Origin of the sequence: Sulfolobus sp. E5-1-F (genome assembly GCF_009601705.1) — an archaeon.
In the GTDB taxonomy this organism is placed as follows: Archaea; Thermoproteota; Thermoprotei_A; order Sulfolobales; family Sulfolobaceae; genus Saccharolobus.
The window spans coordinates 1,265,960-1,323,630 of record NZ_CP045687.1; the positions used below are offsets into that span (position 1 = coordinate 1,265,960).

At 35.7% G+C, this 57,671-nt stretch carries 57 protein-coding genes and 2 pseudogenes (2 of these 59 running past the window's edge); 26 read left to right on the plus strand and 33 right to left on the minus strand.

Going from position 1 to position 57,671, the window contains the following annotated elements; genetic code table 11:
• Both GFS03_RS06145 and GFS03_RS06150 read left to right on the plus strand, forming a co-directional pair.
• Positions 1–42, plus strand: the end of a protein-coding gene (locus GFS03_RS06145) for a sodium:calcium antiporter (protein WP_181443787.1). It extends 888 nt beyond the left edge of the window; only the last 42 of its 930 coding nucleotides appear in the window; its start codon lies beyond the left edge, outside the window; the stop codon is at positions 40–42.
• Between the two features lie 36 nt (positions 43–78).
• Positions 79–1,335 carry an APC family permease gene (locus GFS03_RS06150; RefSeq protein ID WP_153422991.1) on the plus strand — a complete coding sequence of 419 codons (1,257 nt, stop codon included), beginning with the start codon at positions 79–81 and terminating at the stop codon, positions 1,333–1,335.
• 6 nt (positions 1,336–1,341) lie between these two features.
• On the opposite strand, the pseudogene GFS03_RS06155 reads toward GFS03_RS06150, so the two are convergent.
• Positions 1,342–4,047: pseudogene (locus tag GFS03_RS06155) on the minus strand (glycoside hydrolase family 57 protein).
• 223 nt (positions 4,048–4,270) lie between these two features.
• On the opposite strand from GFS03_RS06155, the gene GFS03_RS06160 reads away from it, so the two are divergent.
• From GFS03_RS06160 to GFS03_RS06180, 5 genes are read left to right on the plus strand one after another with little or no spacing between them, the layout of a single operon-like run.
• A complete protein-coding gene (locus tag GFS03_RS06160; protein WP_153422992.1) occupies positions 4,271–5,848 on the plus strand; it encodes an extracellular solute-binding protein in 1,578 nt (525 codons plus the stop codon).
• 8 nt (positions 5,849–5,856) lie between these two features.
• The gene (locus GFS03_RS06165) at positions 5,857–6,735 is read left to right on the plus strand and encodes a carbohydrate ABC transporter permease (protein ID WP_153422993.1); all 879 of its coding nucleotides are present in this window, start codon (positions 5,857–5,859) and stop codon (positions 6,733–6,735) included.
• Positions 6,736–6,748: 13 nt separating this feature from the next.
• Entirely contained in the window at positions 6,749–7,627 is an 879-nt protein-coding gene (locus GFS03_RS06170) for a sugar ABC transporter permease (protein WP_153424563.1), read from the plus strand.
• Positions 7,624–8,730 (plus strand): ABC transporter ATP-binding protein, encoded by a 1,107-nt coding sequence (locus GFS03_RS06175; protein WP_153422994.1) that lies wholly within the window; start codon positions 7,624–7,626, stop codon positions 8,728–8,730. The genes GFS03_RS06170 and GFS03_RS06175 overlap by 4 nt, the downstream gene beginning before the upstream one ends.
• A 29-nt stretch (positions 8,731–8,759) precedes the next feature.
• Positions 8,760–10,589 (plus strand): glycoside hydrolase family 15 protein, encoded by a 1,830-nt coding sequence (locus GFS03_RS06180; RefSeq protein WP_181443801.1) that lies wholly within the window; start codon positions 8,760–8,762, stop codon positions 10,587–10,589.
• Positions 10,590–10,696: 107 nt separating this feature from the next.
• On the opposite strand, the gene GFS03_RS06185 is transcribed toward GFS03_RS06180, so the two are convergent.
• On the minus strand, positions 10,697–12,127 hold the full coding sequence (locus tag GFS03_RS06185) for an MFS transporter (protein WP_153422996.1): 1,431 nt from the start codon (positions 12,125–12,127) through the stop codon (positions 10,697–10,699).
• A gap of 666 nt (positions 12,128–12,793) precedes the next feature.
• Here GFS03_RS06185 and GFS03_RS06190 point away from each other — a divergent pair.
• From GFS03_RS06190 to GFS03_RS06200, 3 genes are all read left to right on the plus strand, one after another.
• Positions 12,794–13,390, plus strand: coding sequence for a haloacid dehalogenase type II (locus tag GFS03_RS06190; protein WP_153422997.1), 597 nt, complete (start codon positions 12,794–12,796; stop codon positions 13,388–13,390).
• A gap of 435 nt (positions 13,391–13,825) precedes the next feature.
• On the plus strand, positions 13,826–14,467 hold the full coding sequence (locus GFS03_RS06195) for an MBL fold metallo-hydrolase (protein ID WP_153422998.1): 642 nt from the start codon (positions 13,826–13,828) through the stop codon (positions 14,465–14,467).
• A gap of 45 nt (positions 14,468–14,512) precedes the next feature.
• Complete coding sequence (locus tag GFS03_RS06200) at positions 14,513–15,313, plus strand: acyl-CoA dehydrogenase family protein (protein ID WP_153422999.1); 801 nt, start codon at positions 14,513–14,515, stop codon at positions 15,311–15,313.
• Here the strand turns inward: GFS03_RS06200 and GFS03_RS06205 are convergent.
• The 8 genes from GFS03_RS06205 to GFS03_RS06235 all read right to left on the minus strand — a co-directional run bounded on the left by GFS03_RS06205 (position 15,299) and on the right by GFS03_RS06235 (position 24,182).
• Positions 15,299–16,597, minus strand: a complete 1,299-nt coding sequence (locus tag GFS03_RS06205; RefSeq protein WP_153423000.1) for an ATP-binding protein — start codon at positions 16,595–16,597, stop codon at positions 15,299–15,301. The two genes, GFS03_RS06200 and GFS03_RS06205, sit on opposite strands and share 15 nt — an antisense overlap.
• A gap of 816 nt (positions 16,598–17,413) precedes the next feature.
• On the minus strand, positions 17,414–17,848 hold the full coding sequence (locus tag GFS03_RS06210; RefSeq protein ID WP_153423001.1) for a MaoC family dehydratase: 435 nt from the start codon (positions 17,846–17,848) through the stop codon (positions 17,414–17,416).
• A 29-nt stretch (positions 17,849–17,877) separates the two neighbouring features.
• On the minus strand, positions 17,878–18,969 hold the full coding sequence (locus GFS03_RS06215) for an acyl-CoA dehydrogenase family protein (protein ID WP_153423002.1): 1,092 nt from the start codon (positions 18,967–18,969) through the stop codon (positions 17,878–17,880).
• A 79-nt stretch (positions 18,970–19,048) separates the two neighbouring features.
• Positions 19,049–20,278, minus strand: a complete 1,230-nt coding sequence (locus GFS03_RS06220; RefSeq protein ID WP_153423003.1) for a TldD/PmbA family protein — start codon at positions 20,276–20,278, stop codon at positions 19,049–19,051.
• A complete protein-coding gene (locus GFS03_RS06225; protein ID WP_153423004.1) occupies positions 20,271–21,650 on the minus strand; it encodes a TldD/PmbA family protein in 1,380 nt (459 codons plus the stop codon). Before GFS03_RS06225 ends, GFS03_RS06220 begins: the two co-directional genes overlap by 8 nt.
• Before the next feature lie 148 nt (positions 21,651–21,798).
• A complete protein-coding gene (locus GFS03_RS06230; protein WP_153423005.1) occupies positions 21,799–22,863 on the minus strand; it encodes a hypothetical protein in 1,065 nt (354 codons plus the stop codon).
• 73 nt (positions 22,864–22,936) lie between these two features.
• Positions 22,937–23,077, minus strand: a complete 141-nt coding sequence (locus tag GFS03_RS13335) for a hypothetical protein (protein ID WP_167738481.1) — start codon at positions 23,075–23,077, stop codon at positions 22,937–22,939.
• 307 nt (positions 23,078–23,384) lie between these two features.
• Complete coding sequence (locus GFS03_RS06235; RefSeq protein WP_153423006.1) at positions 23,385–24,182, minus strand: hypothetical protein; 798 nt, start codon at positions 24,180–24,182, stop codon at positions 23,385–23,387.
• 105 nt (positions 24,183–24,287) lie between these two features.
• On the opposite strand from GFS03_RS06235, the pseudogene GFS03_RS06240 reads away from it, so the two are divergent.
• Positions 24,288–24,735, plus strand: a pseudogene (locus GFS03_RS06240) (SRPBCC family protein).
• 34 nt (positions 24,736–24,769) lie between these two features.
• The gene (locus GFS03_RS06245) at positions 24,770–25,792 is read left to right on the plus strand and encodes an arginine deiminase family protein (protein WP_153423008.1); all 1,023 of its coding nucleotides are present in this window, start codon (positions 24,770–24,772) and stop codon (positions 25,790–25,792) included.
• On the opposite strand, the gene GFS03_RS06250 is transcribed toward GFS03_RS06245, so the two are convergent.
• Complete coding sequence (locus GFS03_RS06250; RefSeq protein WP_153423009.1) at positions 25,789–26,883, minus strand: MFS transporter; 1,095 nt, start codon at positions 26,881–26,883, stop codon at positions 25,789–25,791. The two genes, GFS03_RS06245 and GFS03_RS06250, sit on opposite strands and share 4 nt — an antisense overlap.
• 3 nt (positions 26,884–26,886) lie before the next feature.
• The gene (locus tag GFS03_RS06255; RefSeq protein WP_153423010.1) at positions 26,887–28,176 is read right to left on the minus strand and encodes a TrpB-like pyridoxal phosphate-dependent enzyme; all 1,290 of its coding nucleotides are present in this window, start codon (positions 28,174–28,176) and stop codon (positions 26,887–26,889) included.
• Between the two features lie 89 nt (positions 28,177–28,265).
• Here GFS03_RS06255 and GFS03_RS06260 point away from each other — a divergent pair, with 89 nt between their 5' ends.
• The 5 genes from GFS03_RS06260 (at position 28,266) to GFS03_RS06280 (ending at position 36,231) form a co-directional block, all read left to right on the plus strand.
• A complete protein-coding gene (locus GFS03_RS06260; RefSeq protein WP_153424564.1) occupies positions 28,266–29,093 on the plus strand; it encodes an ABC transporter ATP-binding protein in 828 nt (275 codons plus the stop codon).
• Positions 29,083–29,796 carry an ABC transporter permease gene (locus GFS03_RS06265; RefSeq protein ID WP_153423011.1) on the plus strand — a complete coding sequence of 238 codons (714 nt, stop codon included), beginning with the start codon at positions 29,083–29,085 and terminating at the stop codon, positions 29,794–29,796. The genes GFS03_RS06260 and GFS03_RS06265 overlap by 11 nt, the downstream gene beginning before the upstream one ends.
• Before the next feature lie 148 nt (positions 29,797–29,944).
• Positions 29,945–31,060 carry an OFA family MFS transporter gene (locus tag GFS03_RS06270; protein ID WP_153423012.1) on the plus strand — a complete coding sequence of 372 codons (1,116 nt, stop codon included), beginning with the start codon at positions 29,945–29,947 and terminating at the stop codon, positions 31,058–31,060.
• A gap of 170 nt (positions 31,061–31,230) precedes the next feature.
• Entirely contained in the window at positions 31,231–35,043 is a 3,813-nt protein-coding gene (locus tag GFS03_RS06275; protein ID WP_153423013.1) for a S53 family peptidase, read from the plus strand.
• Between the two features lie 45 nt (positions 35,044–35,088).
• The gene (locus GFS03_RS06280) at positions 35,089–36,231 is read left to right on the plus strand and encodes an MFS transporter (RefSeq protein ID WP_153423014.1); all 1,143 of its coding nucleotides are present in this window, start codon (positions 35,089–35,091) and stop codon (positions 36,229–36,231) included.
• Here GFS03_RS06280 and GFS03_RS06285 read toward each other — a convergent pair.
• The 11 genes from GFS03_RS06285 to GFS03_RS06335 all read right to left on the minus strand — a co-directional run bounded on the left by GFS03_RS06285 (position 36,209) and on the right by GFS03_RS06335 (position 45,366).
• Entirely contained in the window at positions 36,209–37,384 is a 1,176-nt protein-coding gene (locus tag GFS03_RS06285) for a cation:proton antiporter (protein ID WP_153423015.1), read from the minus strand. The genes GFS03_RS06280 and GFS03_RS06285 overlap by 23 nt on opposite strands.
• A 129-nt stretch (positions 37,385–37,513) precedes the next feature.
• A complete protein-coding gene (locus GFS03_RS06290) occupies positions 37,514–38,098 on the minus strand; it encodes a hypothetical protein (RefSeq protein WP_153423016.1) in 585 nt (194 codons plus the stop codon).
• The gene (locus GFS03_RS06295; RefSeq protein WP_153423017.1) at positions 38,085–38,747 is read right to left on the minus strand and encodes a hypothetical protein; all 663 of its coding nucleotides are present in this window, start codon (positions 38,745–38,747) and stop codon (positions 38,085–38,087) included. Before GFS03_RS06295 ends, GFS03_RS06290 begins: the two co-directional genes overlap by 14 nt.
• Before the next feature lie 19 nt (positions 38,748–38,766).
• Positions 38,767–39,684 carry a CoB--CoM heterodisulfide reductase iron-sulfur subunit B family protein gene (locus tag GFS03_RS06300; RefSeq protein ID WP_153423018.1) on the minus strand — a complete coding sequence of 306 codons (918 nt, stop codon included), beginning with the start codon at positions 39,682–39,684 and terminating at the stop codon, positions 38,767–38,769.
• Positions 39,681–40,373, minus strand: coding sequence for a 4Fe-4S dicluster domain-containing protein (locus GFS03_RS06305; protein ID WP_153423019.1), 693 nt, complete (start codon positions 40,371–40,373; stop codon positions 39,681–39,683). Before GFS03_RS06305 ends, GFS03_RS06300 begins: the two co-directional genes overlap by 4 nt.
• Positions 40,360–41,043, minus strand: coding sequence for a hypothetical protein (locus GFS03_RS06310; protein ID WP_167738482.1), 684 nt, complete (start codon positions 41,041–41,043; stop codon positions 40,360–40,362). Before GFS03_RS06310 ends, GFS03_RS06305 begins: the two co-directional genes overlap by 14 nt.
• Positions 41,044–41,086: 43 nt before the next feature.
• On the minus strand, positions 41,087–42,193 hold the full coding sequence (locus GFS03_RS06315; RefSeq protein ID WP_153423020.1) for a CoB--CoM heterodisulfide reductase iron-sulfur subunit A family protein: 1,107 nt from the start codon (positions 42,191–42,193) through the stop codon (positions 41,087–41,089).
• Positions 42,194–42,250: 57 nt separating this feature from the next.
• Positions 42,251–43,564 (minus strand): CoB--CoM heterodisulfide reductase iron-sulfur subunit B family protein, encoded by a 1,314-nt coding sequence (locus tag GFS03_RS06320; RefSeq protein WP_153423021.1) that lies wholly within the window; start codon positions 43,562–43,564, stop codon positions 42,251–42,253.
• Positions 43,565–43,768: 204 nt separating this feature from the next.
• Positions 43,769–44,611: a 4Fe-4S dicluster domain-containing protein gene (locus GFS03_RS06325; protein ID WP_153423022.1), complete on the minus strand. Its 843-nt coding sequence runs from the start codon at positions 44,609–44,611 to the stop codon at positions 43,769–43,771.
• Positions 44,612–44,679: 68 nt separating this feature from the next.
• Entirely contained in the window at positions 44,680–44,922 is a 243-nt protein-coding gene (locus tag GFS03_RS06330) for a sulfurtransferase TusA family protein (RefSeq protein ID WP_153423023.1), read from the minus strand.
• A gap of 12 nt (positions 44,923–44,934) precedes the next feature.
• Complete coding sequence (locus GFS03_RS06335) at positions 44,935–45,366, minus strand: DsrE/DsrF/DrsH-like family protein (protein WP_153423024.1); 432 nt, start codon at positions 45,364–45,366, stop codon at positions 44,935–44,937.
• Between the two features lie 157 nt (positions 45,367–45,523).
• Between GFS03_RS06335 and GFS03_RS06340 the strand changes: the two genes are divergently transcribed.
• From GFS03_RS06340 to GFS03_RS06355, 4 genes are read left to right on the plus strand one after another with little or no spacing between them, the layout of a single operon-like run.
• Positions 45,524–45,925, plus strand: a complete 402-nt coding sequence (locus GFS03_RS06340; RefSeq protein ID WP_012713554.1) for a DsrE family protein — start codon at positions 45,524–45,526, stop codon at positions 45,923–45,925.
• Positions 45,926–45,935: 10 nt separating this feature from the next.
• Entirely contained in the window at positions 45,936–47,273 is a 1,338-nt protein-coding gene (locus GFS03_RS06345; protein WP_153423025.1) for a dihydrolipoyl dehydrogenase family protein, read from the plus strand.
• Entirely contained in the window at positions 47,236–47,604 is a 369-nt protein-coding gene (locus tag GFS03_RS06350; RefSeq protein ID WP_153423026.1) for a hypothetical protein, read from the plus strand. The genes GFS03_RS06345 and GFS03_RS06350 overlap by 38 nt, the downstream gene beginning before the upstream one ends.
• Positions 47,601–48,161, plus strand: a complete 561-nt coding sequence (locus GFS03_RS06355; RefSeq protein WP_153423027.1) for a thioredoxin family protein — start codon at positions 47,601–47,603, stop codon at positions 48,159–48,161. The genes GFS03_RS06350 and GFS03_RS06355 overlap by 4 nt, the downstream gene beginning before the upstream one ends.
• Here GFS03_RS06355 and GFS03_RS06360 read toward each other — a convergent pair.
• Positions 48,121–48,456 carry a PIN domain-containing protein gene (locus tag GFS03_RS06360; protein ID WP_153423028.1) on the minus strand — a complete coding sequence of 112 codons (336 nt, stop codon included), beginning with the start codon at positions 48,454–48,456 and terminating at the stop codon, positions 48,121–48,123. The two genes, GFS03_RS06355 and GFS03_RS06360, sit on opposite strands and share 41 nt — an antisense overlap.
• Positions 48,457–48,504: 48 nt before the next feature.
• Here GFS03_RS06360 and GFS03_RS06365 point away from each other — a divergent pair, with 48 nt between their 5' ends.
• On the plus strand, positions 48,505–49,764 hold the full coding sequence (locus tag GFS03_RS06365) for a DUF1641 domain-containing protein (RefSeq protein ID WP_153423029.1): 1,260 nt from the start codon (positions 48,505–48,507) through the stop codon (positions 49,762–49,764).
• Here GFS03_RS06365 and GFS03_RS06370 read toward each other — a convergent pair.
• The 5 genes from GFS03_RS06370 to GFS03_RS06390 are packed head-to-tail and all read right to left on the minus strand — an operon-like array spanning position 49,717 to position 54,541.
• On the minus strand, positions 49,717–50,766 hold the full coding sequence (locus tag GFS03_RS06370) for a histone deacetylase family protein (protein ID WP_153423030.1): 1,050 nt from the start codon (positions 50,764–50,766) through the stop codon (positions 49,717–49,719). The genes GFS03_RS06365 and GFS03_RS06370 overlap by 48 nt on opposite strands.
• A complete protein-coding gene (locus tag GFS03_RS06375) occupies positions 50,711–51,550 on the minus strand; it encodes a peptidoglycan DD-metalloendopeptidase family protein (protein WP_153423031.1) in 840 nt (279 codons plus the stop codon). Before GFS03_RS06375 ends, GFS03_RS06370 begins: the two co-directional genes overlap by 56 nt.
• Before the next feature lie 2 nt (positions 51,551–51,552).
• A complete protein-coding gene (locus GFS03_RS06380) occupies positions 51,553–52,608 on the minus strand; it encodes a radical SAM protein (RefSeq protein WP_153423032.1) in 1,056 nt (351 codons plus the stop codon).
• Positions 52,605–53,510 carry a radical SAM protein gene (locus GFS03_RS06385; protein ID WP_153423033.1) on the minus strand — a complete coding sequence of 302 codons (906 nt, stop codon included), beginning with the start codon at positions 53,508–53,510 and terminating at the stop codon, positions 52,605–52,607. The genes GFS03_RS06380 and GFS03_RS06385 overlap by 4 nt, the downstream gene beginning before the upstream one ends.
• Entirely contained in the window at positions 53,507–54,541 is a 1,035-nt protein-coding gene (locus GFS03_RS06390; RefSeq protein ID WP_153423034.1) for a lipoate--protein ligase family protein, read from the minus strand. The genes GFS03_RS06385 and GFS03_RS06390 overlap by 4 nt, the downstream gene beginning before the upstream one ends.
• 106 nt (positions 54,542–54,647) lie before the next feature.
• Between GFS03_RS06390 and GFS03_RS06395 the strand changes: the two genes are divergently transcribed.
• On the plus strand, positions 54,648–55,112 hold the full coding sequence (locus GFS03_RS06395; protein WP_153423035.1) for a CoA-binding protein: 465 nt from the start codon (positions 54,648–54,650) through the stop codon (positions 55,110–55,112).
• Positions 55,113–55,144: 32 nt separating this feature from the next.
• Positions 55,145–55,480 carry a helix-turn-helix domain-containing protein gene (locus GFS03_RS06400; RefSeq protein ID WP_153423036.1) on the plus strand — a complete coding sequence of 112 codons (336 nt, stop codon included), beginning with the start codon at positions 55,145–55,147 and terminating at the stop codon, positions 55,478–55,480.
• Here the strand turns inward: GFS03_RS06400 and GFS03_RS06405 are convergent.
• A complete protein-coding gene (locus tag GFS03_RS06405) occupies positions 55,463–55,729 on the minus strand; it encodes a sulfurtransferase TusA family protein (RefSeq protein ID WP_153423037.1) in 267 nt (88 codons plus the stop codon). The two genes, GFS03_RS06400 and GFS03_RS06405, sit on opposite strands and share 18 nt — an antisense overlap.
• 48 nt (positions 55,730–55,777) lie before the next feature.
• Between GFS03_RS06405 and GFS03_RS06410 the strand changes: the two genes are divergently transcribed.
• Positions 55,778–55,945, plus strand: a complete 168-nt coding sequence (locus tag GFS03_RS06410) for a YHS domain-containing protein (RefSeq protein ID WP_153423038.1) — start codon at positions 55,778–55,780, stop codon at positions 55,943–55,945.
• A 12-nt stretch (positions 55,946–55,957) separates the two neighbouring features.
• On the opposite strand, the gene lrs14 is transcribed toward GFS03_RS06410, so the two are convergent.
• From lrs14 to GFS03_RS06425, 3 genes are all read right to left on the minus strand, one after another.
• Positions 55,958–56,335 (minus strand): HTH-type transcriptional regulator Lrs14, encoded by a 378-nt coding sequence (lrs14, locus tag GFS03_RS06415; RefSeq protein WP_153423039.1) that lies wholly within the window; start codon positions 56,333–56,335, stop codon positions 55,958–55,960.
• 78 nt (positions 56,336–56,413) lie between these two features.
• Complete coding sequence (locus tag GFS03_RS06420; protein WP_181443802.1) at positions 56,414–56,779, minus strand: hypothetical protein; 366 nt, start codon at positions 56,777–56,779, stop codon at positions 56,414–56,416.
• Positions 56,780–56,813: 34 nt separating this feature from the next.
• Positions 56,814–57,308 (minus strand): HAD family hydrolase, encoded by a 495-nt coding sequence (locus tag GFS03_RS06425; RefSeq protein ID WP_153423041.1) that lies wholly within the window; start codon positions 57,306–57,308, stop codon positions 56,814–56,816.
• 52 nt (positions 57,309–57,360) lie between these two features.
• Between GFS03_RS06425 and GFS03_RS06430 the strand changes: the two genes are divergently transcribed.
• On the plus strand, positions 57,361–57,671 hold the 5' portion of the coding sequence (locus GFS03_RS06430; RefSeq protein WP_153423042.1) for a glycine cleavage system protein H. It continues 112 nt past the right edge of the window; only the first 311 of its 423 coding nucleotides appear in the window; it begins with the start codon at positions 57,361–57,363; the stop codon falls past the right edge of the window.

Consider the following 57,671-nt stretch of genomic DNA (forward strand, 5'->3'; position numbering starts at 1 on the left):
GTGATTTATGTGATAATAGTAATATTATCCTTCTATCTTTAGAGCGAATTTTTAAAGGGTTAACGCTAAACACAGTTTGTGAGTAAGAGAAAACTTTCAGTTTTTGAAGCGTTTTCACTATCCTTTGGGGGTCAAGCGCCCTTTACGTCCATAATTACATTCGGCACTATAGGTTTACAACTAGGTGGATCATTCTTAGCTATTGCAACAATTATTGGCACAGTTCTTGTATTAGTAAATGGTATAGTAATATACAGATTATCTTTAAGGTATTCCCAGCATGGAGGATACTTTACTTATGCTTTCTATTCTCTTACTGAAAGGCTCGGATTAGTAACTGGATGGCTATTCTTGCTTTACGCTTTCGCTTACGGTGGTACATTATTAGCTGGTTCAATTTATATTATAACAACTTATTTGAAGATAAACGCTGACTTTATAGCGTTTTTAGTCCTATTGTTTTCAGCATTTCTAGTTATAAGGGGTTTGGATATTTCTGTTAAGTACGCTGAGTTCATAAGTATTGCCGAAATCGTTGCAATAGTTATTAGCTCAATTATGCTCTTGCTACAGACGAAACCGAGCTTTAACTTTACAATTCCAGCTAATCCCTTTCTGGTTATTCTTTATGCCATAGGAATGCCCATAGGTTATGGAAATTTGAATCCAATGAGTGAGGATATAAAGAATGCGAAGAAGATTGTGGGGATAATTACAGTTATCGTGATACTATTAGGTGGACTATTATCAGCTATGCTTTTTTACGCTAGTGCGCTATATGGGACGGATCTGATACAAATTCTATTAGATAAGGTTGGATTCATATCTCCCTATTTGATCTTCTCAGCCTTAAATGGAGGGATATTAGGCGGAATAGCTTATATTATATCAATGTCTAGGATTCTTCATGCAATGTCATTAAAGAACTTTATGCCATCAATTATTTCACTACTTAAGTATAATAGACCATATAACGCTGAGGTCATATCACTCATTATCTATACTGCTATTTTACTTCTCTTAATTCACTTCGCTGGCTTATATACAACCTTTCTAGTACTGGGAGGACTTACAGTATTAAGTTATTTAATAATATCACTTTCAGCAAATCTTTCGTTATTTAGGATAGCGCTGAAGAAATTAAGGAAGAGGAAAATGGAAATAATGCTTGCAATCTCCTCCACAATATTATCCTTAATAATATTGGTGTATTCAATACAAGAAAATACTCCACTAGTTAACTATATATTCTTTGGTTGGATTATAGCTGGGTTCATCTACGCAGAAGTACTCGAAATAGTCGGAAATAATGGAAAAAGTAATGATGAGAATTAACTTAAACTAAACGTGACCTTTTCTCGTTATAATGATTATTGCTGACCCCACTATTATACCAATTAATGATAACAAGTAAGTTCCAATAGAGCTTGTTGATTTGTTTAAAGTAACCTGGTACTGAGTTACTAAGAATCCATAACTATTAATTGGAATTAATGTCAAGCCTGCTTGTGAAGTAGTAATTGGAGAGTATAGTGCTATTTGAATCTGATTAGACACGTTATATATTTTTATCTTGAAGTTGTTTTGTCCTTGACTTAATATTATAGGTAATTGTATTTGTTGCTTGCCGTTAGTAATTACTAGTAGTAGATGTAACGTACTGTTAATTCCATTATATATGCTAAGCTTTAAGTTATTTCCATCTAATTCCGCACTTTGCACCTTTACTAGATTAAACTGATGTTTAACCTCTGAAATTATCGTAGATGTGTAAAGTAGTGCTTGTTCTTTAAACCATATTGGACCATATGCTGGAGGCCCAGTTTGCCAAGTCCAATCGCTACCTTCTGCAACGTATAGATAATTCCATAATGTATCTACTAGATTAGTTGAATTAGGGGTCTCATTCAAAGGTAAATAGACTATTGGTGAAACGTTAGCCCCAACAGCTACCGTATAAGCTAATAAATATTCTCGAGCTAGTGAAACGTTCTGCCATATTTCTGTCTTGACAAGATATCCATTATTCCAATAGTTTAGATTAAGATCCCAAGAGTTTACAGGTAGATTGGTTATTACACTGTAAGGCTTGTGGGTAGCTATTGCCTTACTTGCGGTTTGAGTTATTAACCATTGTCCTTGATACTGAGATAAAGCTTGATAAATTGCGTATAGATCAGCTGGGCCAGTAGTTGGATTAAATATCAGAGGATTCTCTCCATCCAAAGCAACTGTAACTACACCACCCGGATTGTTCATGTATATTTCAGCTAATTGCTGTATGAGCTCTTGCGCAGTAAGCTGAGGGGATTGACTAAAGAATTTAAAACCAAATTCGTTAGATAGGGTAGTGTTTCTAAATAGTACAATAATAGTTTGGCCTAGGTTATTTTCCACGATGAAGGGTTGATCTGGGTTTAATGAACCGTTAACAAGCGTAACATAAGGTAAGAATGCTTGTTGATCCAATATCGTATAAGATATGTTGCTCTCATTATAAAGTCCCACTAAATCCATATCAAATGCCATTTCTGGAGTCCACGTACCATTTGCCCATACTCCAAATACCTCATGAGTAAAATTCTCGCCCATTCTTATTTGAGCTAAGACATCACTCCAATAACCGTCTTGAAGTAACAATGGCTGTAAAGGATGATAAAATGGTACTGTGAGGACGTCCACCTTACCCTCATTAATTAATTGTCTATAGAGAGTTATGGTATAGTTTACCGCTTCCAAGTCATGCATCACACCTATCCCAAAATTAGAGGTAAAGCTATAATTCTTCTCATGCAATATTGTCTCCCATTGATATAATAGAACTGGCGTAAAATCTATCGTCACACTAACATTAAACTGTTTTATCAGTAACGCTTGCAATTTATAAGCTCCAACTAAACTTCCATTCCAGTAAAAGTCTTGCCCAGTATGTAACCATACCCAAGGTTGCTCCCAACTACCGTTTGGTGCTACATAAAGGGGCTGATGCATGTTCCATACTATTACTAAACTTAAGGGTTTCTTTCCCGTAGTATTTAGGACATATAACGGTGGTAGAGTAGCTTACCTCTGGAGAGTATTATTCACATAAATGTTTAGCTGTGGATAATAGATCCCTTGTGGTATTTGAGAAGTATCTAGCGTTAGGGATATCACATTATATCCAGATTTTAACGTAGAGTAGATATTATATGTTTTCCCTGCTACTTGAACCGAAATTAAGGAACTAATCGTTTGTGATATAGTGTTCTGTAAGTATATTGTAACACTGGCTGGCTGACCCTCAACATAAACGTATCTATTATATGAAGCATTGATGTATTGAATAAATGAATAAACATCTTGTATTGCGAAGTTTTGACCAGATGCGTTGTGATACCATTGATTTATGCTCAGATCATGATAGACCCATTGTACCCATTGACCAGGATTGAACGGACCTATGATTATCGTGTAGTTACCCCATAATGGATTGTAAGTCATTAACTCATCAGTTATATTACTCCATGGTAATCCAGTCTGAGGTCCAGAAGTTAGTCCATAGTGGATATCGAACTCGTCGGGAGCTCGTCCTACTGCAGTTATCAATATGGAACCATTTTGAAGCACAGTGGCATAAGTTTGTCCTACATTTGGAGGGTTGACTTCTAAATTCCAATTCCAGAAAGGATGATTATCATAATTTATCCATTGTCCAGTAGTATTATCATAAAATACCCAACCTATCCAAGTTCCATTTGCGAACGGCCCTATAGTTGCACTGAAATTCTGTCCATTCCATTTCATTATAACGTTAGAGATATTAGTCCACGCTTGTTGTGGTCCGCTTTCTATTCCATAATGTAGAATAACGGTATTACTTTGTGGTATACCTCCTATGTAAATAGAGACTATACCATTACTCGACACTGTAAAGTTTACGCTTATTGATTGTGATACTGAAATAAGAAATGGAGATGAAATTAGACTTGCAAGAAAAAATAGAATTAAAATTACCCTGGTCTCTTTAGGGAAATTAGCCATGACTAAACTGCGATTTTTTATCATTATAAACTTTTCTCTTTAATATTTAGTTTTATTCCAAAGTTACCCGATTACATAGAATTTTATAGATATCTCTCCTATCACAATAACTAAAAAGATACCATATTAATAGTCTACGTCATATAATTGGGATTAATTATCATTATCAACTATTTAGGGCAAAAATCAATAAGCTAAACTTTTATACCTTGATAGGAAATAAATGAACAAATAAGGTGAGCTTGCCTTGAACAGAAAAGGAAAAAAGATAGATTACAAGGCAATTTCAAAGACACTAGTAGCTGTAATTATAGTTGTAGTAATAATAATAGCCATAGGAGGTATTTATGCATATTTAAGTAGTCAACATCCATCAACTACAATGACAACTACCTCCTCTACATTTACGTCAATGACGTCAACCACGACAACCTCAAACATTCTAAATACTAGCAATCCTCAATCTTTAATGCAGTTAGTTGGTCTTTCAACTGCACCTTCTACACCAGTTACAATAACTGTATGGAACAGTTACAGTGCCTCTGAAAATCAAGCTTTTAATGAGACACTAGCACAGTTCGAGCAAGCATTTCCATGGATTCACGTCCAAGTAACTTATGGAGTTGGAGTTGGTACTTCCCAATTTGAGACTGCCGCAAAGGCTGGACAAGCCCCAATAATATATAGAGACACTAGCGATTCTGGAGGTGCATTATTCGCCGCTGGACTAGTATTAAACTTATCTCAATATTTGCCTCAGAGCATTACGTCATTATATGTACCTACTGCAATAAAAGATTGGGAATTAAACGGCTCTCTATACGGACTACCAGATAATGTGAATTATATTGTAATGTTCTACAACAAGAAGTTCGTCCCATATCCCCCTAACACTACTGAACAACTAGTGCAAATAGCTGAAAGCGTTAATAAAACCTATCATGTTTGGGGAATAGCTTATGGAGCTGGCGACGAATATGGTTATAGATTTGCAGCATGGTTTGCTGGATTTGGAGGACAAATATTTGCTACTAATAATGGTAAGATCATCCCCGCCTTAAACAGCACTGCTATGGTTAACGCACTGGACTTCTGGTATAATTTAACCTATAATCTTAAGGTTAATTACTTAGCTCCTTCTACTGGTGCTGGAGGTGCTGAAGGTCAGTTATTTGTCGCTAATCAAACTGCCATAATATTTGATGGTCCTTGGGATCTGAATGCATATCTCCAAGCATTAGGACCTAATTTAGGTGCTGCACCGTTACCAGTGGTTAGTCAGACTGGATTAAGGGCTGCACCATTTATTGGTTCTACCGGTTTTCTAATAGCTTCACCTCAAGCAAGCGGTGCTACACAATTACAAATAAAGGCAGCTCTAATATTCGTTCTCTATTTCACTAACTATCAAGCTGATTTGAGGTTGTGGGAAGTTGCACACGACATACCAGCTAATTTACAAGCCTATAACGAGGCTCTGACCCAATTAAAGGAAGGAATGTTACAACCGACATACCTTAATCAAATAATGGAAGGAATTTTAGAACAAGCCCAATATGGTCAACAATTCCCTAACATACCTCAAATGGCGTACTATTGGAACTCATTCCATCAATACGCTAGTGAGTTCTTCGCAAATAAGATAAATTCAAGTCAAGCGGCGCAAGGAATGGAACAAGCTTTCATCCAGGCTCTTGTACAAAACGGTCTATTGTCTACATTACTACCTTTACCCATAGTTCCTCCATTCCAATATATGTTAGCGTTAATCTCAGTGATATTAACACCAATGGTTGTAGTAATTAGTCCTAGAAAAAGATGGTGAATTAGGAAATGAAAAAAGAGAAGTTATTTTCCCTTTTTTATATATTACCTATAGTTATTGTAACAGTTTTCCTCTTCGTATTTCCATTACTTTATTCAGTTTACATTTCATTTACTAATCTAAGCTTATTACACTTTTTAACCTATAGTTATGTGGGATTGAGGAACTATCTCATAATATTTCAATATGGCTATTTCTTAGAGCTATTAAAGAATACGTTAATATGGACCATAGGTAGCTTATTAACCATGATGACGTTAGGCTTTGTATTAGCCTTAATTCTAAACCAAACAGACCTTAAGGGGAGATCAATTTTTTACGCTATATTAATATTACCTTGGGCTTTTCCTGGCTTCATATCTATCCTAATATGGCAAGGTTTATGGGTTGACCCATATGGGATGATGAATAAATTGATCTTGCCACTACTCCATTTACCTAGAGTAAACTCTTTGACTTCAACGACTGATGCTTGGATAGAGTTAATACTCACTAATGATTGGCTTTCCTTCCCATATTTTATGACAGTATTCTATTCTGCCTTGCAAAGTATACCTAGAGAATTATACGATATAGCAGATCTGGATGGAGCTAATGCCTTTATGAAATTCTTTACCATAACTTTACCCTCTCTTAAGAGGACTATAGCATTCGTATTCATAACTAGCTTCGTATTTACTTGGAATAACTTTTATCCAATATATGTCTTAACTGGTGGAGGTCCAGGAATTTCAACTGAGACGTTTATAGTGTATGCCTATCAGGAGGCATTTAGTTACAATAATTTCGCTTTAGCAGCGGCCTGGTCCATAATATCAACTATTTTTGTAATAGTTTTAGGAATAATAGTTATCAAATACACTAGAATTTTAGATTCATTTACATGAGGTGATCCACGTGATGCAGATGAAAAAATATAAGTTATTTAAAATCCTAAGATTAGTCATCTCATATGCTATATTGATAATAATGGCTGCTTTTTCTATATTCCCACTCTATTATGTCTTTATGACCTCATTTAGTAATGCTCCAAACTTGATTTCATTAGCTGTTTCAGACTTATTGCCTAAACACATTTACTTCACAGCCTACGAGTACTTATTTAAAACAAACTTATATGGAGGCTCCTTCCCGTTATGGATAAGAAATAGTTTAATACTAGCCGGCTCTACAGCTGTCATATCAGTTCTATTAGCCTTAATAACCGGATATGCTTTATCTAGGCTTAATGTGCCTGCAAAGAAAATTTTAGCAACGTTTATCTATATCGTTACGTTTTTCCCATATACTGCTTCTGCGGTACCTTTATATCTATTATTTGCTAAGTTCCATTTGCTTAACTACATAGGTCTGATTCTAGCTTATACTCCAGGAACATCAATTTTTGCAGCTTTCATAGCTAAATTAAGCATTGATTCGATTTCACCATCCTATGAAGAGATAGCAATGATTGATGGTCTATCTAGATTTGGGGCATTCTTAAGAATAGTAATGAGATTAGCATTACCAGTAGTGGCTTTGACAGCGCTATTAGGCTTTAGCGGAACGTACTTGGATTTCGCATTAGCGTATTCGTTTCTCCTCCCCAATGTGAAAGAATGGACTGCAACAATAGGATTGTATTATATGGCTGGTTTGCTAAATCAAGCAAGTGCTCCAGCATACAATATATTTGCAGCTGGAGCAGTTATAATGGGGATACCATTAATGGCATTATTCATTGTTTCGCAAAGAATGATGACTCGTGCATATAGCAATTTAGCAGGGGTGAAACAATGATAAGTTATGTTAAATTAGAGGATATTTGGAAGGAGTATGAGGAGAAGAAAAAGAAAGTGCAAGTTCTTAAAGGACTGAATTTAGATATAGAAAAGGGGGAATTTGTAGTAATCTTAGGTCCATCTGGAGAAGGAAAAACTACAATTTTGAAGATTATAGCTGGATTATTAAGGCAAGATAAGGGACACGTATATCTAAGAGGCGAACTAGTTGACGATTTGCCACCTAAAGATAGAAGAGTAGCAATGGTACCTCAAAACTACGCAATATATCCCTTTATGTCAGTTTATGATAATATAGCATTCCCGTTAAAAGTGATGCATTTGTCTAAGGATGAGATAAAGAACAGGGTATTGGAAGTAGCTAAAATGTTAAGGATAGACAATTTGTTAGAGAGAAAACCTAGTCAGCTAAGCGGAGGGCAAATGCAAAGGGTTGCTATTGCAAGGGCATTAGTAAAAGGAGCTGATATAATACTAATGGACGAACCTTTATCTAATTTAGATGCACAAGTTAGAGTAGTGGCTAGGGAAGAGCTCAAACAGCTACAACGTGATCTTAAGCCTACTATAATATATGTTACACATGATCAAGTTGAGGCTTTAAGCTTAGCAACGAAATTGGCAATACTTCACGATGGTGTAGTACAAGCTTATGGTGATCCGATGGAAATTTACAAGAGACCAAATACTGCTTGGGTAGGGAACTTTCTAGGGAATCCCCCTATGAACATTATAAAAGGTGAAATAGAAGGTGATTCGATAATAATAGATAACTATAGAATAGGATTACCAAATGAATTTAAGAATTTAGTGAAAAGTGGTCAAAAAGTTCTTGTAGGAATTAGACCAGAAGATATAGAGATACGCAATAGCGGAGAAATAGAGGGGAAGGTTGAAATGGTAGAGGATCTAGGACCATATAGTATAATTCACTTGAAGATCAATGACGAAACTATGATTAGAGTTATAGAGAAATCACTGTCTAGACGAGAAAGAGGAGAAAAGGTAAGATTATCCATTGATACCACAAAAGTAGTTCTCTTCGATGCTTTAAGTGAAAGAAATCTACTTGAACAATATGAGAAAGTGAATAAGAAGTGAAAAGAAAAGAAATTATTTTTATCATTCTCATGCTTTTATCTTTTCTAAGCCCATTTTTAACGTTCTCTGCTACAGCTTCCCAACAATACTATTCGCCATCTTATCTACTATTGAACAATTGGGAAAACCAGTCCATTTGGATAGTAACTGGAGTACCAATACCGAATCCCCAAATTAATGGATTTCCTCTCTTTAATACATCCATAAGAAACTTCTACATTGGAGAATATGGTATAGTTAACCTTACCGTGAGCTTCAGCATTATGACAACATTAGCCTATTTGAATCTTGATAACACTGTTAATCTAGTATCAACTAATGGAAACATCTCTATAATTATGCCACCTAAGACTCCATATATTCTACTTCTTTTTAATGCCAACTCGACAACCTCAATTGACATTGTCACTAATACTACAATAGCAATAAATAGTTCTACGATAATTGTAAACACCACTCCTCAGATTTACATTGTCACTAATGCGAGCTACCTTATTCAAAACAAGATCTTAAAAATAAACGTTCACAAGGGAGAATGGTTTATAGAGTTAAGTGTTGGACAAGAGCCTAATTTTAACGTATCGGGGTTAGTTAAATTAAACGAAGTAGAGGTTGAAAGATGGCTTAATGCATCTAAGTTACCAAATGGCTTACCAAACAATTTATTGAAAGAATATTATCTTTCACTTCTACTAATTAAAGACGATCAAAACCCATATCTAGGGACATTTGCGGCTTCACCCTCGCCAATTTATTTGTTTTCTTGGGTGAGGGATTCAGCTTTTAGTGCTATGGCCTTACAATTGTCTGGACATTACAACTCTGCTTTAAAGTTTTGGGTATGGATGAGTCACGCTGAACAATTGCAACCCGGAGTTTGGTACACTAGGTATAATTTCTATACCGGCAATCCTGATACTACATTCGGTATACCAGAGCTTGATGGAATAGGATTATACGAAGTTGGGGTTTTTGAGTATTATAATATAACTCATAATGTAACATTTCTCAAACAGATATTACCTACTCTCGATAAATCCGTGAATTATCAGATTAAAGAGATAAATGGGAGCAATTACCATCTGCTTCCTCAAGATCTAAGTGTATGGGAAGATAGAGATGCGTATCACTTTTGGACAGAAGCTTTTAACGCTCTTGGATTAAAAAGCGTAGCTGAAATGTATAAGGCACTAAACTTTAGCAATTACACTATAATTCTAGGCGTAGAGAAGGAATTAAATCAGAGTATCTTGAATGATTTCTGGAACAACAATTATTTTGCCTCAGCCTTAGGAGTTTCTGTCGAGTTTGAGGGAGGAAAAAGCGAGACGGTATTAACGTCAGAACCCCCATCTGTAGATTCTGCCACATTACTGCCAATTGATCTTGGTTACCTTCCTCCTACTTCCAATTATTCAATTTCAAACTTTAAACTAGTAAATAAAACACTCTTCCAAACTGGCGGACTAGCCAGATTTCCTTACGATATGTATCACTACTCCCAATCCCTTTACGACGCTACAGCACCTGAACCTCCATGGATAATAACCACACTATTTGAGGCCTTATACCTAGAACAATTAGGCAATAACAATCAAGCACTTAACTTAATGTATTGGGCATATGATCACTCACAACATGGCCTTTTACCAGAAGCCATAGATCCTAAATACGCGTACCCCTTACCTACGACTTCGCCGTTAACCTGGTCATCTGCAATGTTTGTAATGGTAGCATTAAACTATAGACCTACGATTAGCGGTCAGATTACAATATCAATAATTAGAGATTATGTAGTATTGGGAGTTGTGATAGTAGTAATAGGTATAATATCTGTTATAATGTTAAGAAGAAAATGAAGCGAGCTAGGTATGGAGTAAAAGTTCAGGAAATCGTAGACCATAAAAATAGTATTATTCATAAGAAGAACTTTTTCAATATTCATTATACAAGGACTTTATTAAACTCACTTACTTTCTATACTCTTAGCTACTTGAGCCCTAACCTCTTTTCCTCTTATCGCAGATAACACTAATGCTAGTGCTAGTATTCCCAAGGAAACGTAAAATGCGGCCTTTAAGCCCGTCAGAAACGCTGAAGCAACACCACCTATGAGATTTGAAGTTCCAAGGAAAACCTCAAAGGCCACATATCTGGGAACTACAATAGAGGATATTGTAATTGCTATTGTATAGCTGATTATACTCCCTAAATTTGCTAATGTCCTTGCAAGTCCAGATGCACCACCATAAAATCCCTTAGGAGCATTTGCCATAATTGCACTATTATTAGCTGGGAAGAATAATGAAGAACCTAAGCCTCCGATTATAGAAGCTAATATTACGATAGAGAGAGGTGTATTCAAGGAGAGAGTGAGGTAAATTAAGACAGCTATTAACATTAACCCAACTCCTATAGTGGCAGGTATTCTAGCACCTATTTTATCAGATAATCTACCAGTAAATGGAGCTACTAGACTAGCTAAGACATAACCAGGGACAAGAAGAAGAGACGCATTAAGGGGAGATAGACCTCTTATGCCTTGTAAATACATAATTACAATAAACGCAGTCGCTAAATAACCGGTACTTTGTAAGAAAGACGCAAGCAATGAAAACGTGAAGACCCTATTACCCTTAAAAGCCCTTAAATCAATTATTGGGAATTCATGGCCTCTCTCTAACCAGAAGAATATTAGCAAAACTACTAGACCGAGAGAAATCAAGACAATATTTAAAGTCCTAATTCCATATCCAGCAATGTCAACAGCGCCGTAGACCATAGATGACAATGCAAATAATAAAGTGACCATTCCAACGATGTCCAATTTGACCTTTCTAGTCTCTAAAGTTTTAATGTATCTTAAACCCAAGATAAGTGCAACAATTCCTATTGGTACGTTAATGTAGAATATATAACGCCAACCAACGAAGGTAGTAATAAATCCGCCTAGCACTATACCTAACGTAGCTCCTGCGTTCCAACCAATTGAAGTATATCCATAAGCCCTCCCTCTTCTATTTGGAGGAAAAATATCTGCTATTATCGCCCCAGCATTAGCTTGCATCATCGCTGCCCCTATACCTTGAATTCCCCTAAATGCAACCAAAGAAATCGCATTGGGAGCTGCTCCACATAATGCTGAACCTAATGTAAAGATTGCGAAACCTAAATTGTAAAATTTAGCCCTTCCATATATGTCACCTAACCTTCCTAACTGTGTAGTGAACACTGCTATGACTAGTAAATATAAGATTATTACCCAGATCATAGTAAATAGGTCTGCGTGAAGTTCTTCAGTTATCGATGGGATCGCTAAAATTACTATCGTGGTATCAATTGCTGACATCAAAGTTCCAAAGATGAGAACTAGAAGTGCTAGATTGCTTGAGCTCATAACTAATAGTTAAGACTCTAACTATTTATGTTTTCCTATTTGTGCGGATTCAAATAAAAATTATGATGAGATAATTTCGCTCCTTAACGCAAGTCTAGACTCTACTTCCCTTAAGTTTTAGGGAAAAGTTTAGCAAATGGAGAGTATAATAGAATATTTCGCTATTTATTCAGCATTTTAAGTATATAGATAAAAATCTTGTCCTATTCACATTTTTAGTCTCTATTCTTACTATTTTTACTATGTACATAGGAAATGGTCGTAGCGGTATATTGAGCGTAGTTTGACGTCATATCGTTAATTTTAGGCACTCAAACATTTCTGGAAAAGATTTAGGTGAATTTGACGAGTTAACCTCCAGTTAACTGGACAAGACAATACTAAAGCCTAAACTCCAGTGGAAATTGGGGTACTTTCAATCATACAGTAAATTGAAAGTAATACTTCCCCAGCCATTTCTCCAAAAACTTTAACCATTTGATATAGCCCAAACAAGCTATAGTTTTTCAGTATTATTAACACAAATGAAATACTTGCATCCCTTCATATAAAATACAATGATATCTGTAACAGCTATTCCTACTATCCTAATATCACACTGGATAATTGGGTTGGTTAAGAGATATTTAGAATTGCTTATATACACATAAAAGCATAATAAAAGATATGGGAAAAGAAAAGAAAATACTGGCGTTTGACCTATATGGTACAATTTTAGACCTATCGTCAGTTTCACAAGAGATGAGAAGAAAACAGTTAGAATATACTTGGCTATTGACCATAATGGGGAGATATGTGGATTTCGATGAGATAACCAAGATGGCAATAAGATACACTCTAGGAGAGGACAAAATGGAGGAGGAATTAAATAAGTGGAGAAATCTAAGGGCGCATCAAGATTCAATCTATTTAAAGGACATCTCCACAATAGCTGATATTTACATTTTATCCAATGGTACGACTAAGACTATAGAGGAACTTTTGAAGCTTAATGGTCTGTTAAGCTATTTTAAAGGAATATTTAGTGCAGAAAAGGTAAAGGAATATAAGCCCTCACCTAAGGTCTACAAATACTTCCTTGAGGCAGTTAAGGGAGAGGCATATCTGGTCTCATCAAATCCATTCGATGTTATTGGTGCTAAGAATAGTGGAATGAAGGGCATATACGTTAACAGGAGAAATATGCCATTTGACCCGCTAGGCTATGAACCAGATGTTGTGGTCAAAGATTTCAAGGAACTATATGAATGGTTACAAAGATGAAAAGTATAGCTCTTAAATGTTCCAAGATTCTCTAACAAAATACTAAGCGTTTTCTCTAAACCGTTAATCTCTAGTCTTTTTATATACCTTGATTATCTCCAATACTCTTCCTCTTATTTTTATATATCGAAAGGTTACCGCACTGTAACTATCCTCATAAAAGGTGCCAATAGCAATCGTATTGAAACTCCATACTCCTCAATTCCACCAACATTATTATAGTGTAAATCTACCGATGATGATGGTAAGGGTTCCTTTTCTCTCTAACTAAGATATCCTAATAATAATATAGATATGTTACTGTTGCTCCCGAAGATTTCACTTCAGTTACGAGATCGACCATGTTTCCCTAGCTGAGGAGAGTATCGCTCTTCCCCTCAACCAATTAACCTATATAGGTAATTCATATTAGGCATTAACTACTAATTATCTCCTATGAAAGTCTTTGAGATTCCTCTAAGTTTCGTTAAGGTGTTTCTAATAGAGACTAACGAGAATGGTCTGATCCTAATTGACAGCGGTACTCCCGGTAGTGGTAGAAGAGTTATCGAGGGTGTAACCAAGCTTGGGAAGAATCTTAACAAGATAAAAAGCGTCATATTCACCCATTCACACGTAGATCATATTGGAGGAGCTTACGAAGTAAAGAGATTTGTTAATGACGCTAAGTTTGGGATTGATGAGAACGGCGTTGATTATTTAAAGAACGGTAAAATAAGGGAACCAGTCCTACATTCTTCAGTGCTTAAAGTTATTTTCTCTCTTGGCAAACCTTTCTTCTTTAGGAAATTTAATGGAGTAGACGTGAATTTTGTTCTAGAGGAAGGTGAGCTGGCAAAAGGCATCGAAATAATTAAGACTCCCGGTCATACTAACGATTCCATTTCAATTTACTTGCCGGAATTGAACGCTATAATAGTTGGCGATACTTTGCAAGGTGATAAGAGGGGATTAAAGTATCCTAATATTTATGAGGACTTTGATGGGTTAAGGAAAAGCGTTGAGAAGATAAAGTCGTTTAACCCATCAATGGTCTACGTTTCGCATGGTGTTAGTTCCTCTAAGTTTTTAGTATAGTAATTTAAACCTTGATTTCTAGTTATATATTGTGGTGAAGGTTAGTTGCTTTTGGACGTTGAGACAAATGAGGATTTAGAACTGGTTAAAAACTCATTTAACGAGTTCTTAAGTAGGGAATGGAATAAATATGGGGCTAAGAAACATGAGGTTAGTAGAGATAAAATTATGGAAGTGTTCAATAAGGTTAAGGATTTGGGTATCTTCCAGTTTATCAGGGAGACTGGTTTAACAAACGCCTTGTTATTAAACGAGATTATTGGTGAGAACTTATTGCCGGGGATAGTCGCTTTTAGCTCAATGTTAGGAGTTGACTATCCTGTAAGTGTTGGTGTTAATTACGTTGCTGAGATCGATAAAGCTGAAATCATTGTTACACCAAAGGGAATTTCAAATAAAAATGACGTAAATGTTGAGGAGATAGAATCACCAGATCCTTCAGTGAGAGTTTATAGGATAGTTGAGGGAAAGTGGAGAAAATCGGATGTTGATTTTAATAAGGTAACTTTACTCGCCTCGGCTCAAATTATAGGTCATGCAACTGCTGTGCTTAAGGAGACTGTTGAGTACTCTAAAAATAGGATAGCGTTTGGTAAGCCAATTGGGTCTTATCAAGCAATAAAACATAGGATTGTTGACGATGCCTTAGGAATAGAGTTAGTTAGATCTAGGTATTTGGTTAATCCGACAAATCCAGAGAGGATATTTAGACATGCGTACAAGAAAGCCTTCAAAGCAATTCTCAATTCAATTCAGTCTCATGGGGGAATAGGGTTTACTGCAGATCTAGATTTGCACCTTCATCTGAAAAGGGTTATATTACTAGGGAAGTTATTCCAACAATAACCATTTCCATCCCTTAACCACTTTCACTACGTCATCTCCAACCTTTATCTCTCCCTCATCGTCAAAAGTTATAATGTAAGCCTTTGTCTTTCTTATCTTTAAAAACTCCTCGATACCTTTTATCTCCCTCTCTACATCGCTTAACTTGTAAGTCACTTGATATATTTCCCTTATCTCATCCTTCACTTTAACGACGAAGTCTACTTCACCCTTTCTACCCCTATAATAGAAGACATTGTTAATCCCGTATCTCCTCAAGAGTTCTAGGAATATTAGGTTTTCAAATAAGCCACCGATATTTTGATTTAACTTATATCCTAACACGTTAGATATGCCATTGTCTATGCAATACACTTTCTTATCGTATTTAGTCATTTCACTCAGCTTTGGACTTAGGGCTTTTACGAAGAAAATAAGATAGGCATTTTTCATACATTCGGTATACCTTTGGACGTTTCTAAAGGGAATATTAAGAGATTTAGATATTTTTCTAAAACGTATCTTATTCCCTACGTTTGAGATGTAAAATAATGCTAAGTTCTTAACTTCTTCCTCATTCCTTATATTGCATTCACTAATTACGTCTTTAAAAATTATATCCTCATACAATTGTAGCAATATCTTCTCCTTATCTCTCTCATTGGATACTACTAGGGGAAATCCTCCGTAGTTTAGGTATTCTGAGAACAGCGCTTTAATCTCGCTTCCTTTTGCTATCATATCTAATTCCGTTTCCACTCTAATATTCTTAAATTTCAGGAATTCTTTAAAGGATAAAGGAAAGACTTCTAGAATTAAATGCCTACCAGCTAATACCTCTCTGACGCTCTTATTGTTCACTGAAGCTGTTGATCCAGAAATCACTATATTAGCCTCCTTTCTATCTATGATCGATCGAACGAATCCCTCCCATCCCTTGATCTTCTGAACCTCATCTAAGAAAATGTACGGTTTGCTATCTTTTTCCTTTTTCCTTATCTCCTTATATAACTCATATAAAGAGAACAAATCGTTAGCAGTTCTTATATCGCCAAAGCGAGAGTCCTCAAAGTTAACTATTAGTGTATCAAATGGATCTTCTCCTTTTTCCTCTATTAGCTTTTTAACAACTTGATTAATGATTGTGGACTTTCCCGATCTTTTTACCCCAATTACCGATATTGCCAAACCCTTTTCCAATAGGTCTAACAATTGATCAGAGTAATCTCTTTCAACCCCGACGAATTGGTCCTTGTACCAGAAATTCCAATCTATTAACGCCTTTAATATTAACTCCCTATTCACTAAGAAAATCTATGGTAACTTTATAATAAGTTTGACTCTTTCTATGAGTCACTTTTAGGAATAGTTGACTCTTTTTAAAAGTCAAAATAAAAGGTATTAGGAAATTACAGTGTAGTCACTTCACAGTAACATTCCTTGACAAATTCATAGTAGCAGACCTTTGAAGACAAAGTGCAAATTAGTGTTAATGTTAGCGAGAATTAACCCGTTACCAGTTAACTAAAATACGTAAAGTTTATACATTTCATGATAACTTTTTACGCTGAAGCGCTAACAAATGGGGCGTTCTATACAAGTTAATCCGCTAATGGGGCGAATAAGAATGAATGGAACAAAGCTTCGTGACTTTGGTGAAGCCCAAGGGCTGAGGGTTAATGTCATGAAATCCTATGAAGCCAAAACCCCCAAGTAGTTTTTACTTAGAAACGAAGATATTAATAGGTATCATTCCCTAAACGAAAATGAGTATGGAAAACAGTTTTGTTAATTTAGTATAAATCACATAAAGTATCAGCTTATCTTCAATTTGACATATGATTTAGTTGTAGACAAGGAGAAGATGTAGCAATTTTTAATCTTTTTCAAAAATTTTGTTACACAATTAAAGCGTTTGGTGAAAGTGGCTTGGACTAATAAGTTTCAAATGAATGAAATTGCTGTCTATACTTCCGAAATTTTACGAAAATATTTGAGGCCTAGTATTCAAGCTAAATTCACCTAAAGTACATAGCTAAAACATGGATAATATAATGCGTAATAAAAATAATATTCATTTTTTTTAACGAAAATAACTTACTTCTTCACTTTAATTGCTATTTAACTTCTCTTATTGCACAATATTTCCATTTTTAACGTCATTACTTCTTCTCCCAATTGATTAAGCGTCCTTATTGTCAAATATACTCTACCATCCTTCTCTCTCTCCTTCTTGTCAGTAACCTCGACTACTGCCCTTAAAGTATCCCCTATTTTCACTGGTTTCTTGGCATCCATCTCTAATTTAGTTAGAGCTACAAAGCCCTCGCCAAAAGGGTCAGAAGGTAATTGATAAGTTAAGCCTACTGCAATTGAGGCTGTTAATAAACCAGGTATTATTCTACCCTTAAATCTAGTCTTTTTACCATATTCCTCATCTAAAAATAGTGGATTAAGTGCACCAGTTATTCCAGTAAAAATTACAACATCTGCATCCGTTATTGTCCTTCCTTTACTTTCCCATTTTTGTCCTACTTGAAAATCTTCAAAGAACATATTATATGAAAGAGAGAAACACAATATAATTATTTCGGAAGTTTAAGAGCTCTCTCACCAACCACATTTCTAAGAATCTCCGATGTACCACCAGCTATCGTTCTGCCTCTAGAAGCTAACATACCTAAATACCACTTCTCTTTCATTATCGTCTCCAAGTCGTAATTCGTCACTGCAATCTCGTATATCCTTTGCAATAACTCTGACGCCAAAAGCTTCAACATAGAACCCTCTACGTCTATATCCTCTCCTCTCCTTAACTTTACTAAAATTCTCCTATAAAACGCCTCTAGACCTTCAACCTCATCCTCCAACTCCTCTCTCTCCCTTACGCCTTTCAAACTTTCTAGGGCTATCTTCGACGTAAATAGCATTGTAACTCCTAACATGAACCTCTCATGATTTAAAACTGTCATTGCAACCTTCCAACCATCACCCACGTTACCTATAATGTTCTCCTTAGGAACCTTCGCATTATTGAAATACACAGTGTTAAAATCGCTCTTTCCCGTTAATTGATGTATGGGGGATACTCTGATTCCCTCTTGCTTCATGTTAAGTATAAACATCGTTAAGCCCTTATACTTATCCTCACCAGTTCTCGCTAATAGTATCATATAATCAGCAATGTGAGCATAACTACTCCAAATCTTCTGTCCATTAACTAGAAAGTAATCACCCTTATCCTCAGCCCTAGTAGTTGCTGATGCCAAATCTGAACCAGCTTGAGGTTCAGAAAAACCTTGACACCATATATCCTCAGCTCTCAATATTCTAGGTAAATACTTTCTTTTCTGCTCTTCATTTCCATGCTTTAAAATGGCAGGAGCCACTACCATTAAACCAATTGAACCCAAACTTCTACCGTATGGCAATCCAGCCCTTATGAATTCTTCATAAGCGATCACTTCGTAAATTGGATCTAAAGCTTGTCCACCGTACTCCTTAGGCCAAGTTATTCCTAAGTACCCGGCATCAGCTAACTTCCTTTGCCAAGACCTTAATTCGTTATAATCATCAAATTCTACTGTCTCAAATAGGATTTTTCTTCCCTTTAACGACTCTGGAGCGTTATTTCTTATCCATTCTCTTAACTTTAACCTATACTCCTCCTCATTCACAAATAAAAATTAGTAATTATAAAATAAAAAATTGCTCAGCCGAAGGGCTATCGTCACAGATCGGCTGAAACACGGTTCATCACGCTAGACTTAACCTAACGTCCTTGACTAAAGCGTATGGGTAAACCCCTTGCATTGGGGCATCCCACCATCTTACAGAATATCTCTCTTTAGATAACTCTACTATATTCTTTAAAATCTTCTTTAAATTATCGGCTATCCTCACCCTACCCACTACTCCAACAGGATTACCGTTCTTATAAACCACGGTAGCATCTCTAGCTACGGTTGAGAAATCGCCCTCAGCATAGTTTTGGAATCTAGTATACCATACATTGTTTATGAAAACTACGTTACCGGATAGCAGTGATTCAAAACTAGTATCACCCTCCTTAACCTCTAAATTCCACGCTGTTGGATATATCCATCCTGCATTTCCAGTACTAGGTGATTTAAAGACAGTTGATAGTTCATTATTTAGTAAAGGAGTTGTAAATACACCATTCTCTATTATAGCCTTGTTATAGGTAAACGTACCTTCATCATCGAATCCCCATGAGTTAGGTCTATCCTCCTTAGGAGTATCTAATAATGTAAACTTATCTGATCCAGCTTTTTCTCCAGGCTTTAACATCGACATCCCAGACATTATAGCGTAGCCTGAAGCCATCCTCGCAACACCCTCCATTAAATTACCCATCACTAAAGGAGAGAGAATTACGTCATATTTACCTTCAGAAATCTCGTATTTACCAGTAATTGATGCCAATTCATTAGCCTTCTTTATACTATCCCTAATTTGAGAGGGAGAGAAATTAGTTGACGAAAAAGCCCATTGCCCACTATGTTCCTTATTCTTAACCCTAAAGTAACCACTTATACTCTGATTGTTTTCCGTTCCGTTAAATCCTTTAGATGTGACCAAGGACCTTTCCACATCATCTATCGATATTATACCGTAAAGGGGATATTCTGAATTTATGAGAGATAAAAGAGGTGATAGATCGTCAAATAGTGATAAAATGTTAGTGTTATACCTAACCACTTTGTATTCTCGCTCATTTTTACTCATAATAGGGAAGAAATCTACAGGAGTTAGTTTAGGTTTCTCATTTAAATCGCTTATCCTACCTAAGAATCCTTGACTATCCTTCTTTAACGCTAAGAAATAGTAACTGTTAGTCATTCTCTGTATTGTAGCTACCTTACTCTCCACTAGCTTAATGATTATCCTTCTCATCCTTACTTTCAATAGTCCTACTTCCTCTCCCTTTACTTCTTGCACGTATTTTACCATTTCCTCATTCATTTCCCATCACCTTAATCCTAACATTTCTCAATCTCATATTAGGCCCCCCTAGCCAAACAGGTATGCCTTGATCCGGATCACCCTTACCACATGTACCCGGATAGAATACTAAAGTATTGTCGACTGCGTCAACTGCCTTTAACAATTCAGTTGTCTTCCCTTGAAAAACCGGGAAGAGAACTGGATCACCAATCTTACCGTTCTTAATCTCATAAGCCTCTAACCCAACATATCGTTGACCTAATCTCATGTCATCAATATTCCACTCCATGTAACTCTTTATATAAACGCCTTCCTTAACATCTTCTAAAAGTTCATCAAAGGTCATATTACCGGGTTTAAAGAAAGTATTAGACATCCTAATTAAAGGTTCTCTATCAAAGTTTGCAGCCCTAGCTGAACCATTGCTCTTAACGTTAAATTTACTACTACTAAACCTATTTTGCAAATATTCGTTAACCTTACCATCCTTAATTAAGTATTTAGGCCTAGCTTCAACACCCTCATCGTCTATTGTATAATAACCACCACTATTCGGTATTGTAGGATCATCTATAACAGTAACGACATCACTACCTATCTTATTATCCTTCAATTCAGCTAGATAACTTAAACCAGCCTGAGCGAATTCCCTACCTAAAACCCTATCAGCCTCGAATGGATGCCCAACAGATTCGTGAGCCATTATACCAGTTAACATATTACTCAAAACCACATCAGTAGTCCTCTCACCAAAGCTCTTACCCTTAGCCAAGACCTCAGTAACAGACCTAACTTTATCCACTATAACCTCATTTAAATTCATTCTATCTAACACTTCTAATCCACCACTTCCTCCAAGTTCATAAAACGCAGTAGCTGTCCTATTGTTTTCGTTAAGGACTAAACTCATTCCTACGTAAAGCCTAGGAACCCTTCCAACTATACGCGAACCGTTAACTATGATCTCCTTCTCTTCAACACTCTCGTCATAGAAAAATGAAACGCTCTTAAGTGAACGAAAATCTTTCACAGCTTCATATAGGTTCTTGAAGAAGCTTATCTTCTCATCAATTGACATGAGATCAAAAGGTTTGCTCTCTTTAACCTCATAACTACCCTCCTTAGGTTCAGTATTATCAAAACCCCCCTCCCACCCCTCTATCTTATACTCCTTATTATTACCATTGAGTAAATCATTCAGATTATTTGATGAAACGAAATATAGTACACCATCGTTGAAATACCTAACTGAATAGCCATCATCTCTAAACCTAAACGATCCCATCAATCTACCATTAAGAAAAGACATCCCAAACGTCGACACAACATGCCTCCTAACTTCCACGTAACGGTATCTGAACCTATCGTAAAGAGATTCCAGATCAGCCATAGTTATGATATAATTTAGTTGAATAAAAAAGTTGCCAAACTTTAACTTCATCTTCACATTAATACTTTATCTTATTTCTCCTTTTTTCTCTTTGAAAGACCAAGGTTTTCCCTCAACAGTGTCGTAAATACGTGACTTAACGCTATTTTTAGACACTTTTCCTTTGTTCCAACAACCTATTTAATTCTTTCTCGAAGTTTTCCTTTAACTCACGCAAAGTTATAGACCACTTATTTTCTTTTGTAAAGTGCTCATAAGGTATGGAATACGTTCTGACGAAATCCCTCAAAGGCGTAATAGGGTGAACGTAAACATCATATGAAAAGTGATATGCTGAGGATAATTTGTTGACAAACCCCAAGATATCAAGCAACATGTGCCTCTGACCAACAATAAAAGCGTATATTTTATCATTATGCAAATAAGACACCCTTAAGAGAGTTACAATCCTACTCAACTCCCTAACAATTTCATCATTAACGTCATTAACGATCAACGAAATCCTAAAATCAAGTTTACCCAAATAAGTGTAAAAAGCGTCAACCAAACCCCTACCAACAACGTGATTAAAGTAATGATAAATAACCTCATCCACTGAAACACCTAAAGACTTAGCAATCTCATCCCACGAGCTTAAGGGATCTTCTTGTTTCTTTCCCAACGCGTAAATATCAACCCAATCTGGACTAAAACCATCACTCAAATCCGGCAACTGAAAAGGCTCCCTAGGCTTATCCAAAATAGCCCTTTCAAACATTAAACTCTCAAAATTAAATGCTGAGTAATCAACAGGGTAAATTTCCCTCTTGTATTCTAGATAAGTCTCGTAATCCTTAACCAGTTCACTCTCACTCATCTTCTCCAAAATCTGAACAAAATCCCACCTACCCCTAGGAAACACCACATCTAGAACTATTGTATCACTAGTCAAAACGTCCCTCAATGACGCTATTATCATGCCGTCAAAGAGGTAGTAAAAGTCAACGGGTTGTAAAGCTGAATCTTTAGATAACTTAATAGTAGTATGAAAGAGTGATAATCCTAATGTATGAAATTTAGGGGAAGGGCCGACCAATATTTTAAGTTTAGATAGTACATCTCTGATATTTTCTATACCAGTTAATTCACGCAATAGGTCGTAATTGTGATCACCAAACCTCTGAACGTAATGTAATAACTTAGCAAGATTCTCTGAATTAATAGAATCAGTCATACTCCAGTTGATAATAAGTAGTGAGAATACATAAAAATAGTATCTTCAAAATTCTAAAAAGAGTTTAACATATCTAACCAGTACCTGGTAATTTTGATTCTCCAGCATGCACTACATGTAGTGCTGCTAGGATCAGTGGTAGAGATGCTGCTGTTATTATTATTGCATACCTTACTACTTGACTTGAAGCCAAGGTGTACATGTTTACTTTCATTTTTGGTCAATTTCTTCTATCGTAATACGCCCCATAAACATGAGTATTTGAATGAATTAGATTTATTGGAAATTAAGAGTTTGAGCTAAAATCAACTCAATAAAAAGTTTATACTTTCAATACCTCAGATACGAACAAATATTCCAGGAGATGTCGAGTTATGAGGTGAGTATTACGGAGAACCTTAGTACCTTATGTGAAAAATTTAAAAAATAATTTTTGTTGTAAAGTCTATATCTTTAATTATTAATTTCGCTTTTTGGAATTTAAATTCTCCTCTTAAGTACACGTTTTCTTATCTTAATAATTAAACTCTTATTACTCTTCTCGTCATTGGTATCTCTTTAACTAACTCTATAGCCTTGTTTTCAATAACATCTACCTCATATATTGCAGAAGTAGAGTAAATAACCTTTCTCTCATCTTTTTTAGCTATTGCTGTTACACCAAATGTAGGTCTTGGTAGCTTAAGACTTACTTTATCCCAACTAATCCCATTATCTTTGGAAATTATTAAGGGCTCTTGGCTCATTATATGCCCCACAATTATTCCTCCTAAATTTTCCAATCCGTGAGCGTAACCATTTATGACTTTATTAAAAATAGTGAGATCTTTAGTTACGTAAATTCCATTTGCCGTAGCTATTAGTAGATTTTCACCATAAGCTAAAAGGTTGTGCATGTCTGCGAAGAAATCTAATGGCTTTAGTTGACTAATGGACTTCCCTATGAGTAAGTTTCCTTCTTCGACAGTTGCAACTATTTGATCTCTAAATAGTGCGAAATCCGTTATGTGTGCTGGACCGTAGGGAAATTCCCAGCCTAATCTTTCTGCTTCTTTAGTTAGGTTTAGTATCTCTTTTACTTTTCCATCTTTGATCTCGTATATCTTAGGTCCCTCAATTGAAGCGTAAATTGTATTTCCAAACTCCCATAATCTCCAACACCCTTCATTTATTATTACCTCTTTGTAATTGAAAATTACTCCTCTTTCTGATGAGCAAATATAGGGTAAGATCGCATCGTTAACTTCATAGTCTTCTGTTAATTTCTCCAATTCCTTGTCTAACTTATATAATCCATTGTCAGTTGCAATCAGATACATAATATCATTTACGATTGGAGGTTTAAAATCATTATTAATTATTATTATAATAACAAGGAATTCAGATAGAAGACGGATAATGACGAGTGATTTAATTATTAAAAAATGTTTTTATCCTTGAGCGAGATTAATTGCAATAATGATAGAGTTCTTAATTGAGAAGAGCTTCAATATGCCAGAGGATATAGTATGGCAAATAGTCAAGGACGTAAATTCCATTCCAAACTACTGGAGGGGTGTTAGGGAGTTAAAAGTTAAGCAAGTAGATAAGAACGTTTATGAAGGGAAAATAAGGTTTGCGTTTCCCTCTTCGGGTAAAGTTAGGATAATCGTCAATGATGATGAAAGGACGTTAACCTTTGAGTATGTTGAAGGGCCGATAAGGGGATATAATAAGGTGAAAGTCTCTAAAGGTAAGATCTCTTCTGAATGGAAGGTTACCATGAGCGGTCTTTTGAAGCTAACAGAGGGTTGGAGTAGAGATCACTTCATGGAAGGTACTGAGCATGCATTGGAAAGGATATTAAATGCATCCCTTAATGTCTCTCCTTAATTTTATTTAGATTAACGCCGATTTTATTCTAATAATGTTTGCTGAGTGGGGAAAGCTTAGAGCTGTAGGAATGCATAAGCCTGGCTTGGAGGTAATGTTTGGTCTTCTAGATCCCTCGTCCTTCCTTTATGAGAGACGATTCAATTGGAGTAAGGCAAGGAGAGAACACGATAACCTTAGAAGAGCGTTAAAAGAAGAAGGAGTTAAAATATATAGACTTAGACAAACAATTGCGAACAAGATTAGAAAGAATAGTAAATTTAGGGAGAAGGTGATAGAAAAAGTTGGAATTAATAGTGATGATCCCGAGTTCCTTGTAGAGTTGTTGATCTTAAGACCGATTCTTAGTTATGAAAAGAGTGAGAAAGGTGTACAGTTAGAGGTTAAACTGACTAACCCTCTTTCTAATCTTTACTTCATGAGAGATCAGCAGATTACTACAGAAAAGGGAATAATAATGGGGAGGATGGCTACACATCAGAGAGAGAAGGAAGTTGAGGTTATGAAGTTGTTTTGGGAGGCGTTAAATATGGAATATAAGGAGATAAGTAGAGGTAAACTTGAGGGTGGAGATTTCTTTCCAATGGGTGATTTTAGCTTAATAGGTGTTGGGGTTAGAAGTAATCTAGAGGGTGTAAGTGAGCTGTTTAAGATTTTGAATGGTGAGATAGGCATAGTAGATTGGAATAGGGAAGAGTTTATCCATTTGGATACTTTCTTCAACGTTGGATCTTCCAGTTCGGTAGTTAGTGTTAGGAGTTTGATGGAGGAGAGTGTGGTTGTAGTTTATTACGATGGGAAGGCTATAAGGAAGACAACACTATATGAGTACGTGGTTAAGGAGAAGGGATTTAATTTGATTGAAGTGAGTGTGGGTGAGGCTAAGAATTACATAACTAATTTTTTGACTGCAGATGACGGTAAGATTTTATCGCCTAAAAATCCCGCAAATAGAAAGCTTGAAAAAGAGTATGATGTAATAGAGGTTGAGGTTTCAAATTTGACTGGTGGTGCTGGTGGTATTCATTGTATGACGGCTGTGATAGAGAGGAGCTAGATCTTCTTCCCCTTGGTTTCTGTAATTAATATTACACTTATGAACGTAACTAGTACGTATGATAATGTGATTAAGAGAAGCGAAGATTGATTAGTTCTTAGTAACACTGGAGCTAGTGAACCTCCTAATATACTCGCCACTTGGTAGGAAAAATTTGATGCAGTAAACCTATATTTTTTATCAAATATCTCAGTAAATATTGAGGATTGCGGGGCATATAATGCGGAGTCTGAAACTGACATTAGTATTTCCCCTGGAAGTAAATTTCTTGTTAGCACGATACCGGCTGTCATCATTAATATTAACCCAATGATTATTACCTTCCTCCTTCCAACTAGGTCACTTAAGTAGCCAAATAATGGAATTAGGAAAAGTTGGAAAGAAATTGAGATTATCACTATTAACGAGAGAAAGGAAATTGAGGATGATTTTGTAAAAATATAGGAGGTAAAAATATAGAAATTCGCACTTTCACTAATTTTAATTCCTATTGATTTTAATATGTTGGCCCAATCGTGCCTTATTGCTTCTAATAATGGTTGTGTTTTACTTCTAGCCACTTTTTGTGTAGATACGTCCCTGACTAGTAATAATGAGAGAAGTGATAGGAAGGTTACTGCAAGAAATGAGTAAGGCCAATAAATTACGTAATAATTTATTACTAGAATTGTGAGTGAAGATAGTATAATGCCAATTGGGACTGATAGTTGTAATAAACTTGTTATAAACCCTCTAAATTTATGCTCAGAATACACTTCTATAATAATAGTACTAGCTCCGCCCCATTCTCCACCTAAACTAAGACCTTGCAAAAGTCTGGAAATAATTAGGGGATAGATATTATTAGGTATCAACACTATTATGGATGAAATCGCTAACGTAACATCAGTTAGGATTAATGCAACCCTTCTATTTACTCTATCTCCTATATACCCAAATATTATACTCCCTAACATTCTGGCTATAAAACCCAAAACGAAAATTATTGAGCCAATTACAACATTAAATTCTATAAAAGAAAGCTGAGAAAATAAAAAGAAGGCATACCATTGGGAAATTGTTAAGAGTATACTTCCTACTAAAGTCCTCATTTTCTACTCCTTAAACAACACAGATGCGTAGTTGCCTAGATCTAGTAACCCGTGCCCAGAAAAGCTTACCAGTACTGTCTTCTTTTCTCCACTCTTCTTAGCTTCTTCAGCTATTTCAGCTAATATTGGTAATGCATGTGAAGTCTCAGGGGCTGGTATATATCCTTCTAATTCTGAGAATAGTTTAGCCCATTTGAACGACTCTTCTTGAGAGTAATCTCTTGGCTGTACAATTCCTTTGCTCATTAACAGACTAAGAGTAGGAGCTACTCCATGATATCTTAGGCCTCCTGCATAAACTGGAGGTGGTACAAAGTCTGAACCTATTGTGTACATTTTTAGCATTGGCAATAATTTTGCAGTATCTGGATAATCGTATTTGTACACACCCTTGGTCATTTTTGGAACTTCTGAGGATCCAGAGGCAATATATTTTCTCCTAACCTTTCCACTTCTTAGCTCATCTCCTAAGAATGGGTAAGCTAATGCAGCGTAATTTGATCCCCCTCCAACAACCCCTATAATGTAATCTGGATCTTCACCTATCATCTCCATCTGCTTCTTAGCCTCCATTCCAGCTATTGTTTTAAACATTATATCTGAATTTACTACACTACCTACAACGTATTTTCCGCCGTTTTTATGAGCATATTCTACTGCATCACTTATTGCGATGCCTAGAGATCCAGGGTGATTAGGATCTTTAGCTAATAATTCCCTACCAAACTCTGTCAAATCTGAAGGGGATGGATGAACTTCTGCTCCATACATTTGCATCATATATTTTCTATATGGCTTTGCGTAAAAGCTTGTCCTAACCATGAAGACATGTGCTTTTATCCTAAACAAAGCTGAGGCTAATGCAACTGCTGATCCCCACTGACCAGCTCCAGTTTCTGTCGTAACGAACTTCGCGTTATCCAATTTAGCGTAATATACGTGTGCTAACGCACTATTAATTTTATGAGAACCTGTATAAGTATAGCTCTCCATTTTCAGATAGATTTTAATACTATTTCCTAAGTACTCCTCTAACCTTTTTGCCCTAATTATCGGAGTTGGTCTTCCTACTTGTAAATATCTCTCTAGAACCTCATCTGGAATTTTTACGTATCTTTCCTTGGTGAATTCCAACTCTAGTACCTTGCTTGGTAAAATCTCTTTCAATAACTGTAGAGATTTGCCAGTGGGATCTTGTGGTGGAGGTAATTCTTCCGGTAGATCTGGTAAGATATTATACCATTGTGTGGGTATCTCATCTTGAGGTAAATCTATTCTTATTTTCATAGCCATTACTACATTAGATAAGTTTATACTTTTTTCTCTTATTTTTTAATTCTAAACGATAAATTTAAAAGGTTTCAATGAGAAAGAAGATTATAATGTATGTCATCGAGGTAAATAACGTATGGAAAGCTTATGGTAAGATTATTGCAAATGAGGATATTACGATGAGAGTTAAAGAGGGAGAAATTGTAGCGTTATTAGGACCGAATGGTGCGGGGAAAACTACTCTTGTTAAGCAAATTTACGGCGAGTTAAATCCGACCAAGGGTGAAATAAGAGTTCTAGGCAGAAAACCAACTGATAGACATGTTAAGAAATTCTTAGGAGTAATTCCACAAGAGTGCGAGCCTTATGGTGATCTAACAGTATGGGATAATATATACTACATGGGGAGATTAAAGGGAGTTTCTAAGGATGAAATTAAGAAGAGAGGAGAGGAATTATTGGAAAGATTGGATTTGAAAAGTAAAAGAAACACTCTGGCTAGGGATCTATCTGGGGGTTTAAAGAGGAGAACTCTAATCGCAATGGCTTTGATAAACAATCCTAAACTCCTAATACTTGATGAGCCGACTACTGGATTAGACCCTGAAGCTAGGAGAGAAGTGTGGGAAATATTGCTTAACATGAGGAAAGAGGGTCAGAGTATGCTACTTACTACCCACTATTTAGATGAGGCTGAGAGACTAGCCGACAAGATATATTTTTTAAGCAGGAAGATTATAGTCGAGGGAACACCTACGCAAATAAAGGAGAAATTCGCAGATTGGTACGAAGTAACCGATTATACTAACGGTAAAGTGTATAGGGTAAAGGGAGAGGAGGAACTCAAGAAAATCGTAATGTCGATTAACGGCAAATTTGAAGTTAGAATGCCAAGTTTGGAGGAAATATATCTTCAGGTAATGAAAGATGTTGAGTGAATTTCTTAACTTAATCGTAATGCAACTAAAGATGATAAAGGCGTACTTACCAGTGTTCCTCTTCTTCTCGATCCTTTTCCCAATAGGATTCATGCTTGTGTTTGGCTATATTTCAATTAAATCATTGACACCATTTATAGTAGCAGGTACAATAACGTTTTACGTTTCAATTGGAGTTCTAACTTCGGTTGCTCAATCTCTAGCATTTGAGAGAAATGCTGGTAGATTTTCCTTAATGATAGCAACTGGTATACCGAGAGAGTTTTACGCAATAAGCATAGCGCTTAGTAACGGTATTGCCACACTGATTATGATACCAATAATCCTAGTTTTGGGTAGTTATTTACTTCACGTAGAAATAAAATCAATTCCATTTCTACTTATTGCACTGATATCGTCATTATTTATGGCTTCGATGTTAGGTATGACATTGGGCTTAGGAATTAAGAACATATACGCCGTAAACCAATACTCGACAATTATAAGCTTCGTACTTTCCTTCTTTGCCCCAGTCTACTTCCCAGTAACTTTTATACCATTACCATTTCGCTATTTAACTTATATTGAACCTACTACTTACGTCTCTCAAGCCTTATATTACGCTTTTGTAGGAAATCCCATTTCCTTAGTATGGAGTTTAGGTATAATAGCTTTCGGTTTCGTTTTCGTTATCTTAAGTAGATACGTTATAAGAAGACAATAGTTTTCGACCTCCTTGTCATCATTTTTATGGGGTTTAATACGCTCTTAGAGAGATATAGATGGATTAGGTTTAAAAAGCTCTTAGACTTGTACCTTACATACTTCGTTCTTTAGTAAGTTTTTTTAACTAATTGTGAACATTTCCTCCTATGAATAGGAACAAGTACATTATTATTGGTTTCATAGTAATGTGCTTCAATTCCTTGTATCAATATTCTTGGAATGCCTTAGGGCCTCTCTTAAGGGAAGGGTTTAATGTTAGTATAGTTGAAATAGCCATAGGCTTTACGTTGTTCACTGTATTTTCTTCTGTTTTTCAACCAATTGGAGGTCATTTTGCGGACAAACAAGGTCCAAAGAAGATAGGCGTACTCTCAGCTATTTTATCAGCACTAGGTTTTCTTGGGACTTACCTTTCTCCCAATATTTACGTCTTTTTTATAAGTTGGACAATAGGTAGTATAGGTGAGGGAATACTTTACGGAATAGCTGCAAATTTAGCAATGAAGTGGTTCAAGGAAAGGATGGGATTTGCCACTGGAATAGTATCAATGGGATTTGGAATAGGTTCAGCCATAGCTAATCCCTTCATATACATGGCTAATAATTACAGAATAGTAACATTAACAATAGGATTAGTTGAGATAATACTCTTGCCAATTCTTTTGTACATCTCAGATTATCCTCCTAAATTATCTGGCCAGACTCCAAGACAAGCGATTTTAAGTCCTAAATTCTGGCTAATCTATATTTCTTTCACAACTTCCATAGTTCCGTTAACGGTACTTTCCTCAGAATTACCAGTATTAGGAAAAGGTTTACCTCAACAAGAATTAGTGACTTTAATCTCGATTTTACCATTACTAAGTGGAGGATTAAGACCATTTTTCGGCTATATTGCTGATAGATTGGGCATATTGAGAACAACGTTTCTTCTCACCATTGTGTTAACGTTGGGTAGCATATCTTTACTTCTCAAGGAAATAGCGCTTTCTACGGTTCTTGTAGGCTTAGCAGGAGGATCGTTAATTACACTCTATTTTAACGTTTCCACGGAAATATTCGGCTTTAAGTTTTCCACAGTAAACAGTGGAATACTATATACTGGTAAGGCTTTAGGTGGTGCGTTAGGTAGCGTTATATTTGCATTGCTTTACACGATAAGTCTAAGGACCTCAGAAATATACACTTTAACCTGTAGCCTTATAGGAGTTATTACCTTATTGCCACTTATATTTACTAAACAGAGCAGAAAGGTTCAATGATTTTTTATCTTATAGTTAACTAATTGTTAAGTATTACATAAATTGATAATACCAAATCAAAACAAAACGTTTGATATAGCTCTATCTAAGAAGAATTAGAGGATACTAGTATACTGATCAGTACACTTATTAGTAGTAAGGTTTAAAAATTAGTAACAGAATAAACATATATGTATAGGTATATATTTTTAATATCGATACTATTAATTTCCATTATACCCGTAGTTTTTGCATCATATTCTAATATATACCAGAATCCAGTAACTTTAAAGGGATTTAGAGAAATAGGAACGTTAAATACAAATCAAGAGGTAATAGTTACAATTTTTGTACCACTTAAAAATCTAGATCTATTATACTATTACGCTGGTGCAACCTCAAACCCGGCTTCACCGCTATACCATAAATTCTTAAGCCCTCAAGAAGTACAACAACTATTCTTACCAACTGAGGAGTATAACCAAATCCTAAACTACGTTAAAAATAGCGGATTTCAAGTATTATTTACCGCATTAAACTCAGTAATAGTAGTAAAGGGTACAGTGGGTCAAGTTGAGAAATATTTAGGTACTAAGTATACGGTTTACTCTAATGGTTCCATAACCTATTACACCAATTACGGATACCCCAAGATAAATGCCTATGTATACTCCAGTAACGTCTCAATAATATTCTTTGCCCATCCATCTACGTTAATTACTGAGAGCATGCTAAAGAGCTTTCAGCAAGAGATAAATCAAACATTTCCACTTGAAGGCTATTGGCCAACTGTATTACAAAAAGTGTATAATGTTACTACAGAGGGAGAGAATACTACAATAGGAATACTAGACTTTTATGGCGATCCTTACATTGTTCAACAGTTAGCGTATTTTGATAAAGTAACCGGATTACCAAATCCTCCCAACTTTACTATAGTACCAATTGGGCCCTATAATCCTAACTTAGGTATTGCAAATGGTTGGGCTGGAGAGATTAGCCTAGATGTTGAAGTAGCACATGCAATAGCACCAAAGGCAAACATAACGCTGTATATAGCTAATCCGAATATACCTTTACCCGCTATTATCGCATATATTACAAGTCAAAATAAAGTTGATACGTTATCTCAAAGCTTTATTATACCAGAGAGTGTCTTTTCCTCTCTTTTTAATGGTCCGTTATTCTATTCATGTGTAATACTAAGTGATGAGTACTATGCCTTGGGTTCGGCCGAGGGAATAACTTTCCTAGCTAGTTCTGGAGATGCTGGAGGTTCAGGGTATAGTAATGGACCTATAGGGACTGTAGGATATCCCTCAACATCACCTTTTGTAACTTCAGTGGGAGGTACAACTGTATATTTGCAATTCCCTAATGGATCTTATTATCAGACTGCTTGGTCAAATTACGGTTTTGTCCCAAATAATCTAAATTGTGGTGGTTCAACTGGTGGAGTAAGTATAATTGAGCCTAAACCATGGTATCAGTGGGGATTACTTACACCATCTACTTATCCGAATGGTAAGCTTATTCCAGAAATTTCCGCTAATGCAAATGTATACCCTGGAATATACATAGTTCTACCGGGCAATGTGACAGGCATAACTGGAGGTACAAGTGAGTCTTCGCCTTTAACTGCTGGGTTATTAAGTACAATTGAAAGTTATACTCATAATAGAATTGGTCTGCTAAATCCTATATTAACTTACATGGCTGAGAAATACTACGGTAAAGCAATAGAACCAATAACTTTTGGTTATAACATCCCTTGGGTCGCGTATTATGGTTATAACTTAGTAACTGGTTATGGTACAATTAACGCAGGATACTTTGAAAATATACTATCCACAATCAATTTATCATCAAAGGAGCTAAATGTAATAGTTAACGTTTACAATACTTCAATACCTACTATACCTCCTCAACAATTCTATCCCAGGCAACATATTCTAGTCACTGCTAATATAACGTATCCAAATGGAAGTCCAGTACAAACTGGTGAGTTCAAAGCATTAATAGAGAACTATCTAGGGAACTTAACTACATTTAACTTGACTTATAACCCGCTTACTAAGTTATGGGCTGGTAGTGGGATTTTACCCAATAACGCTAGTGGCGTCTTATTTGTCTACGTTTATGGAAGTGAAGATGGACTAAAGGGAATCGGATACTATGAGACTTTCTCTGGATATTATATAACGTTCGATTATACGACGACTTTTATACCAGTTTATGCAGAGTTGGGCAATGCTGAACTGGGAATTACCTTATCTAACTCATACTTCGAAGCACCAATTGGAGTAATGAATATTACCCTCGATATTTATTCCTATAACATAACAACAAATGCATACACGTTTGTAACAACGTTAAGTGTACCTATTAAGAATGGAGTAGGAGTTATCGATTTACCACCAGACTTAAGCGTAGGAGATCTGTTGATTATAGCGGAAGGTAATGCTTATGGTTTTGACGCATTTACTAATGGAATATACATGCAAACCTTATTCATATTGCCACAAGTTGTAGTTGAACCGGGCAGTGTTTCCCCTGGGCAATTCATTACAATAGAGGGATCAATTATACCGCCAGTTAACTTACCCAGTTCCACATTCCAAGATGCATTACAAGGTACTAACATTACTGCTAAATTGGTAAGTAGTAATGGTGTCGTAATAAATGAGGCTAATATACCATTATCACCGAATGGAATCTACTTTGGATATTTGTACATACCTAAAAATACTTCCCCTGGGCTTTACAATGTTCTATTGTTTGCAACCTATTACTCTTATGCTTTGAACACTACAATTCAAGGATTCTATTACGGCCAAATATACGTTTCTAATCAAGCTACGATCTCAGTGAAGTCAGTTAACTATGCATTTGAGGGACAAACTGTTTTCATTTACGCTAATATAACAAATGGTACTAATGAAATTAAGTTCGGAATGTTCAGTGCTACCGTGTACCCCTCGAGCCTCTCATTTAATTATACTACGATAAGTTCAATAATAGAGATACCACTGTGGTATAATCCTAAGATAGGAGAATGGGAAGGGAATTTTACACTGCCTTCAGCAATTAGTGCAGGAAATCTAACTTATTTAGCTGGGCAAGGATATTTCGGCGTGCCATTCAAGGTCTTAATAACCGGAATTTCCGCCTTAGGTAATCCAACCACTACCAATTCTGGTAATGCTTATACAATCAACGTATTGCCATATACCTTATTTACAAATCAAACCTTAGACAAGACGTTACCATCATATGCAAGTTTAGTAAACGTGAAGATATTGAATGTAAGTGGTAATCTATTGAATGACTTCCTTACTAACGTTGTTATTGTTAATAGCAATGTAAAAATATTGAATGGTAACATATCTAATTTAGTAATTAGAAATTCCACAGTGTTCATAATGCAGAGTAATGCGAATAACATTACATTATACAATTCAACTCTGTACGCCATAGGTGGAAGTATAAATGGATTAAACGTAATTAACTCTAAAGTAGTTCCAATAAACGTTCATATCCAAGGTTTATATCCTGAATTACCAACTATCACGATAAGCTTACCTTCTAAGAACGTAACTGGAACTGTTAATGTTACCGTTAATGTAGTGGGTGAAGATGTAAGTAGGATTAACGTATACTTGAATGGTAACTTGATAAGTTCATTTACAACAAATGGGACCCATATAGTAACTTTAAATACTCAAAACTATCCAGATGGTGGGTATAATTTAACAGTAACAGCAATTCAAAGTGATGGTTTAAGTAGTAGTAATAGTAGTTATCTGTATTTTGAAAACGGCCTAACTAATCTAAATACTAAGGTGAATTTGATATCTAATCAATTAACTAATGTAAGCAATAGTTTGTCATCTTCTATATCTTCCTTAAGGACTACGTCATTAGAATATCAGAGTATATCTTTAGCAATCGGTATTATAGCAATAGTTCTGGCAATATTGGCTCTAGTAAGAAGGAGAAGGTAAGATATAATCATTATTTTTATTACTATTTTTCTCCTTATTTTTAGTATGCTTAAAAATAGAAGCGAAGTCTTGAAAATCTCCTTTTCAGCCTTTTTCGCTGATCTTGGATATCAGGCTGTAGTAGCATCTTTTCCAATAATTTTCGTTCTTATCTTCAAAGCTCCAATTCCAATTTACGGTTTAGCTGAGGCATTGAATTACGGGATTGGGACTGTTATGGCTTATATTGGAGGTTTAGCTGGGGATAGGTTTGGGAGGAAAAGGATTGCAATCATAGGAAATGTTCTTATTCTATTTGTTTCTCTAATAGGATTATCTAGGGATTACATCCAAGCCCTTATTTTCTTCATGATAGGGTGGTGGTTTAGGAACTTTAGATCTCCACCAAGAAGAGCAATGATGGCTGAGGTAACTTCACCAGAAGAGAGATCAGAAGCCTTTGGGATTTTACATTCCTTAGATATAGCTGGAGCCTTACTTGCAATTATTTATCTTACTGTATTACTTTACCTCCATGTTTCCATACTTACCGTTCTCTTATTCACCTCAATACCTTTGCTTGTTTCAACAGCATTTTTAACCAAGGTTAACGCAGGAAAAAAGGGAGAAAAAAAGAAGATAGAGAATAAAATAGAGCAAAAAAGAGTCTTCTGGAGTGTTATATTATCTACAATGTTCTTTGGATTTAGTCAATACAGCTTTGGCTTTCCAATACTAACTACCACGGAAATTACTGGAAAAGACTATTTGGGAGTATTAGCCTACGGCGTATTTCTCGGTGCTTCTTCATTATTTGGCTACTTATTTGGCAGAATGAAACTAAAGGAATTTGAAAGTTTAGCATTTCTAGGGTACTTAGTTGGGGCAATAGGGTCTCTTGGTTTTGCGTATTTGTCTGGTTTTGGTTTATTTTCCCTTTATCCCCTTTCTTTCTTAATGGGAATTAGTGTTGCCTCAACTGAGACTTTTGAACCCACAATAATGTCCAAAATAACTAAAGAGGAGGCATATGGCACAAGTATGGGGTATTTATCAGCGGGTAGAAGTATTGGAATATTTCTCGGTAACGTGATTATGGGATTGCTGTATCAAATAAGCTATACATATGCGTACTTGTTCGCTACTATAACTTCTCTGATCTCCTTTGGTCTAATCTTAAGCCTAATCATGAAACCAAGTGCTTCTTAGCGTAACTCTTAAACACCACACTGCCTACAAATGTAGTAAATAGTGACATAAAAACTATACCTTCAAATTCCTCTAAACTTAACGCTTGATATGAAAGGCCTATAGAAGCAATCACTAACCCAGTCTCACCCCTAGGTACCATTCCAAACGCTATTGTATTAGCGGCTTTTACGTTTCTTAAGTAAGCTAAAGCAAATGGGAAGATTCCTAGCCACTTGAAAACGGTTGCTATGCCAGTTAATTCTAAGGATAATAATAACGTATTAAGATTTAGTGTTGAAAAATTAACTTCAGCTCCTATGTATACAAAAAATAATGGTCCGAAAACGCTAAGTAGTGTGTTACTAATTTCTTTAATTTTTTCGCTTTTTATACTGTTAGCAAATGCAACTCCAGCAACGAAAGCTGAAATTATGGGAGAGTATCCCAATGACACCATTAATAACGTTAAGCCGAATAGTATCGCGAGCGGAAACTCCTCTATGTACTTATCACTCAATCTATCAGTTATTTTCGGGACTATGATAACTGAAACTGCTAATATAACTAGCCATATAACTACAAGGGTAATTATTTTCAAACTGATAGAAGTAACACTTGTAGACGTGCCTTGCAAAATAGCTAGGATGACCGACAATAAGAGTAAATCCACTACGTCATCGGCTGCAGCAGCGGAAACCATGAAATTTATGCCCTTACCCTTCAATTTTTCTTCCTCTATTATAGATGCTACAGCTGCAAGACTGGTAGCTCCCATTGCAGCACCAAGTATCAGTGACGAATTTAAACCAAAACTTGACGTATAAAAGTAATATGCTGCGAAAAAAGGTAATAATGCACCAAACGTTGCCCCAAGAAATCCTAGGACGCCAGAAGATTTTATTGGTGCGATTCCATGCTCTAAACCAGAGGCGAATATTAACAGAATTACTGAAAACTCGGCTAAAAATTCAATATAACTATTTATACTTATTAAGGAAAAGCCCAATAGCTGGTTTAATAAAGAACCTAAAGCATAAGGACCTATTAACATACCAGCTAATAATTCACCTATCAGCTTAGGTAAACCGTACTTCTGTACAAGCGAACTTAAAATTTCTGCTAATAAGATAAAAATTGATACATCAAAGAGTGCTAGAATTATTGGATTCATGTTTATACTTTAGAAGCAATTGTTTATTAAACTTTTATCAGCGTTCGTACCCTTCTTCATCAGATCTAGTGAGCTGGGCTCATCACTATCATTGAGATGATATTGATAAACGTCTATTAAGTTTTCTGCTCAAACAGAAGGAGAAAGCTCAATTACTTTTGTCTTAATATACTTAGATTGTAAAGAGGATATAGTCTTGTCCCAACTCTCTGCCGGATTGCCTTTATTTATACCGATTTTTAATCTATTTTCTCCAACAATTTTTGCTAAATAGTAGGTACAAAAAGGTTTAGCTACACAATTTTCGCAATTAGAGTATACATTTGAATGTAGGTTCATGTAAACTACTTGCTTATCGTTAGTTACGTAAATTATTCCTTTCTTAAGGTTTAACGAGCCATTAGCCTTTTCAAAAGGGAATACTAACTTAACGTTAATCATATTTTCCTTAAGTATCCTCAACTTATTAAGATAATCTCTGATGTAATAGTAATAGCTTTTACTGTAATTTTCTCTTGAATCTTTGACAAGAACATTCATAATTTTAGTATCACTTATTTTAACAAAATCATAATAGTCAATTAAGACAACATTATTATTATCTTGTCTTATGGGTCTTTCAACAGTAACTACTTTAAACTCACACATTTCAATAATAAGTTTCGGAAATTTATTATAAAAACCTTTAATGTTGGTCTTATTAAAAATTGACATTAACATCATTCAATAGTTCAAGTGCATTTTTATATGCAACGCCTTCATCATAGCCATGGTTATTGATAAAGAGTTTTGCACTTTCGATTAAGTTAAGAGAATTATAAGGAGCATCACTACCATAAATACTTCTTCTTTGATCGATAATTGTAGAAGAATGATTCACCACATAATAGACTCTCTCGTTGGTAACTACGTGTTTACTATCAATGAGTACAACGGGAAAAGTATATTTATCCAATAACCATTTTAGTTCGTCTAAAGGAGGATCATACAGTACTAGAATTAACCCTTTTCTATCTACTACTTCATATACAAAGTTAAGCGATGGATGAAGTAATGAAAAGTTGTGATGTTTAGGACTTAGAACCACACCAATTATTCCCCTTTCTACTTGTCTAATAAGCTCTACTTGAGGAGGAACTCTGCATCTCGGATTATATATACCCAGCCTTAGTGTATAATCTTTCTTTCCCCAGAGATATTGCTGATAAAAACCATCCACACAACAATCACATGAGTACTTATAAATAGGATTTAATATAATTCGCCTTATCTCTATTTCATCCTCTCTTAACTTAGGCTCTTCCATGTAATTATATAGTTTTATACCATAGTGAGTGTTGAAATCTATGAAGAAAAAAGGCATATATAATAATGGGAAAAAGTTACAAATATCTTTTTAGTACTGACATTGGATTAGTGATATTGGCTGTAAGTAAAGTTTCTTCTGGGCTATGACCAAAGGCAAATGCCACCAGTTGTGAGAAGTAAGCTAATGGTGTCCTTAGATCTTCACCATATTTTTGAGCTATTTTCTCCATGTTAGTTTCAATAGCTACGTGGCCTAGTGGACAATCTGTGACTAATATTTCCGCACCGTTTCTTCTAGCCTCCTTTAATATTCTAGCTTCCAAGTGTAAGGCTACCTCTACATCGGAGTAAACGTGAGGACCACCACAGCACATTGTCTTAGCTTCAAATGGTACGACTTCAGCACCTAACGCTTTCAATATTTCGTCCATAAAGAATGGTCTCTCTGGGTCATCTCTCATTTTCATATATCCAGCTAAGGTATAAGATTTAGGCCTAACGTATAGACAACCATAATAAGGTGCAACTTTTAATCCGGTAAGAGGTCGTCTTACTTTAGCCTTGATAGTCTCAATTCCTACTGTGTTATAAATATACTCCACAGCATGGACAAGCATTAACTTTAGATCATAATTCTTAGTACCCATTTTTTCCAGATACATATTCGTTTTTTCTCTTAGTTTTGGGTACTTAGTAAGATAATATTGGGTTCTAGATAAGGAATAGTGACAGCCGGGACAAGCTGAAACTACAGCATCAGCTCCCATTTCCCTAGCTAACGCTAAATTCCTTGCTGGTAGTAATATCCCTGCCATAGTATTAACGTTCTTTACTTCTAATGCACCACAACAGTTATAGTCCTCGATCTTCTCTAATGGGATACCTAAATCTTGTGCAACTAGCTTTAGAGAGACATCATAAGATTTGCCTAATCCGTCTAAAGCACAGCCTGGATAGAACGCTACTTTACCATAAGGTGTGGGTAGTGTCATTCTGGTAGCACCTCCTCCATCATCGCTTCCTCTAACACCTTTTGTACTTTATCCCAGTTCTTAACTCTATTAGGCCTTAATACATCTTTTATAAGTCCTCCTTTCAATATTGCTGCGCCAATATTTATTAGATCCTTTAAGCTAAGCGTAACCATTCCAGCTTTAGCCGCAGCAGCACCTAGTGTCAGTTCTGAAATTCTTCCGCCGTTTTTAATTACAGTATCTAAGAATAGCTCATCAAACACTGTACCTGGATCTTTCTTAACTAATCCATGCTTTAATAGATAGTGATGAATAGAGTGTACTACTTCTTCTACTAATACTCCCTTAGGACATCTGTGAGTACATTTCTGGCATGAAACGCATCTCCAGAGTGAGTTTTGTAGTTCAACAAGTGCTTGCTTATCGCCCTTTCTAGCAAGATCTATAAATCTTCTCGGACTGTAATCCGGATCGTATTCTCTCATTGTACAACCTGAGGTACAAGTTCCGCATTGCCAGCAAGCGCTTATTGTAACACCCTCTAGGGTGTTGGCTATTTCATCCCATACTGTAGGGTCGTAGCCAGTCTGTGTTCTCTCAATCATGAAGGCGTTCCATGTTCCATCTACTTCTACACCATCCACTATTACCTTATCTTTTTGAATTAGACCTCTAATTATGGGTTTTTCTATCTCAGGAATTGGCAAGTCGGATCACCCTAAGGAAGGATTTGAGACCTAAAACCATGGCCGTAGTAGAAAGGTGAGATGGATAAAGACCACCTCCCTTTCTATCTACAGCCAGTAAAGTTGCGTAATCTACATACCTAACATAGGAGTACACCAAAAAAATTGAAGAATAATAATAATTAGGTGAGTCTAACCCAAAGATCGAAAGAACTTCCCTCAATTCTGAAACTGCATCAAAATAGTCTTTTTCATTCTTTAACACCACTTCATCTTTTAGTATATAAGTAATAGAACCAGAATTCTTTTTTGGGTTCCATAACCATCTAGTCCATAATGGATATTTTTCCGGTTCTAAGAAGTGAATTATTTCCCTAGCCATATCTTCTATATCTTCTGGTTCACTTGCCTTAAGCGAAGCAAAAACTTTAACTCTTTCGTCATAAGGCAAATCTCTATTTTTAAGGGTTTTGAAGGCTAGTTTAACCTTATCAATTCCATTGTTACCTATAATTTCATTATAATGCTTCTTAGCATAAAATATCACATCAAATAACTTCTTTGTATCTTCTTCAGTTCTAATCTCTAATGAATTAAGGAAATCAGTTTTCATTTGCATTGCTTTAATGATTACTGATAATGACTCTTTGGAATTACTTTTCACAGTATTATTTACATCCTTGGCTAACATAGCATTAAAAATATCTCTTACGTAATCAATGTTTAAAAAAACGTTAATGATGTACCACCTTCATCTCCTCAGTTTTCTTTGCAAAGTCCGACTCTTCCCATATTCCATGAGTAACGTATTCATAAGCTTTCATTGCAGCTGCATATCCCTCAGTTATAGAATCTGAAATAGTTTTAGGTCCGGTTATCGCACCAGCTAAGAATATTCCTTTCTTAGTAGATTGAACAGGTAGTCTATCGGGATCTAATGGCTTAACGAAACCGTGCTCTTCAAACTCCAATCCCAATGCCTTAGCCACTTGTTTTGAACCCAATCCAAGCTCCATCCCATTAGCCAATATTACCATATCATAAGGTACAGCTAGTGCCCTATTCAAGTTCATTGTATCCTCTCCCTTTATTATCACAGTGTCATTAGGACCTCTCATGAACTCTGAAATTCTACCCCTAATATAGCCAATTCTATAATCTAGTTGTGATTTCCAGTACAATTTATCCTCCATTAGACCATAAGTTCTTATATCCATGTAGTAGATGTGAACTACAGCATCTGGAATCCTTTGCTTGATCTCCATAGCTTGCTTTATTGAGACTGCACAACATACTCTAGAGCAATAAGTATTTCCCACTGTGGCATCCCTAGAACCTACACATAATAATATTGCAACTCTCTTAGGTGGAGTTCCCTTTGTAGTAACTAGCTTATTCTCATGAAGCATACCTTCTATGTCAGATATTTGGTATATGTTGGGGATTATACCATAACCGTATTCGTACTTCCTTCTAGAATCAAAATGCTCGAAACCAGAAGCTGCGATTATCGCATTAGTTTTCTCCACCTTTACATTACCCTTCTTATCCTTAATACTTACCTCAAAGCCATCAGAAGTGTTTTTAACAGCATCAACTATACTCTCCATGTAAATCTTAACATTGCCATTCTCTTGAACGGTTTTTACTAATGGATCGATAACCTCGGAAGCTGGCCTTAACTCGGGGAATAATAAACTGTACTTTAACCTCTTAGGTGTGCCACCTAAGAATGATTCCCTTTCAACAAGTATAACATTAACTCCCATATTTGCTAGTTCTTTGGAAGCTGAGAGACCTGCTGGTCCTCCACCTATAACTAGAACTGATTTACTATCCACTTAATCACCACCTTTTATTAAGTAAATTTAATTTAAAAAACTTTGCTTTTACTCTATTTACTTTGGTACATCCTTCTTATACCACTTTACTCTATCTGGAAGTGATAGATAGAAGTCGATCTTTCTATGCTTTGGATATAGGTATTGAGGCTCAGCCTTACCTTCTCTTAAATCTTGTAGGTATTGTACAAACTTCTCTTTATAATCGTCTACTGGAACGCCTATCTTCCTTAAGAAACCTTCAACATCTGTTGCGTGCCAGTGAATTTGCGCAATTATGTATGGATCTGCACCCATTGCCAAAGCCGCAAACTGCGCATCAGCTAATACTGGCAAATTATAGTTGAAACCATGAGCCTTTCCGGCCCACTGACTCTTATCTAAGGTAGTAACACATCCTGTATCGGAAGTTACGAAGATATCTGCATTTCCCTCCTCAACTGCTGGTATAACCTTCTTAAATAGTGCGAAACTCCTACTGAATTCTCTCTCTGTTAGGATATGTCTAAATCCAAATCCACAGCAATCCCACCATGTGGAGTAATCCACTAGTTTAGCACCAAAATTCTGTACAGTTCCAGAGGGGGCTGCTGGTCTTCTGCCTTGGAATACCTCGGGATCATAAATAGTATCCTCTGGAACTAACTTATAAACGTGACAAGGAGTGTGAACAGCCGCCTTTATGTTATCTAGATTGTACTTTTTCTGCTGCGCAGCTTTCTTACTCATTACATATAGCCATTCAGAATAGTGAACTACCTCTTCTGGTATTACAATGTCCATGTCCAGTTTTCTCATAATTGGTCTTAGCTTATCTCTTATCTCCTTGTGTAATATTATCATGTTTCTGACTTCCTTATAGTGACCAAATGACGTTCCACAATGGATTAATGGGAAGTAGCCGGTTTCATAAGCTCTCCACATGTTCCTTACGTATACTCCTGCTAAGGCTACGGGGTTAGAGGCACCAGAAGCATGATAATTCCATCCAGTACATGAGGTCTGATGAGGTTCGTCCAGATAATCTATCTCTAACTTATTCATCATCCAGAAAACAGAAGTTGGATAACCGGGAATATGACCGCATTGCCCACAGCTCTTATGATGCCATAATTTTGTAGTGGGTATTTTCTTAGGAGATCCATTTAGTGTTTGAGCTTCTACTGGATTGTTATAGGGCTTTATGTGATGTATAATGATTTCGCCTTTATCCTCCAATTTATACATTTCCTCTTTAACGTGTTCTAACCCATGAGGTGTACTATACCTATAGATTATCCTCTGATAAACTTCATTCCAGTCAACATCCTCGGCCATTGGAAAGGCCTCTTGAACTGCTCTTTGAATTTGCTTCTCTTCTTGGCTCAACATTCCACCTTATTTATATTGGTTATTTCAGATTTATAAACTTTATTTTAAAACTTCTTTCTAACAAGAAGAAAGGGTAAATATAATTTATATCGCAACTTGAGGAAAAAACGTTAGTTACAGATACAACCAACTCACTCTTAGTATTATGATACAGTTTATATAGTAACGAACTTTACAGAAAAAATACTTTTATAGAAAAACATACTATAACTCAAACCAACTATCTGGTAACTCGTCTTCATTTAACTCTCCTTTCTCCCACTTCTCCTTAATCTCCTCTAACTGTTGCTTCCTTTCCTCATAAATATCCATTATCATATCATAAAGATCCTTATCGACGTTCTTTAAGGAATCAAGCACACCTGCTTCTATAAATATAGTCATCATTTCGACTGCAGTCTGTAGTGAAGCATGCCAGCCCACATCAGTCCTTTGTAAAAGATCCACTGGAACTGCCTTCCTATACACATCCATATTCTTAGACTCTTCTACAGCCTGTGGTCCCCAATCTGGGAAAGCATCGGGTTGGATCATATCTGGCGTTACCTGGTTACCAGTTGTAATTACTGTTAGTAAGACTCTTCTATAAGGAGCTAATATCTCCTTTGCAGATTGCAAACCAAATTTTACAGCGTATTCTCTCAATACCATTATTAAGCCAGCGATTTCGTTATTAAACGGACATCTCATTGAACAAGTATAGCATTGCACACAGGCCCAAACTTTCCTATTTACGAACTCCCAAATCTTGTCCACTTCATCCCTCATCATATACTGTATCATTTCCCTAGGACCGAAATCGTAGAACTTTGCAGCAGGACACCCAGAGGTGCAAACGCCACAGTTTAAACATCCTCTCAAATACTCGTTATATCTGAAATCGCTCTTAACAGCTTCCCAGAACTTTATTGCAAGCTCTCTTTCTTCCGGTTTTAAATTGCTTAGCAAGTTTCTCTCTTCTTCTGGTAGTGGGCCTTGAACATCATATGACATGTCTAGAAGTCTTGGATCATCAGGAAGAGGAGGTAATATAGTTTTAGTAGCCATACCATTTCACAATTAAATAGAAGAATTAGATACTTATAAACTTTGTTAAAAAAGAATTCTAGCTTAACTTACTTCATTCTTTTAATTAATATTCTTGTTACTCCTCCTTGTTGTTGTATGTCAATTACTTGATTTCCAGTCCTCCTAGCCCAAGCTTCAATATCTGGTTTAGCAGCTGGATCAGTAGCCAATATCTCTAAAACCTCACCAACATTTATTTGTTTAATTGCCTTAGCTGTCTCTAAAACTGGTCCGGGACAATACATTCCCCTTGCATCTAAAGTTTTAGCAATCCTAACTTCTTGAGACATTTTCTCTCAACCTCAGATGAATAGAGTGATTCCTCCTTCCGCTCTATCTAAAAATGTGGCAACACCCACTACATCATCTACGAATTCAGCTAGATCTTCCCTCTTTATTCCGAAGAACTCCATAGTCGTGGAACATGCAAATACTTTAACTTCTCCAATTTCCTTAGCTTGTTGCACTAGCTGATGCCACATTGGATATTTCATTTCTTGCATCTTTTTCATCATTACTGGACCCATCTGTTCATAGTTCTTGTCAATTTGAGGTGGTTGTTGACTATTCAGACTCCTTTTCGTGATTGCTTGTAACCCCCAAAATGTAAAGAACAAGTTAACTTCATACCCAGATGCTGCAGCACCTGATGTTAAAATTCCAACCGGCATTAACTTATCTATTGTACCAGAGAAGACTATTATAGATAATTTCTTCTTCTTTTCTGCAGCCACTTTTTCACCATATTTATTTTTGCGTTTAAGTTATTTAAGCTTTATCCTTTTCATTTATTTTAATTATTTCCTATTTTCCGCAATCTATTGGTACAGAATAATGGTTTAATAAAAAATTTAAGTAAGTTCTTTAAGAAGTTATAATTGGGAATAAAATATGGCTCAAGCTCAAACTCAGGGTCAAGAAGAAGAACAAAAAAAGAAGATATTAATTGTAGTAACCCATGGTCCTGAGGATTTAGATAGGACATATGCCCCATTATTTATGGCTTCAATAGCTGCTTCGATGGAATATGAGACTTCAGTGTTCTTTATGATAAAAGGGCCTAAATTACTAGATAAGAAATGGCAAGAAGAGGAGAGGAAAAAGGGTGGGAATCCATTCATACACTTCTTCGACATGGCAAAGGATAATGGAGTTAAAATGTATGTCTGTGTACAAAGCCTAAAGGATATGTGCCATATGAAAGAAGATGATGTGGTAGAAGGTATAGAACTAGTTGGAGGATCTACACTAATAGATCTGACAATGGAAGCTGATAGGACATTATTCTTTTAAATGATCTGGCATGAAATATGATATAGTAGTAATTGGCGGCGGTACTGCTGGTTATGTTGCTGGAAGTATATTAGCGAGAAAGGGCAAGAAGGTACTAGTTATAGAGAAAGAGAAATTTGGCGGAGTTTGTGTAAACTTCGGTTGTGTTCCAAGTATTTTTCTTTTTGATGTAACATTTTTATTAAATAGATTTAAAGAGATTGCGTACTATTTTGGCTTAGACGGTGAAATCGGATATAAGGATCTTCTATTTAATAAGAGAAACGAAATTATAAATTACCTATCAAATACCGGTAAGAAGTTGATTGAGGATTCAGGCGGTGAGACTGAGTTAGGTGAGGCTGAAATAATTTCTCCTAGTGAAGTAAGGGTAAATGAGAGAATTGTAGAATTCGATAAGCTAATTATAGCTACTGGTTCTAAACCAATTATACCAAATATTGACGGTATTGAAGCTGCAATAAGTGAAGATGAGGCAGTTATTTTGAATTCAATACCTTCTTCAATGGTAATAATTGGTGGAGGCTATGCAGGAGTTGAAATAGCTCAAATATACTCTAGACTAGGATCCCAAGTTACCTTGTTATCTAGAAGCAGAATTTTGCCAACTTTTCCAGAAGATGCTAGAAGTGTTATAAAAGATTCCTTAGAGTTCGATGGAGTAAATATAGTGGAGAACGCTAAAATAATGAAGCTTCGTGATGGTAAAGTGATCATAGAAAAGGGTGAGGTTGAGGGGGATGTAATAGTATACGCAACTGGAAGAAAACCACAACTTCCTAAGGGTGTTGAGAAACTAGGGTTAGAAATTGGTGAATGTGGAATAGTTGTTGATAAATATAAACAAATAAAGAATAATGTGTATGCAATTGGTGATGTAATCGCTAAGGAAAGAAAAACAGCACATTCAGCAATCTTCGACGCGGTAATTGCGTCATTGCATATCATTAAGGAGAATACATTAATTCCACCAGATGATTTTAAAATACCTTCGGTATTGTACACTGATCCGCAAGTAGGTATTATAGGTGATTACAAAGAAGCTAAGGAGTTCTCCGTTTTCCCATTTGCTGCAACCACAAGGGCGATTATTAATGGAATAAAGGATGGTTATGTTAAAATAGGAATAAATGAGAGAGATGAGATAGTTTTTGGAGAAGTAATTGGAGATAAGGCTGAAGAATTAATCAATATTTTAACGTTAGTAGTAAATAATAGAATGAAAATCGATAGTTTAGCACTAATGCCTTTTGTTCATCCCTCTTTTTCTGAGGCTATAGTTAATGCAGCGAAGGGCTTTTTTGATTTAGATGTGGATAGATATAAGAGCAAGGATGGGAAAACTTGAGGAGTACTTAAAGAAGAAGGGTTTTTCCATATTTAATGAGGGAAAAAGAGAAAGGGTGATTATGGATGACTATGAGTTCTTTATTGAAAACTCAACTATATTGTTACCAATTCCATTACCTACTGGCAAGGAGAGTTTGGATGATCTGATAGGGATGGGGACAAAATATGCTAGAGCATCTAGGATCTCTCAAGGATTAGGAGCACCACTAGAATATGAATTGAATGGTACAACCATTTATATTATTAAAAGGTTTCAAAATAGAGAAGATTTAGAAAACTCAATTATTAAGTCACTAGAAGGTATAGAAAGTTTGAGGTATTTCTTATGAGCTATGATTACGTTATCAAGGAATATCTTAACGCTATTAAAAAGGGGGATATAACGATACAACAATGTGGTGGGGATGAGTTTTTTAACGAGTTTAAAAATTACGTCAACGTAGAGACTCTGAGTAATTGTAAAAAACCTCTTGTTAAAGTTAAGAAGGGAGATAGAGTTTACTACACTTATTATGGTATTCCAATAGTGAATGAACTATGGCCGTTTCTTAACTCATTAGTAAGAATCTCTAACAACGTTATTAACCTAGACGAAAAGGAGTTAGAGTTGGCAAAGCAAGTAAGGGGAAGCGTCAAATTGTTTGTAACCCCTGACTGTACTAAATGTCCAATTACTGCGGAGTTCTTATATCAAGTATCACAAATAAACGAAAATATTAAACTGGAGATATATGATACTACAGAGTATGAAGAGGAAAGAGACAAGTATAGGGTTTTGAGTGTACCTAAAATTGTATTTAACGATAAGGTAGAAATCCCTGGTGGCTTTCCCTCAACTATAATACTCAAGATGATGCTAAAAGCTCTTCAATCTGAAGTGCGTTAACTCCAAGTTCTTTCGCCTTACTTATAACATCCTTATCCTCTGCTATAAGTAATGCGTTTAACTCTAAGGCAACCATTATTGCCTCAGACTCATATTGTGGTAGATTTCCTACTTTTGGAGGTTTATGGGAAAAAGCTCTGACTATTATTCCACGATCTAATGCATTATCAATGTCTATACCATTCTTTATAGCAAAAGAAACTCCTAATGTTGTAACAACAAATTTATACTTCTTATTTAGATCAAGGAGTTCTTTTAATTTTCCGAATGCGCTTGGTGAGATAACTGCAAACATATTAATATATATAAACATGCCGGATTAATTAATTTAGGGTATAGTAGTATGAGTATATCAACAGTAGATCCTCTTGAGGAAATATTAAAACCAGAAAATTTAAGTAGGTTATCTAAGGTAGTCGATGCACTACCTACAATAGAAAAGTTAACTGATAAGATAATAGAGATGGATAAGAAAGGGCAAGTAGACTTCTTACTTTCATTATTCGATCAAACAGTTTCAATACTTGATGCGGTACAAAAGGCAGACTTAATAAACACACTCATATCCTTCGGAATGGACCAACTACCAAAAATACAAGCAATATGGCCAATACTAGAAAAACTAACCAGCGAAAGAGCTTTGCAATTATTATCACAGATTGACTTAGACTCTGTCCTTACCGCGTTGGAAAAATTATCTCCTATAATGAAGAAGTTAACAGATGAAAAGGCATTAAAGATACTCGATCAAATAGACTATGACTCTTTAATAGATAGTACTTCGAAGTTAGTACCAGTTCTTTCGAAACTTGCAAATGAGAGGACTGTAAAGACTATTGAAGCCTTAGATATTGATATGTTGCTTAACCTAGCCTCAAGGATGGCTCCTACACTAAATAAACTTGCATCATTAATGGATCAAATGTCTAGCAAAGGACAAATTGACATGCTAGTTAACTTAATGGAACAAGGAATATCGCTACTTGATGCGGTACAAAAGGCAGACTTAATAAACACACTCATATCCTTCGGAATGGACCAACTACCAAAAATACAAGCAATATGGCCAATACTAGAAAAACTAACCAGCGAAAGAACCCTAAACTTAATACAGAATTTGGATTTAGATTCAATGTTCAACGCTTTAGAGGCCTTAACACCAATAATGAAACAACTAACAAGTGATAGAGCAGTAAAGATCATTCAACAATTCGATGTTGCGTCTTCACTTAGTGCATTAGAAGCTGCAATGCCACTGTTAAAGAAACTAACGGATGAGAAGACTGTTAAGGCAATATCACAAATAGACGTTAACTCATTACTTTTGTTGACAAATAAGTTAGTTGAAATGCAGAAGTCTGGTAGTTTAGATAGACTAATGCAACTATTAGAGATAATGTCTGATCCACAATTCGTTAACGGACTAGTTATGATGATGGATAAATTCTCTAAGGCTTTCAAGGCTTGGGTTAATGATATACCAAACGTAAGGCCAGTTGGAACTATGGGATTATTGAGGGCTACAAGCGATAAGGACGTTAGCTATGCTTTAGGATTAATGCTTGAATTGGCTAAAGAAGTTGGAAAAACTTTTAAATCTTGAAATAATTTTTTCTATTCTTTTTATCTCTTCAACATTCTTAGAAAATGTTAGTGGTTCATAAGAAGTTCTTTTACCTATTAATCCTTCTAAGAATGAAACCATACTTAAGGATGACATTGGACCATATCCTCCTCCGCCGTAAGCTATTATACTAGCCTTAGTTGCCATTTTAAGTCTCCTTACTCTAAGACCTAATAGGTTATAAGAATTGGTGGTTAGTTCTAAGGATTTTAGTTGATCATCTTTATGGCCATCCACTCCAGCTACGACTAGAATATAGGAAGGACTATAAACCTCTAATAAATCCAATATTTCTAGACTTTTTTCGAAAACATCATCGGTCGATCCTAACGATAAAGGAATATTTATATTATAACCTTTACCCTCACCTTCGCCTATTTCATTAATCTTTCCGGTTCCAGGGAAAAAGTTACCATCATATGCGTAAATATTTATCTTTAAAATTGGTTTATTGTATAATATAAATTGTAGACCATTACCGTGATGAGCATCAATATCGACAATAGCAACCCTTTCACCCTTTTCAAATAACTTAAGAGCAGCTATTGCAACATCATTAATCGGACAGAATCCTATTGCCTTATTAGGCATTGCATGATGAAATCCACCCAGGGGAAGATAGACGTAATCTAGGAATTTAGAATACTTTATGGAAGTAAATGAAGAACCTATTATTAATAAGATGTCTTCAAACATCCCTTGATAATGAACTGTATCACCTTGATCTAAAAATCCTATATAGGGAATCTTACTGCTCTCTTTGAGTAAATTAACGTAATCCCTTGTATGAACTGTCATTAAATCTTCTTCAGTAGCGTATTCTGGTCGTATTTCCACAAATGAGAGCTTTTCCCTAGCTAATTTGATGAAATCTCTTACTCTAGCCTTAGACATATCCCTAATCATTGGATGAGAGAACGAAATCTCAGTAAATCTTTGATCCCAAATGACTCCTAATGAACTCTGATATATCAATTTCATCACCTTCATTAATATTGATATCATTTAAAAAGAACCTAATCATGGGGTAACCATTATAAGATAGAATAACTTCCATAAACGCGAAACCACATATTGGCTTATTTGCAAGAACCTTGAAGGAAGCTTCTTTCTCCCAATTTCTCAATAAGTTTTTCTTACCTTCGAACAAGAGGTAAGTTTTACGTTTAGTCGCTAAGTACCCTAAATCTAGGCCATAAAGTGATAATTGACCGGTGAATCCACCAATGATTCCACCATAGCAAGCGTATGGTAAACTCGCATTTAATAATCCTCCGCAACAACCCATTCCTCTAAGCCTCCCAGCTTCAGCGAAGTCCTTTATTATCACATCAAAAAAGTCCTTGCATCTCTTGTACACTATACCAATTTTGGAATCTCTATAAGTTGAGATCTTAGGAAATCTTATTGTAATCCCTTCAACGTGAGCATGAGGAAAGTCCCCACCAGTATAAGGCGTCTGAAGAAAATTCCCTATTGCTTGCCCTTCTTTAACATATTCGCCTTTCTCTACCCACGGTAAGACGTGAAGGATTTTGATCGTCTTTTGATTTTCAGTATTAATTAAGATCATATAATCGTAATTTGTTTTAGAAAACCTATTTGGGCGTCCTATTTCGAATCGTAATATATCTACGACCTCACCTTTAACTGGGGAGTAAAATACTTTAAGATCTGGAGATGAGATATCTATTGCCTTTACCCTTACATGTGAAGGAAAACCGCTTGAAAAATAGCTTATTAGAGAGCCATCCTTTATGAACATACTTATCTTACTACTTTCTTTATTAATGACTCTAATCTAGAAGCTTTAATTGAACGTAAAGTCATTTCTCTATTTGGATACCAAGGAATATTCTTTAACACTCCACCTGGTCGCTCATTGGAGTATGGTCTATTACAGCCTGGACATCCACTGGTCATAAATGCTGGGGCTATCTGGTCTAAGGTTATATCAGATGGCATTTCTATATCAATGAGCTCTCCCTTATCATTAAACCTAAAGGCGTTGATGTCTATAATATCGTTTTCAATTAACCATCTTGCTATTTGCATTCTCCTATAGACGTGAACTGGGACCGGTTTTCTCTTTTCCATTGGAGTCCCAGCTTCTGGATAAAACGCGAAGAGTGAAATTTTAGCTCCCCTACTATGAGCATACCACATAAGCTTTACTGCATCTTCCTCAGTCTCACCTAATCCTATTATTAAGTGAATACCTGCATTCTTTTTGCCAAATACTTCCACTGCCTCATCTATTGCCTCTAAATACCTCTTCCATGAGTGCATGCTTCTAGCCTTCTTACCTCTTAGTTCTTCGAACACTTTCTCATTTGCGGCGTCTATTGCAACATCAATCATATCAGCCCCAGCTTTTCTCATTTCAATCATATGATGTTTAAACGTATAAGTTGCTGTCACTAGCTCCGAAATTTGTAGTTCAATACCAGCCTCCCTTATCCTTCTCGTTATCTCTATGGCATCTGGTGAGGCCCTAGGATGAGCTAATTGGCCTACGCATATTCTCTGAAGACCGTATTCTGGGTTTCCTTGTCTTTCATAAATCCTCTTTAATACCTCATTTAAAGGTCTAAGTGGCCATTCTACCCTTATTAAGGTTTTACATTCTGGACCATTAGCAACTTCTCTAGCCTGACCACAGTATAAACAATTTGCTTTGCATCCATCTGGGTAATATTGCAATAGATTTATCGTGGTATTTAGAGCTCCCTTTAAGAACATACCAGAAGAAAAACCTAGTACCATATCTGCTCCAAAACTTAATCTTACCCAATCTGGGCTTGAAACTAGACGTAGGGTCATGAGGTTATCACCTTAAATATATCAAAAACTACATTACCACAACATGCATAGCTTAAAATTATTTTCCTTTTATTTTTCGCATATTCATACGTTTCATCTTCTGGAAAAGCTATTGCGTCAATATCATAATCCACAGCAAACTTTTCGACCTCGAGATATGATCTACCTCTAGGTCTTGCACAACCTAAGTTTATTGGAATATTAGGGAATGTGTCTCTAGCAGTTTTTAGAGCAGTTATCATCTCCTCCGCAGTTGGGGGTCTAGAGTTACTCATCTGCGTTCCAACCAGTGGCATTAGACCGACAATTATTAGCGCGTCAGGATTAACTTCTTGAAGTAATTTTATTGACTCTAGGTCACCCTCTAAGCCCTTTTTGCTCAATCCTAATATTACATGAGGAACTATTTTTATACCGACCTTTTTCAAGTATTTAAATGAGTTTAGGTAGTCGTCTACAGTAAACGGCTGACCTAAAATATTTCTAATCGTATCATTATCAGACACCATATCTAGCAGTGCGATTTTTACACCACTCTCCTTAAATTTTGTAGCTATTTCCTCATTTTTAACTACACCAGTATGGGCTATTATTGTGAGTTTATCGGAATATCTTTTCAATAAGGAAGAATACTTCCATATTGGAACATCTCCTCTCAATGTAGAACCACCAGATAGTATAATTCCCTCGTCCCCTCTATTTACTACTTCCATTATCTCTTTCTCAATTTTATCTTGAGTCGAACCATCAATCATTGATTCTAAGACTCGTCTACCGCAATGCTTACAGTTAAATGCACAATATGTTCCTGTGACTGATATTGACTTCCATCCTTTTCTAGAGTCTAAAAAGTCTGTCTCATACCTCTTTAAATTAGGAGCATAAAGTATTAATGGCCTCATCCTACCGCCTCTTTTATTATTTTTATGAGATCATCGATAGTTATTCCAATTGCTTTTACGCTATTAAACCACGTTCTGATTTCGTTTTCTAGATCCTCAACTCTGCTCCACTTCAACTTAGCTTCTAAATCATATATGGCAGTTCTTGGCTCTATAAAGAAATCACCAGTTATTAGTACTGATTCAATTAGATTTTTACTAGCCATTTTAACTTGTACCTTAACTAGCCCACCTGGAAGTTTCCTCTCTACATATCTTATATCGTCACCAATTAATGGTCGCCTTAAGTTAAATATCCATTCTGGAGATGAGTACTTTAATCCTAATTCTTGTATTGTCTTCTTCTCAAATTCGTTGTAATTGCCATCTACAAGTTTCACCCCTAAAACCTCTGCAAAGGAGTCCCTAGAGATTTTTATTAATTCTTCCATGTCAATTGGACGTAATAATTCCTTATTAATCCACGTTAATCTATCTTTAAAGTCTCTCGCTAATTTATCCTTAAGTTTTTCAGAAGATAGTCTAAGAACTGAAACCATTGCATCAACATCGAAATCTAATAGAATAGTGCCAGTAACTGCAATGTACTTACCCTCAGAAAACGCTCCAATTCCAGAGATCTTTCTCCCATTTATCTCTACATCATTCTTTGGTCTAAAAGACGCTTTTATACCCAATTTATCTAGAGTCCTAATTACGCCTTCTGCACCAATTTTTATTGCGCTTTCTGGAGTATATCCCAACTGATCATTGCTTGCGTAGATTTCCCAACCTAATTGCCATGGACCCATTATAATTGTGCCACCCCCTGTAGGTCTTCTTCCTATCTCCCAGCCTCTTTTCCTCACTTCTTCTATATTCACTTCTTGTTCAACCGCTTGATGATAACCTATAAGAACTGCTGGAGGATCAAAGATTACAAATCGTAAAATTGGTTGAGAGCCATTAGCAACTGATAAAAGAAGAGCCTCTTCACCAGCTAATATATAGGCTTGATTATTTCTCTCAACCAAAAACCTTAATTCTCTCATTCCTAAATGCTTTAGTTAACTTAATATAAAAATATTTCTCTCAAATCTTCGAAAAACATTAAATTGACATAGATAAATTTAAAAGTCAAAAATCCAAGTGAATATTATGGAGAATGAAGAGGAAGTCATAAAGGAAGTTTTACTTAAATATAAAAATATTGCAACTGTTGGATTCTCTAAAGACCCATCCAAAGCAGCTTTTCAGGTGCCTAAGTTTTTAATGGACCACGGATATAACGTTATACCAGTAAATCCATCTGCGAATGAGATATTAGGTAAAAAGTCTTATCCGTCGATTCTTGACGTACCAGATAAGGTAGAGATTGTTGAGATATTCAGACCATCAAATGAAGTGCCTAAAATTGTCGATCAGGTTTTGGAAAGAGTGAGAAAGGTTGGCGATGTGAAGGTGATATGGATGCAAGAGGGTATTAGAAATGATGATGCTGCGGAAAAGGCTAGAAAAGCTGGACTTATAGTTATCCAAGATAGGTGTATGTACAAAGAGTACATGAAAAAAATATATAATGTAAATAATCCTCCCCCAGTATCATCCTTAAAAAATAGTTAAAGTTTTAATACTAGAAAAGATAAAATAAGTTTATGAGTTTAAAACTTTCAGAAAGCAAAGAGGTAATAAGATGTTGTTATAAAATATCAGACACTGATGTTGAGTGCCTATTTAAATTAATTGAGCTTAATAGACCGATATCCGCTGAAGAGTTAGCTTCCGTTATGAAACTTAGCAAAACCACTGTAGAAAATAGTTTAAAGAAGTTAATAGAAATTGGATTGATAGTTAGGAATAAGGACGGAGAGGAAGGGAAGAGAATAGGAAGACCTAAATATCTATATGCGGTTATACATAATGCTGAGAGCAAAATAAAACAGGATTTAACTAGCTGTGCTTCTAAGATACTCTCAGCAACCTCCAGTTAGTTCGATTTTTTTAGGCTTTTCAGAACTACCACTTTCTTTTTTAATATGCATGATAAATATTCCATCCTGCTGTGAATCCTCTAGAACCTTACAATTCATTAGCCTCATAGCCTCTAATAACATTTCTCTACATTTGGCATCCTTATACCTTATCTTAAGCTCTCCGTTATCTATCTTCATAAGTTTTGCAACTACTTTCATGAAAGGTTCAGGGCACTCAAGCCGAGTTAAATCCATTTCTTCAATCATACTCAAAGAATTAACGTTATAAAGATAAAAAATTTTATTTTTAACGACATGAAGGTCATATGTCCCGTATGTAATAGATTGTTTGAAGCTGAATGTACACCCTACACTACTGACTACAATAATGTTAAGTATTACTTTGACACTGAAATATGTATGTTAGCATTTCTAAGAGAACCGGATAGATTCACATTTAAATGTAAGAAAAACGAAGGTTAAAAATAAACTAATTTACTTTCCTTTCAATTCTTGTGGTATTACACTTGAGAACAAGTCAGCACAGTATTTGAAATCGCTTGAAATCTTCTCAGTGATTCTGTCCGCTTCTATGGGTTTATATATATATCTTGGTCTCCCTCCCTTTGATGAGGAGTCCTTTACCCTATCCACAAATCCCAATGAAACTAATTTATTTACAGATCTATTTATTGATGCCTTACTTAAATGAAGCATTTCAGCTAGTTCATCTTCAGTCTTAGGTCCACTGGTTAGCAATGTCTTTAACACTTGGAAGTCTGTATCTGAAATATCGTAGCAGAAATTCAGTGCATCTATTAATCCAACCTCTTTTCCAGATGGGAGCCTAACTCTTATATTCTCTACTTGCATATGAATATATCAGAAAAAACGTATATATAAATCTTTCCTTATTTTAGCAAAAAAAGTTAACGTGATTTTTTGGAAATTCTATGCCCACAAACCCTTATTCATATCCTCTAATTTGGTGGCTAATGCTATTTGAAAATATCTAAACACTTCTACAGTAAATCGCAAAGCAGATTGATCATCCATCTGCTGAATTTTATTTAGCAAATCACTTATAAATCTGGTCATATCGTTCAACGTAGCCTTTTCCATTGAATATTGATCTAACTTAAGTATTTCAATTATTTCATTTTTATCTTTAGCTTGCTTTAGTTTCTTGTAAATTTGAAGGACAACCCCCTCTCCATTTTTCCCAAATAGAGCATCTTGCGGATTCCTTAGCCATCTCGCATAGGTAGCAGCTAACTTCTTCGCCTCATTCTCAATTGACATATTCCTATATTTTATTCAGAAATTATAAACTCATTTAAAAATCATTTTATTATCTTATAATTTTAAGTCTCTTGAGTAATGATATAGCGTCTTCTAGATTATCAGAATACAAGAAGGGAGAATATCTAGAACAATCTTGATACCTCTTTACGCAGACAACTTTAATTCTAGAATCGAAAAACCTTGCAGATAATAAATCTAAGGGAGACGATGCTAAAGTTACTATTTGTAAAGGATCCCATCTAGTGGCCTCAATTAAGATCCTATATGGCTCCTTTGATGGTTTAGTCCTTCCCCTATTAGCTATGACATAACTGGGTTTAAGATCAATTCTCTCCAAAATATTCTTTGTAGTGATTTCATCATAGGGAGAAAGTATGGCTAACTCCATTTCCCTAATCTGATCATAGATTTTGAGCCAGTCATCATTAACATCATACGTAATGGGTAGATCAATTTTATCTCCTTTATAGATCTTGTAAAGCAAATCAGTTAGATCTATTTTTAGAATAACTCCATCTAACCAAACTGCGAAATTAACCATAATTATGGTTTACTAAATAAAGTTTATAAGCTTAAAAATATGCTAAATATTTATGAAAATCTTAGGCTTTACCTTTCCTGACGATTTACTTTACGAACCGGAAAAACATGTGTGGATAAGAATAGAGGATAATAATGTAATTAGCATAGGTGTTACTGATCTAGGACAATATATGGCTGGAAAAATATTTCAGGTTACGGTAAAACAGAAGGGCGAAAAAGTAAACGGAAGAAGTATTCTATTCTCTATTGAGAGCGCAAAGTGGATAGGTAAATTTAGGTTGCCAATAGAGGGTGAAGTTTTTGACGTAAATGAAAATGTAGTAAAAAATCCTTCACTAATCAATGAAAGACCTTATGATAG

What these genes read in the sequence shown, in the direction of transcription:
- GFS03_RS06190 (WP_153422997.1), top strand. Translation starts at nt 12,794, where the DNA reads ATGGGAAAAGAAAAGAAAATACTGGCGTTTGACCTATATGGTACAATT.
- GFS03_RS06300 (WP_153423018.1), bottom strand. Translation starts at nt 39,684, where the DNA reads ATGACACTACCCACACCTTATGGTAAAGTAGCGTTCTATCCAGGCTGT.
- GFS03_RS06400 (WP_153423036.1), top strand. Translation starts at nt 55,145, where the DNA reads ATGAGTTTAAAACTTTCAGAAAGCAAAGAGGTAATAAGATGTTGTTAT.
- GFS03_RS06325 (WP_153423022.1), bottom strand. Translation starts at nt 44,611, where the DNA reads ATGGCTACTAAAACTATATTACCTCCTCTTCCTGATGATCCAAGACTT.
- GFS03_RS06365 (WP_153423029.1), top strand. Translation starts at nt 48,505, where the DNA reads ATGAGTATATCAACAGTAGATCCTCTTGAGGAAATATTAAAACCAGAA.
- GFS03_RS06385 (WP_153423033.1), bottom strand. Translation starts at nt 53,510, where the DNA reads ATGAGGCCATTAATACTTTATGCTCCTAATTTAAAGAGGTATGAGACA.
- GFS03_RS06170 (WP_153424563.1), top strand. Translation starts at nt 6,749, where the DNA reads ATGCAGATGAAAAAATATAAGTTATTTAAAATCCTAAGATTAGTCATC.
- GFS03_RS06275 (WP_153423013.1), top strand. Translation starts at nt 31,231, where the DNA reads ATGTATAGGTATATATTTTTAATATCGATACTATTAATTTCCATTATA.
- GFS03_RS06320 (WP_153423021.1), bottom strand. Translation starts at nt 43,564, where the DNA reads ATGTTGAGCCAAGAAGAGAAGCAAATTCAAAGAGCAGTTCAAGAGGCC.
- GFS03_RS06345 (WP_153423025.1), top strand. Translation starts at nt 45,936, where the DNA reads ATGAAATATGATATAGTAGTAATTGGCGGCGGTACTGCTGGTTATGTT.
- GFS03_RS06175 (WP_153422994.1), top strand. Translation starts at nt 7,624, where the DNA reads ATGATAAGTTATGTTAAATTAGAGGATATTTGGAAGGAGTATGAGGAG.
- GFS03_RS06245 (WP_153423008.1), top strand. Translation starts at nt 24,770, where the DNA reads ATGTTTGCTGAGTGGGGAAAGCTTAGAGCTGTAGGAATGCATAAGCCT.
- GFS03_RS06180 (WP_181443801.1), top strand. Translation starts at nt 8,760, where the DNA reads ATGCTTTTATCTTTTCTAAGCCCATTTTTAACGTTCTCTGCTACAGCT.
- GFS03_RS06425 (WP_153423041.1), bottom strand. Translation starts at nt 57,308, where the DNA reads ATGGTTAATTTCGCAGTTTGGTTAGATGGAGTTATTCTAAAAATAGAT.
- GFS03_RS06220 (WP_153423003.1), bottom strand. Translation starts at nt 20,278, where the DNA reads ATGAATGAGGAAATGGTAAAATACGTGCAAGAAGTAAAGGGAGAGGAA.
- GFS03_RS13335 (WP_167738481.1), bottom strand. Translation starts at nt 23,077, where the DNA reads ATGAAAGTAAACATGTACACCTTGGCTTCAAGTCAAGTAGTAAGGTAT.
- GFS03_RS06310 (WP_167738482.1), bottom strand. Translation starts at nt 41,043, where the DNA reads ATGTTAGCCAAGGATGTAAATAATACTGTGAAAAGTAATTCCAAAGAG.
- GFS03_RS06380 (WP_153423032.1), bottom strand. Translation starts at nt 52,608, where the DNA reads ATGACCCTACGTCTAGTTTCAAGCCCAGATTGGGTAAGATTAAGTTTT.
- GFS03_RS06255 (WP_153423010.1), bottom strand. Translation starts at nt 28,176, where the DNA reads ATGGCTATGAAAATAAGAATAGATTTACCTCAAGATGAGATACCCACA.
- GFS03_RS06265 (WP_153423011.1), top strand. Translation starts at nt 29,083, where the DNA reads ATGTTGAGTGAATTTCTTAACTTAATCGTAATGCAACTAAAGATGATA.
- GFS03_RS06350 (WP_153423026.1), top strand. Translation starts at nt 47,236, where the DNA reads ATGTGGATAGATATAAGAGCAAGGATGGGAAAACTTGAGGAGTACTTA.
- GFS03_RS06405 (WP_153423037.1), bottom strand. Translation starts at nt 55,729, where the DNA reads ATGATTGAAGAAATGGATTTAACTCGGCTTGAGTGCCCTGAACCTTTC.
- GFS03_RS06250 (WP_153423009.1), bottom strand. Translation starts at nt 26,883, where the DNA reads ATGAGGACTTTAGTAGGAAGTATACTCTTAACAATTTCCCAATGGTAT.
- GFS03_RS06225 (WP_153423004.1), bottom strand. Translation starts at nt 21,650, where the DNA reads ATGGCTGATCTGGAATCTCTTTACGATAGGTTCAGATACCGTTACGTG.
- GFS03_RS06295 (WP_153423017.1), bottom strand. Translation starts at nt 38,747, where the DNA reads ATGCCTTTTTTCTTCATAGATTTCAACACTCACTATGGTATAAAACTA.
- GFS03_RS06340 (WP_012713554.1), top strand. Translation starts at nt 45,524, where the DNA reads ATGGCTCAAGCTCAAACTCAGGGTCAAGAAGAAGAACAAAAAAAGAAG.
- GFS03_RS06285 (WP_153423015.1), bottom strand. Translation starts at nt 37,384, where the DNA reads ATGAATCCAATAATTCTAGCACTCTTTGATGTATCAATTTTTATCTTA.
- GFS03_RS06410 (WP_153423038.1), top strand. Translation starts at nt 55,778, where the DNA reads ATGAAGGTCATATGTCCCGTATGTAATAGATTGTTTGAAGCTGAATGT.
- GFS03_RS06260 (WP_153424564.1), top strand. Translation starts at nt 28,266, where the DNA reads ATGTATGTCATCGAGGTAAATAACGTATGGAAAGCTTATGGTAAGATT.
- GFS03_RS06395 (WP_153423035.1), top strand. Translation starts at nt 54,648, where the DNA reads ATGGAGAATGAAGAGGAAGTCATAAAGGAAGTTTTACTTAAATATAAA.
- lrs14 (WP_153423039.1), bottom strand. Translation starts at nt 56,335, where the DNA reads ATGCAAGTAGAGAATATAAGAGTTAGGCTCCCATCTGGAAAAGAGGTT.
- GFS03_RS06390 (WP_153423034.1), bottom strand. Translation starts at nt 54,541, where the DNA reads ATGAGAGAATTAAGGTTTTTGGTTGAGAGAAATAATCAAGCCTATATA.
- GFS03_RS06235 (WP_153423006.1), bottom strand. Translation starts at nt 24,182, where the DNA reads ATGTATCTGATTGCAACTGACAATGGATTATATAAGTTAGACAAGGAA.
- GFS03_RS06330 (WP_153423023.1), bottom strand. Translation starts at nt 44,922, where the DNA reads ATGTCTCAAGAAGTTAGGATTGCTAAAACTTTAGATGCAAGGGGAATG.
- GFS03_RS06355 (WP_153423027.1), top strand. Translation starts at nt 47,601, where the DNA reads ATGAGCTATGATTACGTTATCAAGGAATATCTTAACGCTATTAAAAAG.
- GFS03_RS06165 (WP_153422993.1), top strand. Translation starts at nt 5,857, where the DNA reads ATGAAAAAAGAGAAGTTATTTTCCCTTTTTTATATATTACCTATAGTT.
- GFS03_RS06195 (WP_153422998.1), top strand. Translation starts at nt 13,826, where the DNA reads ATGAAAGTCTTTGAGATTCCTCTAAGTTTCGTTAAGGTGTTTCTAATA.
- GFS03_RS06280 (WP_153423014.1), top strand. Translation starts at nt 35,089, where the DNA reads ATGCTTAAAAATAGAAGCGAAGTCTTGAAAATCTCCTTTTCAGCCTTT.
- GFS03_RS06375 (WP_153423031.1), bottom strand. Translation starts at nt 51,550, where the DNA reads ATGTTCATAAAGGATGGCTCTCTAATAAGCTATTTTTCAAGCGGTTTT.
- GFS03_RS06185 (WP_153422996.1), bottom strand. Translation starts at nt 12,127, where the DNA reads ATGAGCTCAAGCAATCTAGCACTTCTAGTTCTCATCTTTGGAACTTTG.
- GFS03_RS06230 (WP_153423005.1), bottom strand. Translation starts at nt 22,863, where the DNA reads ATGACTGATTCTATTAATTCAGAGAATCTTGCTAAGTTATTACATTAC.
- GFS03_RS06270 (WP_153423012.1), top strand. Translation starts at nt 29,945, where the DNA reads ATGAATAGGAACAAGTACATTATTATTGGTTTCATAGTAATGTGCTTC.
- GFS03_RS06360 (WP_153423028.1), bottom strand. Translation starts at nt 48,456, where the DNA reads ATGTTTGCAGTTATCTCACCAAGCGCATTCGGAAAATTAAAAGAACTC.
- GFS03_RS06370 (WP_153423030.1), bottom strand. Translation starts at nt 50,766, where the DNA reads ATGAAATTGATATATCAGAGTTCATTAGGAGTCATTTGGGATCAAAGA.
- GFS03_RS06210 (WP_153423001.1), bottom strand. Translation starts at nt 17,848, where the DNA reads ATGTTCTTTGAAGATTTTCAAGTAGGACAAAAATGGGAAAGTAAAGGA.
- GFS03_RS06290 (WP_153423016.1), bottom strand. Translation starts at nt 38,098, where the DNA reads ATGTCAATTTTTAATAAGACCAACATTAAAGGTTTTTATAATAAATTT.